The sequence below is a fragment of the Thalassotalea sp. PP2-459 genome, from assembly GCF_001913705.1.
Classification (GTDB): domain Bacteria; phylum Pseudomonadota; class Gammaproteobacteria; order Enterobacterales; family Alteromonadaceae; genus Thalassotalea_C; species Thalassotalea_C hakodatensis.
This window is the reverse complement of the sequence record NZ_MKQD01000016.1, coordinates 1-54,184: the sequence shown is the minus strand read 5'-3', so window position 1 is coordinate 54,184 and position 54,184 is coordinate 1. Positions and strand designations below refer to the sequence as shown.

72 protein-coding genes (1 of these 72 cut by a window edge) are annotated in these 54,184 nt (G+C 39.1%); 51 read left to right on the top strand and 21 right to left on the bottom strand.

The window, feature by feature from the left end; genetic code table 11:
• The 31 genes from BI291_RS02670 to BI291_RS02520 all read left to right on the top strand — a co-directional run.
• Nucleotides 1-51, top strand: the 3' portion of a protein-coding gene (locus tag BI291_RS02670) for a PDZ domain-containing protein (RefSeq protein WP_074496202.1). 1,575 nt of this gene lie to the left of the window's left edge; 51 of the gene's 1,626 nt are visible here — the last part of the coding sequence; its start codon lies beyond the left edge, outside the window; its stop codon occupies nt 49-51.
• 262 nt (nt 52-313) lie between these two features.
• A complete protein-coding gene (locus tag BI291_RS02665; protein ID WP_074496201.1) occupies nt 314-1,843 on the top strand; it encodes a PDZ domain-containing protein in 1,530 nt (509 codons plus the stop codon).
• Nucleotides 1,844-2,061: 218 nt separating this feature from the next.
• Nucleotides 2,062-2,373: a 30S ribosomal protein S10 gene (gene rpsJ, locus BI291_RS02660; protein ID WP_074496200.1), complete on the top strand. Its 312-nt coding sequence runs from the start codon at nt 2,062-2,064 to the stop codon at nt 2,371-2,373.
• A gap of 15 nt (nt 2,374-2,388) precedes the next feature.
• Nucleotides 2,389-3,027 (top strand): 50S ribosomal protein L3, encoded by a 639-nt coding sequence (gene rplC, locus BI291_RS02655; RefSeq protein ID WP_074496199.1) that lies wholly within the window; start codon nt 2,389-2,391, stop codon nt 3,025-3,027.
• A gap of 18 nt (nt 3,028-3,045) precedes the next feature.
• Nucleotides 3,046-3,651: a 50S ribosomal protein L4 gene (gene rplD / locus BI291_RS02650; protein WP_074496198.1), complete on the top strand. Its 606-nt coding sequence runs from the start codon at nt 3,046-3,048 to the stop codon at nt 3,649-3,651.
• Nucleotides 3,648-3,950, top strand: a complete 303-nt coding sequence (rplW, locus tag BI291_RS02645; protein WP_074496197.1) for a 50S ribosomal protein L23 — start codon at nt 3,648-3,650, stop codon at nt 3,948-3,950. Before rplD ends, rplW begins: the two co-directional genes overlap by 4 nt.
• A 10-nt stretch (nt 3,951-3,960) precedes the next feature.
• Nucleotides 3,961-4,785: a 50S ribosomal protein L2 gene (gene rplB, locus BI291_RS02640; RefSeq protein WP_074496196.1), complete on the top strand. Its 825-nt coding sequence runs from the start codon at nt 3,961-3,963 to the stop codon at nt 4,783-4,785.
• A 31-nt stretch (nt 4,786-4,816) separates the two neighbouring features.
• Nucleotides 4,817-5,095: a 30S ribosomal protein S19 gene (gene rpsS, locus BI291_RS02635; RefSeq protein ID WP_074496195.1), complete on the top strand. Its 279-nt coding sequence runs from the start codon at nt 4,817-4,819 to the stop codon at nt 5,093-5,095.
• Nucleotides 5,096-5,106: 11 nt separating this feature from the next.
• The gene (gene rplV, locus BI291_RS02630; RefSeq protein WP_074496194.1) at nt 5,107-5,439 is read left to right on the top strand and encodes a 50S ribosomal protein L22; all 333 of its coding nucleotides are present in this window, start codon (nt 5,107-5,109) and stop codon (nt 5,437-5,439) included.
• Nucleotides 5,440-5,450: 11 nt separating this feature from the next.
• A complete protein-coding gene (gene rpsC, locus BI291_RS02625) occupies nt 5,451-6,143 on the top strand; it encodes a 30S ribosomal protein S3 (RefSeq protein ID WP_074496193.1) in 693 nt (230 codons plus the stop codon).
• Nucleotides 6,144-6,153: 10 nt separating this feature from the next.
• Nucleotides 6,154-6,567 (top strand): 50S ribosomal protein L16, encoded by a 414-nt coding sequence (gene rplP / locus BI291_RS02620; protein WP_074496192.1) that lies wholly within the window; start codon nt 6,154-6,156, stop codon nt 6,565-6,567.
• Nucleotides 6,567-6,758: a 50S ribosomal protein L29 gene (gene rpmC, locus BI291_RS02615; RefSeq protein WP_074496191.1), complete on the top strand. Its 192-nt coding sequence runs from the start codon at nt 6,567-6,569 to the stop codon at nt 6,756-6,758. Before rplP ends, rpmC begins: the two co-directional genes overlap by 1 nt.
• Entirely contained in the window at nt 6,758-7,006 is a 249-nt protein-coding gene (gene rpsQ / locus BI291_RS02610) for a 30S ribosomal protein S17 (protein WP_074496190.1), read from the top strand. Before rpmC ends, rpsQ begins: the two co-directional genes overlap by 1 nt.
• A 563-nt stretch (nt 7,007-7,569) precedes the next feature.
• A complete protein-coding gene (rplN, locus tag BI291_RS02605) occupies nt 7,570-7,938 on the top strand; it encodes a 50S ribosomal protein L14 (protein WP_074496222.1) in 369 nt (122 codons plus the stop codon).
• 12 nt (nt 7,939-7,950) lie between these two features.
• The gene (rplX, locus tag BI291_RS02600) at nt 7,951-8,265 is read left to right on the top strand and encodes a 50S ribosomal protein L24 (protein ID WP_074496189.1); all 315 of its coding nucleotides are present in this window, start codon (nt 7,951-7,953) and stop codon (nt 8,263-8,265) included.
• A gap of 18 nt (nt 8,266-8,283) precedes the next feature.
• On the top strand, nt 8,284-8,823 hold the full coding sequence (gene rplE, locus BI291_RS02595; RefSeq protein WP_074496188.1) for a 50S ribosomal protein L5: 540 nt from the start codon (nt 8,284-8,286) through the stop codon (nt 8,821-8,823).
• Nucleotides 8,824-8,834: 11 nt separating this feature from the next.
• On the top strand, nt 8,835-9,140 hold the full coding sequence (gene rpsN / locus BI291_RS02590) for a 30S ribosomal protein S14 (RefSeq protein ID WP_074496187.1): 306 nt from the start codon (nt 8,835-8,837) through the stop codon (nt 9,138-9,140).
• Nucleotides 9,141-9,153: 13 nt separating this feature from the next.
• Nucleotides 9,154-9,549 (top strand): 30S ribosomal protein S8, encoded by a 396-nt coding sequence (rpsH, locus tag BI291_RS02585; RefSeq protein ID WP_175573066.1) that lies wholly within the window; start codon nt 9,154-9,156, stop codon nt 9,547-9,549.
• An 11-nt stretch (nt 9,550-9,560) separates the two neighbouring features.
• A complete protein-coding gene (gene rplF / locus BI291_RS02580; protein ID WP_074496186.1) occupies nt 9,561-10,094 on the top strand; it encodes a 50S ribosomal protein L6 in 534 nt (177 codons plus the stop codon).
• A 9-nt stretch (nt 10,095-10,103) separates the two neighbouring features.
• A complete protein-coding gene (gene rplR / locus BI291_RS02575; protein ID WP_074496185.1) occupies nt 10,104-10,457 on the top strand; it encodes a 50S ribosomal protein L18 in 354 nt (117 codons plus the stop codon).
• Nucleotides 10,458-10,466: 9 nt separating this feature from the next.
• On the top strand, nt 10,467-10,970 hold the full coding sequence (gene rpsE, locus BI291_RS02570) for a 30S ribosomal protein S5 (protein WP_074496184.1): 504 nt from the start codon (nt 10,467-10,469) through the stop codon (nt 10,968-10,970).
• A gap of 5 nt (nt 10,971-10,975) precedes the next feature.
• Nucleotides 10,976-11,155, top strand: coding sequence for a 50S ribosomal protein L30 (gene rpmD / locus BI291_RS02565; protein WP_074496183.1), 180 nt, complete (start codon nt 10,976-10,978; stop codon nt 11,153-11,155).
• 2 nt (nt 11,156-11,157) lie between these two features.
• Entirely contained in the window at nt 11,158-11,592 is a 435-nt protein-coding gene (rplO, locus tag BI291_RS02560) for a 50S ribosomal protein L15 (RefSeq protein WP_074496182.1), read from the top strand.
• 8 nt (nt 11,593-11,600) lie between these two features.
• On the top strand, nt 11,601-12,926 hold the full coding sequence (gene secY, locus BI291_RS02555) for a preprotein translocase subunit SecY (protein ID WP_074496181.1): 1,326 nt from the start codon (nt 11,601-11,603) through the stop codon (nt 12,924-12,926).
• Between the two features lie 30 nt (nt 12,927-12,956).
• The gene (gene rpmJ, locus BI291_RS02550; protein WP_074496180.1) at nt 12,957-13,073 is read left to right on the top strand and encodes a 50S ribosomal protein L36; all 117 of its coding nucleotides are present in this window, start codon (nt 12,957-12,959) and stop codon (nt 13,071-13,073) included.
• Between the two features lie 127 nt (nt 13,074-13,200).
• On the top strand, nt 13,201-13,557 hold the full coding sequence (gene rpsM, locus BI291_RS02545) for a 30S ribosomal protein S13 (RefSeq protein ID WP_074496179.1): 357 nt from the start codon (nt 13,201-13,203) through the stop codon (nt 13,555-13,557).
• A 14-nt stretch (nt 13,558-13,571) separates the two neighbouring features.
• Nucleotides 13,572-13,961, top strand: a complete 390-nt coding sequence (gene rpsK, locus BI291_RS02540; protein WP_074496178.1) for a 30S ribosomal protein S11 — start codon at nt 13,572-13,574, stop codon at nt 13,959-13,961.
• 21 nt (nt 13,962-13,982) lie between these two features.
• Entirely contained in the window at nt 13,983-14,603 is a 621-nt protein-coding gene (rpsD, locus tag BI291_RS02535; protein ID WP_074496177.1) for a 30S ribosomal protein S4, read from the top strand.
• 24 nt (nt 14,604-14,627) lie between these two features.
• A complete protein-coding gene (rpoA, locus tag BI291_RS02530) occupies nt 14,628-15,617 on the top strand; it encodes a DNA-directed RNA polymerase subunit alpha (RefSeq protein WP_074496176.1) in 990 nt (329 codons plus the stop codon).
• A 41-nt stretch (nt 15,618-15,658) separates the two neighbouring features.
• Entirely contained in the window at nt 15,659-16,066 is a 408-nt protein-coding gene (gene rplQ / locus BI291_RS02525; protein WP_074496175.1) for a 50S ribosomal protein L17, read from the top strand.
• A gap of 126 nt (nt 16,067-16,192) precedes the next feature.
• The gene (locus BI291_RS02520; RefSeq protein ID WP_074496174.1) at nt 16,193-17,092 is read left to right on the top strand and encodes a phosphoribulokinase; all 900 of its coding nucleotides are present in this window, start codon (nt 16,193-16,195) and stop codon (nt 17,090-17,092) included.
• A gap of 29 nt (nt 17,093-17,121) precedes the next feature.
• Here BI291_RS02520 and BI291_RS02515 read toward each other — a convergent pair whose 3' ends face one another.
• The gene (locus BI291_RS02515) at nt 17,122-17,526 is read right to left on the bottom strand and encodes an OsmC family protein (RefSeq protein ID WP_074496173.1); all 405 of its coding nucleotides are present in this window, start codon (nt 17,524-17,526) and stop codon (nt 17,122-17,124) included.
• Nucleotides 17,527-17,568: 42 nt separating this feature from the next.
• Nucleotides 17,569-17,922 (bottom strand): DUF3802 family protein, encoded by a 354-nt coding sequence (locus BI291_RS02510; protein WP_074496172.1) that lies wholly within the window; start codon nt 17,920-17,922, stop codon nt 17,569-17,571.
• A 450-nt stretch (nt 17,923-18,372) separates the two neighbouring features.
• Here BI291_RS02510 and BI291_RS02505 point away from each other — a divergent pair, with 450 nt between their 5' ends.
• A complete protein-coding gene (locus tag BI291_RS02505; protein ID WP_074496171.1) occupies nt 18,373-21,369 on the top strand; it encodes a TonB-dependent receptor in 2,997 nt (998 codons plus the stop codon).
• A 95-nt stretch (nt 21,370-21,464) separates the two neighbouring features.
• Here the strand turns inward: BI291_RS02505 and hslO are convergent, their stop codons facing one another.
• Both hslO and hslR read right to left on the bottom strand, forming a co-directional pair.
• Complete coding sequence (gene hslO, locus BI291_RS02500) at nt 21,465-22,322, bottom strand: Hsp33 family molecular chaperone HslO (RefSeq protein ID WP_074496220.1); 858 nt, start codon at nt 22,320-22,322, stop codon at nt 21,465-21,467.
• An 8-nt stretch (nt 22,323-22,330) separates the two neighbouring features.
• A complete protein-coding gene (gene hslR / locus BI291_RS02495; protein ID WP_074496170.1) occupies nt 22,331-22,738 on the bottom strand; it encodes a ribosome-associated heat shock protein Hsp15 in 408 nt (135 codons plus the stop codon).
• Nucleotides 22,739-22,913: 175 nt separating this feature from the next.
• Between hslR and gspC the strand changes: the two genes are divergently transcribed.
• From gspC to BI291_RS02435, 12 genes are all read left to right on the top strand, one after another.
• Nucleotides 22,914-23,837 (top strand): type II secretion system protein GspC, encoded by a 924-nt coding sequence (gene gspC, locus BI291_RS02490; RefSeq protein WP_074496169.1) that lies wholly within the window; start codon nt 22,914-22,916, stop codon nt 23,835-23,837.
• Nucleotides 23,838-23,899: 62 nt separating this feature from the next.
• A complete protein-coding gene (gene gspD / locus BI291_RS02485) occupies nt 23,900-25,942 on the top strand; it encodes a type II secretion system secretin GspD (RefSeq protein WP_074496219.1) in 2,043 nt (680 codons plus the stop codon).
• A 5-nt stretch (nt 25,943-25,947) separates the two neighbouring features.
• Nucleotides 25,948-27,489: a type II secretion system ATPase GspE gene (gene gspE / locus BI291_RS02480; protein ID WP_074496168.1), complete on the top strand. Its 1,542-nt coding sequence runs from the start codon at nt 25,948-25,950 to the stop codon at nt 27,487-27,489.
• A 10-nt stretch (nt 27,490-27,499) separates the two neighbouring features.
• Nucleotides 27,500-28,723, top strand: coding sequence for a type II secretion system inner membrane protein GspF (gene gspF / locus BI291_RS02475; protein ID WP_074496166.1), 1,224 nt, complete (start codon nt 27,500-27,502; stop codon nt 28,721-28,723).
• Between the two features lie 22 nt (nt 28,724-28,745).
• Complete coding sequence (gspG, locus tag BI291_RS02470) at nt 28,746-29,171, top strand: type II secretion system major pseudopilin GspG (protein ID WP_074496164.1); 426 nt, start codon at nt 28,746-28,748, stop codon at nt 29,169-29,171.
• 20 nt (nt 29,172-29,191) lie between these two features.
• Nucleotides 29,192-29,800, top strand: coding sequence for a type II secretion system minor pseudopilin GspH (gspH, locus tag BI291_RS02465; protein ID WP_074496162.1), 609 nt, complete (start codon nt 29,192-29,194; stop codon nt 29,798-29,800).
• 17 nt (nt 29,801-29,817) lie between these two features.
• A complete protein-coding gene (gspI, locus tag BI291_RS02460; RefSeq protein ID WP_074496218.1) occupies nt 29,818-30,195 on the top strand; it encodes a type II secretion system minor pseudopilin GspI in 378 nt (125 codons plus the stop codon).
• Nucleotides 30,195-30,878: a type II secretion system minor pseudopilin GspJ gene (gene gspJ / locus BI291_RS02455; RefSeq protein ID WP_074496160.1), complete on the top strand. Its 684-nt coding sequence runs from the start codon at nt 30,195-30,197 to the stop codon at nt 30,876-30,878. Before gspI ends, gspJ begins: the two co-directional genes overlap by 1 nt.
• A complete protein-coding gene (gene gspK, locus BI291_RS02450; protein ID WP_074496158.1) occupies nt 30,875-31,849 on the top strand; it encodes a type II secretion system minor pseudopilin GspK in 975 nt (324 codons plus the stop codon). The genes gspJ and gspK overlap by 4 nt, the downstream gene beginning before the upstream one ends.
• Nucleotides 31,849-33,069 carry a type II secretion system protein GspL gene (gene gspL / locus BI291_RS02445; protein ID WP_074496156.1) on the top strand — a complete coding sequence of 407 codons (1,221 nt, stop codon included), beginning with the start codon at nt 31,849-31,851 and terminating at the stop codon, nt 33,067-33,069. The genes gspK and gspL overlap by 1 nt, the downstream gene beginning before the upstream one ends.
• Entirely contained in the window at nt 33,066-33,533 is a 468-nt protein-coding gene (gene gspM / locus BI291_RS02440; RefSeq protein WP_074496154.1) for a type II secretion system protein GspM, read from the top strand. The genes gspL and gspM overlap by 4 nt, the downstream gene beginning before the upstream one ends.
• A 2-nt stretch (nt 33,534-33,535) precedes the next feature.
• A complete protein-coding gene (locus BI291_RS02435; protein WP_074496152.1) occupies nt 33,536-34,279 on the top strand; it encodes a type II secretion system protein N in 744 nt (247 codons plus the stop codon).
• 3 nt (nt 34,280-34,282) lie between these two features.
• Here the strand turns inward: BI291_RS02435 and yrfG are convergent, their stop codons facing one another.
• Nucleotides 34,283-34,960 (bottom strand): GMP/IMP nucleotidase, encoded by a 678-nt coding sequence (gene yrfG / locus BI291_RS02430; RefSeq protein WP_074496150.1) that lies wholly within the window; start codon nt 34,958-34,960, stop codon nt 34,283-34,285.
• 87 nt (nt 34,961-35,047) lie between these two features.
• Between yrfG and nudE the strand changes: the two genes are divergently transcribed.
• Genes nudE through BI291_RS02415 form a run of 3 tightly spaced genes read left to right on the top strand, consistent with a single transcriptional unit; the run spans nt 35,048 to nt 37,013 of the window.
• Nucleotides 35,048-35,605 (top strand): ADP compounds hydrolase NudE, encoded by a 558-nt coding sequence (gene nudE / locus BI291_RS02425; protein ID WP_074496148.1) that lies wholly within the window; start codon nt 35,048-35,050, stop codon nt 35,603-35,605.
• The gene (gene cysQ / locus BI291_RS02420; RefSeq protein WP_074496146.1) at nt 35,602-36,420 is read left to right on the top strand and encodes a 3'(2'),5'-bisphosphate nucleotidase CysQ; all 819 of its coding nucleotides are present in this window, start codon (nt 35,602-35,604) and stop codon (nt 36,418-36,420) included. The genes nudE and cysQ overlap by 4 nt, the downstream gene beginning before the upstream one ends.
• Nucleotides 36,421-36,443: 23 nt before the next feature.
• A complete protein-coding gene (locus BI291_RS02415; RefSeq protein ID WP_074496143.1) occupies nt 36,444-37,013 on the top strand; it encodes a YceI family protein in 570 nt (189 codons plus the stop codon).
• A 61-nt stretch (nt 37,014-37,074) separates the two neighbouring features.
• Here BI291_RS02415 and BI291_RS02410 read toward each other — a convergent pair whose 3' ends face one another.
• The 5 genes from BI291_RS02410 to BI291_RS02395 form a co-directional block, all read right to left on the bottom strand.
• Complete coding sequence (locus BI291_RS02410) at nt 37,075-37,317, bottom strand: YheU family protein (RefSeq protein ID WP_074496141.1); 243 nt, start codon at nt 37,315-37,317, stop codon at nt 37,075-37,077.
• 129 nt (nt 37,318-37,446) lie between these two features.
• Entirely contained in the window at nt 37,447-38,136 is a 690-nt protein-coding gene (locus tag BI291_RS02405) for a flagellin (RefSeq protein WP_074496139.1), read from the bottom strand.
• Between the two features lie 173 nt (nt 38,137-38,309).
• Nucleotides 38,310-38,438, bottom strand: coding sequence for a DUF3149 domain-containing protein (locus BI291_RS18290; protein ID WP_139302535.1), 129 nt, complete (start codon nt 38,436-38,438; stop codon nt 38,310-38,312).
• A 136-nt stretch (nt 38,439-38,574) separates the two neighbouring features.
• Nucleotides 38,575-39,324, bottom strand: a complete 750-nt coding sequence (locus tag BI291_RS02400; RefSeq protein WP_074496137.1) for a tetratricopeptide repeat protein — start codon at nt 39,322-39,324, stop codon at nt 38,575-38,577.
• A gap of 111 nt (nt 39,325-39,435) precedes the next feature.
• Nucleotides 39,436-41,328: an ATP-binding cassette domain-containing protein gene (locus tag BI291_RS02395; protein ID WP_074496135.1), complete on the bottom strand. Its 1,893-nt coding sequence runs from the start codon at nt 41,326-41,328 to the stop codon at nt 39,436-39,438.
• 100 nt (nt 41,329-41,428) lie between these two features.
• Here BI291_RS02395 and BI291_RS02390 point away from each other — a divergent pair, with 100 nt between their 5' ends.
• Nucleotides 41,429-41,623, top strand: a complete 195-nt coding sequence (locus BI291_RS02390) for a YheV family putative zinc ribbon protein (protein WP_074496133.1) — start codon at nt 41,429-41,431, stop codon at nt 41,621-41,623.
• Between the two features lie 24 nt (nt 41,624-41,647).
• On the opposite strand, the gene BI291_RS02385 is transcribed toward BI291_RS02390, so the two are convergent.
• Together BI291_RS02385 and BI291_RS02380 are read right to left on the bottom strand one after the other, a co-directional pair.
• Nucleotides 41,648-41,887 carry a SlyX family protein gene (locus tag BI291_RS02385; RefSeq protein ID WP_074496130.1) on the bottom strand — a complete coding sequence of 80 codons (240 nt, stop codon included), beginning with the start codon at nt 41,885-41,887 and terminating at the stop codon, nt 41,648-41,650.
• The gene (locus BI291_RS02380; protein ID WP_074496128.1) at nt 41,872-42,858 is read right to left on the bottom strand and encodes a WD40 repeat domain-containing protein; all 987 of its coding nucleotides are present in this window, start codon (nt 42,856-42,858) and stop codon (nt 41,872-41,874) included. Before BI291_RS02380 ends, BI291_RS02385 begins: the two co-directional genes overlap by 16 nt.
• A gap of 117 nt (nt 42,859-42,975) precedes the next feature.
• On the opposite strand from BI291_RS02380, the gene fkpA reads away from it, so the two are divergent.
• On the top strand, nt 42,976-43,770 hold the full coding sequence (gene fkpA / locus BI291_RS02375) for an FKBP-type peptidyl-prolyl cis-trans isomerase (RefSeq protein ID WP_074496126.1): 795 nt from the start codon (nt 42,976-42,978) through the stop codon (nt 43,768-43,770).
• 154 nt (nt 43,771-43,924) lie between these two features.
• Here the strand turns inward: fkpA and BI291_RS02370 are convergent, their stop codons facing one another.
• Both BI291_RS02370 and BI291_RS02365 read right to left on the bottom strand, forming a co-directional pair.
• On the bottom strand, nt 43,925-44,386 hold the full coding sequence (locus BI291_RS02370; RefSeq protein ID WP_074496124.1) for an Rsd/AlgQ family anti-sigma factor: 462 nt from the start codon (nt 44,384-44,386) through the stop codon (nt 43,925-43,927).
• Between the two features lie 61 nt (nt 44,387-44,447).
• On the bottom strand, nt 44,448-45,338 hold the full coding sequence (locus tag BI291_RS02365) for a S1/P1 nuclease (RefSeq protein WP_074496122.1): 891 nt from the start codon (nt 45,336-45,338) through the stop codon (nt 44,448-44,450).
• Nucleotides 45,339-45,483: 145 nt separating this feature from the next.
• Here BI291_RS02365 and BI291_RS02360 point away from each other — a divergent pair, with 145 nt between their 5' ends.
• Nucleotides 45,484-46,584, top strand: a complete 1,101-nt coding sequence (locus BI291_RS02360) for an NAD(P)/FAD-dependent oxidoreductase (RefSeq protein WP_074496119.1) — start codon at nt 45,484-45,486, stop codon at nt 46,582-46,584.
• 46 nt (nt 46,585-46,630) lie between these two features.
• Here the strand turns inward: BI291_RS02360 and BI291_RS02355 are convergent, their stop codons facing one another.
• The 7 genes from BI291_RS02355 to BI291_RS02325 form a co-directional block, all read right to left on the bottom strand.
• Nucleotides 46,631-47,500 (bottom strand): DUF2092 domain-containing protein, encoded by an 870-nt coding sequence (locus BI291_RS02355; protein WP_074496116.1) that lies wholly within the window; start codon nt 47,498-47,500, stop codon nt 46,631-46,633.
• Nucleotides 47,484-48,050, bottom strand: a complete 567-nt coding sequence (locus tag BI291_RS02350; protein ID WP_254849509.1) for an RNA polymerase sigma factor — start codon at nt 48,048-48,050, stop codon at nt 47,484-47,486. The genes BI291_RS02355 and BI291_RS02350 overlap by 17 nt, the downstream gene beginning before the upstream one ends.
• Before the next feature lie 514 nt (nt 48,051-48,564).
• Nucleotides 48,565-49,332, bottom strand: coding sequence for a LytTR family DNA-binding domain-containing protein (locus BI291_RS02345; protein ID WP_074496111.1), 768 nt, complete (start codon nt 49,330-49,332; stop codon nt 48,565-48,567).
• The gene (locus tag BI291_RS02340; RefSeq protein ID WP_254849508.1) at nt 49,325-50,377 is read right to left on the bottom strand and encodes a sensor histidine kinase; all 1,053 of its coding nucleotides are present in this window, start codon (nt 50,375-50,377) and stop codon (nt 49,325-49,327) included. The genes BI291_RS02345 and BI291_RS02340 overlap by 8 nt, the downstream gene beginning before the upstream one ends.
• A gap of 215 nt (nt 50,378-50,592) precedes the next feature.
• The gene (locus tag BI291_RS02335; RefSeq protein WP_175573065.1) at nt 50,593-51,012 is read right to left on the bottom strand and encodes a DUF6463 family protein; all 420 of its coding nucleotides are present in this window, start codon (nt 51,010-51,012) and stop codon (nt 50,593-50,595) included.
• A gap of 28 nt (nt 51,013-51,040) precedes the next feature.
• A complete protein-coding gene (locus tag BI291_RS02330) occupies nt 51,041-51,589 on the bottom strand; it encodes a TetR/AcrR family transcriptional regulator (RefSeq protein WP_074496109.1) in 549 nt (182 codons plus the stop codon).
• Nucleotides 51,586-52,098, bottom strand: coding sequence for a DUF2867 domain-containing protein (locus BI291_RS02325; protein WP_074496106.1), 513 nt, complete (start codon nt 52,096-52,098; stop codon nt 51,586-51,588). Before BI291_RS02325 ends, BI291_RS02330 begins: the two co-directional genes overlap by 4 nt.
• A gap of 227 nt (nt 52,099-52,325) precedes the next feature.
• On the opposite strand from BI291_RS02325, the gene BI291_RS02320 reads away from it, so the two are divergent.
• A complete protein-coding gene (locus BI291_RS02320) occupies nt 52,326-54,041 on the top strand; it encodes a DUF4153 domain-containing protein (RefSeq protein WP_074496104.1) in 1,716 nt (571 codons plus the stop codon).
• Nucleotides 54,042-54,184 lie beyond the last annotated feature (143 nt).

The following is a 54,184-nucleotide window of genomic DNA, read 5'->3' as shown; positions in this document are numbered from 1 at the left end:
GACTCTAGTGTTACAGGTTCAAGTGCTGGAAATCAATCAAAAGGGAATTAGCAGTAAAAATAAACCAGAAAGTGCGTTCTAACTAATGGAGATTACGAGTTTGATGTGAGTTTTATTGTAAACCTCAGGGTTAAAGGTATAGCAAATTAATGGTATGCAATAGAAATACAAAACGACTTCAATGGCAAAAAATAAGATATATCAAGGAACGTTATAAATAAGTGCAACGACTAGTTGGATAATTAGATCTCAACGTTCAAGTGCAAAATTAACTACAACAAGAAAGGCTTAAATAAAAAGGAAGGTAAATAGTATGAAATTAAGATTAATTATTGCTGCATTAGTGATGTACAGCACCTCAAGTCTTGCTGATTCATGTGCAAGTATCAATTTTTCGTCTAGTGATAGTGATAAAATTGTTGAACTAGTTGGTGTAAATGATACGAAAGTACTAGATAAATTTAAAACGCAACGGATCGATGCGGGTTTGAGGGGCAACTATCAATTGCCAGAGGGACGCTTTCTTATTTCTATCGCAGAATGGCCAAGAAACCTATATCGTGAATTGACAGCCTTGGAGTTTAGAGGTCGTCAAATTTATGTGGATGAAAACAGTGAAGCTGTGTCATTTGAAAAAAATGCGATTAATCATTTGTTTGAAATGACTATAGAGCCAAATAAGAAATATAATTTTATTTTCAATGCTGAAAAGGCTGACAAAATTTCGTTAGTATCGGTAACAGAGAAGCAGTGTGAGATTGAAGGTAAATTTGTAGGCGCTGATAGTTACGAGTTTGAAAGTGAGTACTTAGGTATAGAATCACCTCTACTAACGAAACTTAGAATGCTAATGTCTGAGATTGAAATGTACCATTTAGTAAATGGGTTACCTGAGTCTAATGTCATTAAATCGAATATTACTCGGTTACCCGGCTTTGTATTTGATAAAAGCTATAACAAAGGTGGCTTGAAAGTTAACCGTGTTGTTGGTGGTTCCATTGCACAAAGCTTAGGAATACAAAATGGCGATGTTATTGTTAAAGTAGGAAAAGATAAATTAGGGAACAATGATACAGCCGCACTTTATGCATATATCGGATCGCTTTATTACGGCGAGAGTACGGAAATAACAGTTGTTAGAAATGGTAATGACCAACAGATTACTACAAATTACAATCCTAGTGTATTACCACAAATAAAATACACAATAGATAATAATGATACCAATTTAGTTAACAGTATTGACCTGCCATCAAATTTAAGTGCCCAAATCGCGGTTTTACTTGAAGAGATAAAAGAGAGTCTAAATGACAACGGTATGTTAAGTAAAGCTTACGAGTTAAAGGTAGATGCTGCATACGATGGTAGTTTAGGAATGCAAGCATCCGTAGAAAAATTAGAAGATGGATATGCGTTAATTGCTAAGAATGTATATTCTAACGGGCTTTCTGATAATATTGGTTTACAAAAGGGAGACAAATGGGTATCAATAAATGGAAAAACGTTTTCAACTAATCGCTTTTCAGAGTTAGACCAGGCTATTCAAGAATTAAGAGTTGGGCAGAAATTTTCTTATGAAGTTATTCGAAACGGTAAGCTAAAAACAATTGAATCAAATTTTAGGCCTCGTAAGTTTCCTCAATTTGAATTGACATTAGACTACGCTAGAGCTAATGCTACCGAACGTTTGTTGAGGAACGCGTCGTCAGGAATAACCGCAATGAAAGATTTTGATTCTAATAAATTTAAAGCTAAATTCCGTGAAAGCTCTCGAAGCGCTGAAGCTTATCAACGCGCTCTAGACAAGGCTGCGCCAGTTACTACCCCTACGACTGGTAATTAAGTTCTTCCTCATAAAACACTTGATTAATTTATCTTCTCAAGTATAATACGCGCTCCTGATTGACAATGTCTTCAGGAGCGTTCTTATTTTTTAAGCTACGCAAGAAATAACAGCAACTCCGATTTGGAGTTGAATGATTTAATCGGTACTCCCCCCTTTCTCAATAAGAAAGGAGATGGGCTGTACTTTGTTCGTTCTTTTATTAGGGGATTTGATAAATGTCAAATCAAAGAATTCGCATTCGTTTGAAAGCGTTTGATCATCGTTTGATTGATCAATCTACAGCAGAAATCGTTGATACTGCTAAACGTACTGGTGCACAGGTTCGTGGTCCAATTCCATTACCTACGCGCAAAGAGCGTTTCACTATTTTGATTTCTCCACACGTTAACAAAGATGCGCGTGATCAGTACGAAATCCGTACTCACAAGCGTTTAATTGATATCGTAGAACCTACTGATAAGACTGTTGATGCATTAATGCGTTTAGACTTAGCAGCTGGTGTCGACGTTCAAATTAGCTTGGGTTAATAGGGGGTTTTAGACATGACTATCGGTCTAGTCGGACGTAAAGTTGGTATGACTCGTATCTTCACTGAAGATGGCGCATCTACTCCAGTTACAGTCCTAGAAGTTGAAGCCAACCGAGTTGCTCAGGTAAAAACTGTAGACAACGACGGTTATTCAGCGATTCAAGTTACTACGGGTACTAAAAAAGCCAACCGTGTTAACAAACCTACAGCAGGTCACTTTGCGAAAGCAGGTATCGAAGCTGGTCGTGGTTTGTGGGAATTCCGTTTAAACAACGGTGAAGGTGCTGATTTAGCTGCTGGTAGTGAAATCACAGTTGAGATTTTCAACGACACAAATTTAGTTGACGTGACAGGCACATCAAAGGGTAAAGGTTTCCAAGGCGGTATTAAGCGTTGGAATTTCCGTACTCAAGATATGACTCATGGTAATTCATTGTCTCACCGTTCAAACGGTTCAATCGGTCAATGTCAAACACCAGGTCGCGTATTTAAAGGCAAAAAAATGTCTGGTCACATGGGTGCTGAGAAAGTTACTACTCAAAACCTTGAATTAGTTCGCGTAGATGCTGAACGTAACTTGCTTCTTATTAAAGGTGCAGTTCCGGGTCACGTTAACGCTGACATAATCATCAAGCCAGCTGTAAAAGCCTAACGTCTGAGGAGAATTTTGATGGAATTAGCATTAAAAGACGCGTCAGGCGCTCTTGAAGTTTCAGAAGCAACTTTTGGACGTGAGTTCAACGAAGCTTTGGTACACCAAGTAGTTGTTGCATATGCAGCAGGTGCTCGTCAAGGTACTGTTAAGCAAAAGAACCGTTCTGAAGTTAGCGGTGGTGGCAAGAAGCCATGGCGTCAAAAGGGTACTGGTCGCGCGCGTGCTGGTACAACTCGTGGTCCAATTTGGAGAACAGGTGGCGTTACATTTGCTGCTCGTCCTCAAGATCACAGCCAAAAAGTAAACCGTAAAATGTATCGTGGTGCGATCAAAAGCATCTTATCTGAGTTAGTACGCCAAGAACGTTTAGTGATTGTAAATGACTTCTCAGTTGATACACCTAAAACGAAAGACTTAGTGTCTAAGTTAAAAGGTTTAGAGCTTAAAGATGTATTAATTGTTACACCAGAAGTAGATGAGAATTTATTCCTTTCTGCTCGTAACTTATACAAAGTTGACGTAGTTGACGTACAAGCGATTGACCCTGTTTCTTTAGTTGGTTTCGAAAAAGTATTAATGACTGCTGACGCGGTTAAGCAAATCGAGGAGATGTTAGCATGATAAGCGAAGAACGTTTGTTAAAAGTGCTTTTAGCACCAAACATTTCTGAAAAAGCAACATTGACTGCAGAAGCAAACAACACGATTGTTTTCAAAGTAGCCACTGATGCTAAGAAAGCTGAAATCAAAGCGGCAGTAGAGAAACTTTTCGACGTAAAAGTTGACGGTGTTCGTACTTTAAATGTTAAGGGTAAAGCTAAGCGCACGGGAGCTCGTATGGGCCGTCGTAGTGACTGGAAAAAAGCTTATGTAACTCTTGCTGAAGGTAGTGACATCGACTTCGTTGGCGCAGAAGCATAGGAGAAGCAAAATGGCAGTTGTTAAATGTAAACCAACTTCTCCGGGTCGTCGCCACGTAATAAAAGTGACTAACCCGGACCTATATAAAGGTAAGCCTTACGCACCTCTTTTAGAGAAAAACTCTAAGTCTGGTGGTCGTAATAACACGGGCCGTATTACTGTTCGTCACGTTGGTGGTGGTCATAAGCATCATTATCGTGTAATCGACTTTAAGCGTACTAAAGATGGTATCCCTGCAAAAGTAGAACGTGTGGAATATGATCCAAACCGTTCAGCTAATATTGCATTAGTATTATATGCAGACGGTGAGCGTCGTTATATTTTAGCGCCAAAAGGCCTAAAAGCTGGTGATGCAGTACAGTCTGGTGCAGATGCACCGATTAAAGCAGGTAATACATTACCATTGCGCAACGCACCATTAGGTAGTGTTGTACACGCAATTGAACTTAAGCCTGGCAAAGGTGCTCAAATCGCTCGTGCGGCGGGTACTTACGCTCAGTTAGTTGCAAAAGACGGTGCTTATGTAACTTTACGTCTTCGCTCAGGCGAAATGCGCAAAGTAGAAGCAGATTGTCGTGCAACTTTAGGTGAAATCGGCAACGCTGAACACATGCTTCGCTCTCTGGGTAAAGCTGGTGCTAATCGTTGGCGTGGTGTTCGCCCAACAGTTCGTGGTGTAGCCATGAACCCAGTTGATCACCCTCACGGTGGTGGTGAAGGTAAAACTTCAGGCGGTCGTCACCCGGTATCTCCTTGGGGTGTACCAACTAAGGGTTATAAGACTCGTAAGAACAAGCGTACAGATAAATTTATCGTACGTCGTCGTACTAAGTAATTAGTGCTTAATTAATTAAAGAGGAATCACCATGCCACGTTCTCTCAAGAAAGGTCCTTTTATTGACCTACACTTGTTGACGAAGGTAGAGAAAGCGGTGGAAAGCGGGAATAAAAAGCCAATCAAAACTTGGTCCCGTCGCTCAATGATCATACCTAATATGATTGGATTGACTATCGCTGTCCATAATGGTCGTCAACACGTTCCTGTATTTGTTACCGAAGAAATGATCGGTCACAAATTGGGTGAATTTGCACCAACACGTACTTATCGCGGCCATGCTGCTGATAAGAAAGCGAAGAAGAAGTAAGGGGAAGTTAAATGGAAGCTATTGCTAAACATAAATTTGCCCGTGGTTCTGCTCAAAAAGCACGTTTAGTTGTGGATCAAATCCGCGGCTTGCATGTTGAGAAAGCTTTGGAAATCTTAGAATACAGCAACAAAGGTGCTGCTGTATTAGTAAAGAAAGTACTTAACTCAGCAATTGCTAACGCAGAGCATAACGAAGGTGCAGACATTGATGATTTATTCGTTAAAACCATTATGGTTGACGATGGTCCTACAATGAAGCGTATTAAGCCTCGTGCGAAAGGTCGCGCGGATCGTATCCTGAAGCGTACAAGTCACATTACTGTGATTGTTGCTGATAGCTAGGAGATATTAGAATGGGTCAAAAAGTCCATCCAAATGGTATTCGCTTAGGTATCACTAAACCTTTCGCGTCTACTTGGTTTGCAAGTAGCAAAGAGTTTGCAGATAACTTACACGGCGATCATTTAGTTCGTGCATACTTATCTGAAAAACTTAAGCGTGCATCATTATCAAAAATCGTGATTGAGCGTCCAGCTAAATCTATCCGCGTAACAATTCACACGGCTCGTCCTGGTGTTGTTATCGGTAAGAAAGGCGAAGACGTAGAAAAATTACGTGTAAAAGTATCTAAAATTGCTGGTGTACCTGCACAAATTAATATTGCAGAAGTACGTAAGCCAGAAATGGATTCACAATTAGTTGCTGACAGCATCGCGAGCCAATTAGAGCGTCGTGTTATGTTCCGTCGTGCAATGAAACGTGCTGTTCAAAACGCTATGCGTTTAGGTGCTAAGGGTATCAAAGTAGAAGTTAGCGGTCGTTTAGGCGGCGCAGATATTGCTCGTTCAGAGTGGTATCGTGAAGGTCGTGTACCTCTTCACACTTTACGTGCAGATATTGATTATTCAATTGCACGTGCTGACACTACTTATGGTGTAATCGGTATTAAAGTTTGGATCTTTAAAGGTGAAGTAATTGGTGGTATGCCTGCACAGGTAGAAGCCCCAGCTAAACCTAAGAAAAGAAACAACCGCAAGAGCAAGTAGGGGATAAGTAATGTTACAACCAAAACGTACTAAATTCCGTAAGCAATTTAAATTGCGTAACCGTGGTCTTGCGAACACTGGTAGCACTGTAAGCTTCGGTACTTACGGCCTTAAATCTGTAGAGCGTGGTCGTATGACTGCTCGTCAGATTGAAGCGGCACGTCGTGCAATGACACGTCACGTTAAGCGTCAAGGTAAAATCTGGATCCGTGTATTCCCAGACAAACCAATTACCAAGAAGCCTCTTGAGGTTCGTATGGGTAAAGGTAAAGGTTCTGTGGAATATTGGGTATGTCAAATTCTACCAGGTCGTGTTCTTTATGAAATGGAAGGTGTATCAGAAGAGTTAGCGCGTGAAGCATTTGCTTTAGCAGCAGCTAAACTTCCGTTCAAAACAACCTTCGTAACTAGAACGGTGATGTAATGAAAGCTAGCGAATTAAAAGACAAAAGCATTGAAGAGTTAAATGCTGAATTACTTGAGCTTATGCGCGAACAGTTTAACTATCGCATGCAAGCAAGCACAGGTCAGTTAGCACAAACTCACTTGCTAAAAACGGTACGTCGCAATATTGCACGTGTTAAGACTATCATAACTGAGAAGGCTGGTAAGTAATGAGCGATAAAATTCGTACACTACAAGGTCGTGTAATCAGTGACAAAATGGATAAGTCTATCACTGTCCTGATTGAGCGTCGTGTTAAGCACCCTATCTACGGTAAGTTCATTTCGCGTTCAACTAAGTTGAAAGCACATGATGAAGCTAACGTATGTAATGCGGGTGATATTGTAACTATTCGTGAATGTGCTCCTATTTCTAAGAGTAAATCTTGGACATTAGTAGACGTAGTTGAAAAAGCGTAATTGCTGATTTAACATCACAATAAGTACAATATAAAAGGCTCTGCTAGTAATAGCAGAGCCTTTTTTTTGTTAAATAGAAAACCTTCTATTTTTAATCACTAATTCTCATTAAAAGGCTATGCCTTAAAAATTTATTCATATTTATTTTCCTTGAACGATAAATGTACGTGACCACTTAATTGGTATTATTACTCAGGGGTTGAAACTAAGGTTAATCATCACTATCTCTTTGATAGGTATTCATAAAATTACCATAATATCTGTAAGTATTGAGGGTGTTAATCGGATGGAAATTCATACAATTGATAAAGAGAGTAAACGTTAATTTAATGATTTTTTCGGAAAGTAAATCGCGCATACCTGCGCTATAAATGACATAGAAATAACTTTCAAAAAGCACGCCTTAAATTTTCTCAGCTACAGTAAAGAAAATTGTTTATTTAAAGTACCATTTTGAAATAAGTGGTGTTATAATCTCGCGCCCTCCGAATAACGGATGGGTTTTAAAGGCAGTGACGGGTCAAATTTCTGGCCTTGAATTTTATAACAGCGGAGCACATAAAATGATCCAAATGCAAACACAGCTAGACGTTGCTGATAACAGTGGCGCTCGACGCGTGCAATGTATTAAGGTCCTTGGTGGCTCGCACCGTCGCTATGCACGCATAGGTGACGTCATCAAAGTTGCAGTGAAGGAAGCAATTCCTCGCGGCAAAGTAAAAAAAGGTGATGTACTAAATGCGGTAGTGGTGCGCACTAAAAAGGGCGTTCGTCGCCAGGATGGCTCAGCCATTCGCTTTGACGGCAACGCGGCTGTAATGCTTAATGCAAATTTACAGCCAATTGGTACTCGTATTTTCGGGCCGGTAACACGTGAATTAAGAACTGAAAAGTTCATGAAAATCGTGTCACTTGCACCAGAAGTACTATAAGGAGTCACGATAATGGCAAATAAGATTCGTCGTGATGATGAAGTAATCGTACTTGCAGGTAAAGACAAGGGCAAAACTGGTAAAGTTACTAAAGTTCTTGTTGAAGACAGCAAAGTATTTGTAGAAGGTGTTAACTTAGTTAAGAAGCATCAGAAGCCTGTACCTCAGTTACAGCAAGCTGGTGGCATCGTAGAAAAAGAAGCACCTATAAACGTATCTAATGTTGCGATCGTAAACCCTGCTACTGGCAAGGCAGATCGTGTTGGTTTTAGAATTGAAGACGGCAAGAAAGTTCGTTTTTTCAAATCTAATAACGAATTAGTTTAATTTTAATTGGAGTAAACGATGGCGAAACTGCATGATTTTTACAAAGATACAGTTGTAGCTGAACTTCAAAAGAAGTTTGATTACAAAAGTGTCATGCAAGTCCCTCGGATTGAAAAGATCACCCTTAATATGGGTGTTGGTGAAGCAATTGCCGATAAAAAGGTTTTAGAAGCTGCCACAAATGATCTTACTGCAATCTCAGGTCAAAAGCCTCTGATCACTAAAGCACGCAAATCTGTTGCTGGCTTTAAGATCCGTGAAGGCTATCCTATTGGCGCAAAAGTAACTTTACGCGGCGAAAGAATGTGGGAATTTTTAGAGCGTTTAATCTCTATTTCAGTTCCTCGTATTCGTGATTTCCGCGGCTTGAACCCTAAGTCGTTCGATGGTCGTGGTAATTATAGCATGGGCGTGAAAGAGCAAATCATCTTCCCAGAAATCGATTATGATAAAATCGATAAGATTCGTGGTATGGATATTACTATCACTACTACTGCGCAATCTAATGAAGAAGGTCATGCTTTGCTGACTGCCTTTAACTTTCCGTTCAAGAAATAAGGTGTAGAGTTATGGCTAAATCGTCAATGAAAGCTCGTGAAGCAAATCGCACTAAACTAGTTGCAAAGTACGCTGAAAAGCGTCGTGCTTTAAAAGAAATCATCTCAAGCGTTAACTCTTCTGAAGAAGAGCGTTGGGATGCCGTTTTAAAACTTCAAACTTTACCACGTGACTCAAGTTCATCACGTCAACGTAATCGTTGTAACGTGACGGGTCGTCCACATGGTTACTTACGTAAGTTCGGCCTTAGCCGTATTCAATTACGTGAGCACATGATGCGCGGTGAAGTTCCTGGTCTTAAGAAAGCTAGTTGGTAATTCACGGGAGTAAATGGTTATGATGACTGATCCTATCGCGGACATGTTTACACGCATCCGCAACGGTCAATCTGCAGCAAAGGCTGCAGTAACAATGCCATCTTCTAAGCTTAAAGTTGCTATTGCTAACTTGCTTAAAGAAGAAGGTTTTATTTCAGATTATTCAGTGTCTGGTGATGTAAAACCAGAATTAACTGTAGAATTGAAATATTTTGAAGGTAAAGAAGTAATCGAAACAATTAAACGTGTTTCTCGTCCTGGCCTACGTGTTTATAAAGGAGCTACTGAGCTTCCTAAAGTACTAGCTGGTATGGGTATCGCTATCGTTTCTACTTCTAAAGGTTTGATGGCGGATCGCGACGCTCGTAAAGCGGGTCTAGGTGGCGAAATCCTTGGTACAGTAGCGTAAGGAGCTAAATTATGTCTCGTGTTGCAAAAGCACTTGTCGAAGTTCCTGCTGGCGTTACTGTTACGTTATCAGGCCAAGACATCACAGTTAAAGGTCCTGTTGGAGAACTATCTACAACTATTCATGGTCTTGTTACAGTTTCTCAAGAAGAAAACTTTATCAAGACAGACGTAGCTGCAGAAAGTAAAGAAGCATGGACTCAAGCCGGAACTGCACGTGCTAACATCAACAATATGGTTGTTGGCGTGAGCAAAGGTTTCGAAAAGAAATTGATTCTTAACGGTGTTGGTTACCGTGCAAAAGCTGCTGGTAAGGTGTTAAACCTTTCTTTAGGCTTTTCACACCCAGTAGATCATGCAATCCCTGAAGGGGTTACATGTGAGACTCCTAGTCAGACTGAAATTGTACTGAAAAGTGCTAACAAACAGTTGATAGGTCAAGTTGCAGCGAACATTCGTGCATATCGTAAGCCTGAGCCTTATAAAGGTAAAGGTATTCGTTATAGCGATGAACATGTACGCCGTAAAGAAGCTAAGAAGAAGTAGGGTAATACGATGGATAAGAAAACATCTCGTTTACGCCGTGCAAAGCGTGCACGTGCAAAAATCAGCGAGTTGGGTGCGAATCGTTTAGTCGTTCACCGTACTCCTCGTCATATTTACGCGCAACTTATCGCTCCAACTGGTTCTGAAGTTTTAGCATCAGCTTCAACTTTAGATAAAGAAGTGAAAGCACAAGTTGAAAAAACAGGTAACATTGCTGCAGCTGAAGCTGTTGGCAAAGCAATCGCAGAACGTGCAAAAGCTAAAGGCGTAGAGTCAGTAGCATTTGATCGTTCAGGTTTCCGTTACCACGGTCGCGTGAAAGCGTTAGCTGAAGCAGCTCGTGAAGCTGGCCTTCAGTTCTAGGAGTTTATGATGGCTAATGTAGAAAACACACAACAAAGTGATTTAGCTGAGAAATTGATTGCTGTTAACCGCGTGTCAAAAGTGGTTAAAGGTGGTCGTATTTTCAGTTTCACAGCACTAACAGTAGTTGGTGATGGTAATGGCCGCGTTGGTTTTGGTTACGGTAAAGCACGTGAAGTGCCTGCTGCTATCCAAAAAGCAATGGAAAAGGCTCGTCGTAACTTAGTAACCATTGACTTGAAGGGTACAACTCTTCAACACCCTATTAAGGGTCGTCATTCTGGTTCTAAAGTTTACATGCAACCTGCGTCAGAAGGTACAGGTATCATCGCCGGTGGCGCGATGCGTGCAGTACTAGAAGTTGCAGGCGTACAGAACGTATTGTCTAAAGCATACGGTTCTACTAACCCAATCAACGTAGTACGTGCTACTGTTTCAGCGCTAGCGAATATGAAATCGCCAGCAACTGTTGCAGCTAAGCGTGGTAAAAGCGTTGAAGAGATCTTGGGGTAATTACCATGGCTAAAACAGTTAAAGTAACTCAAGTTAAAAGTTCTATCGGTCGTTTACCGAAACATAGAGCTACATTGAAAGGTCTTGGTTTACGTCGTATCAATCATACAGTTGAGTTAGAAGATACTCCATCTGTACGTGGTATGATCAATCAAGTACATTACATGATTAAGGTGGAGGATTAATAATGCATTTAAATACTTTATCTCCTGCACCAGGCGCTAAAAAAGCCAAGAAACGCGTAGGTCGTGGTATTGGTTCTGGCTTAGGTAAAACAGCTGGTCGCGGGCACAAAGGTCAGAAGTCACGTTCTGGTGGTAGTGTTCGTCCAGGTTTTGAAGGCGGTCAAATGCCATTAAAACAACGTTTACCGAAGTTCGGTTTTACGTCTCGCAAAGCATTAGTACATGCTGAAGTTCGTTTACACGAATTAAACAATGTAGATGCAGATGTTGTAGATATTTACGCGCTTAAAAATGCGAACTTAATCACACGTAACATTGAAACAGTTAAGGTTATGCTTTCGGGCGAAATCACTAAGCCTGTTACAATTCGTGGTTTAGGTGTTACTAAAGGTGCTCGTGCAGCTATTGAAGCTGCTGGTGGCAAGATCGAGGAATAATACAGGTTATGGCTACACCAGGAATGGATAACAAAGGTTCAGGCGGATTGTCTGAACTGAAACAAAGATTATGGTTCGTACTATTAGCACTTATTGTGTTTAGACTAGGATCATTTGTGCCAATCCCTGGTATTGACGCCGCTGTATTAGCTCAGTTGTTTGAACAACAAAAGGGCACCATTGTAGAAATGTTTAACATGTTCTCTGGTGGTGCACTTGAGCGTGCCTCTGTATTGGCTCTAGGTATTATGCCTTATATTTCAGCTTCAATTATTATGCAGCTATTAACGGTGATTCACCCGACAATGGCAGAGCTTAAAAAAGAAGGTGAAGCAGGGCGTAGAAAAATAAGTCAATATACGCGCTACGGTACTTTAGTACTTGCAACAGTACAATCAATAGCGATAGCCAAAAGCTTACCGGGTATGATGCCTGGTTTGGTAATGGATGCAGGGTTTGGTTTTTACTTTACCGCTGTTGTATCGCTAGTCACTGGCACCATGTTTTTAATGTGGTTAGGTGAGCAAATCACAGAACGAGGTATTGGTAACGGTATCTCAATTTTGATATTTGCTGGTATTGTTGCTGGTATGCCTTCTGCTGTTGGTCAAACAGCTGAGATGGCGCGTCAAGGTGAAATTAACATTTTAGTATTATTGCTGATTGCAGTAATTGTGTTTGCAGTAACATTTTTTGTTGTTTTTGTTGAACGTGGGCAACGTCGTATCGTTGTTAACTACGCTAAACGTCAACAAGGTAGAAAAGTGTTTGCTGCACAAAGTACGCATTTACCACTTAAAGTAAATATGGCGGGTGTTATACCACCTATATTTGCTTCTAGTATCTTGCTATTCCCTGGCTCTATTGCGAGTTGGTTTGGCCAAGGTGAAGGTATGATAGCGGACGTACTTCAGGAGTTATCAATTGCGATTTCTCCAGGTCAACCGCTATATGTTATGCTACTTGCTGCTGCGATAATATTTTTCTGTTTCTTTTACACGGCATTGGTATTTAATCCGCGTGAAACCGCAGATAACCTGAAAAAATCTGGTGCGTTTATTCCTGGGATTCGTCCTGGTGAACAAACGTCAAAGTATATAGATAAAGTAATGACACGCTTAACCTTAACAGGTGCGCTTTATATTACCTTTATCTGTTTGGTTCCTGAGTTTATGATGATTGCATGGGATGTACAGTTTTACTTCGGTGGAACATCGTTACTGATCATTGTTGTTGTTATTATGGACTTTATGGCTCAAGTACAAACGCATTTGATGTCTCATCAATATGACAGCGTACTTAAGAAAGCAAACCTTAAAGGCTATGGCCGATAAGCTTGCTGACGTTAATTAACGGAGTAGAAAATGAAAGTTCGTGCATCCGTAAAAAAGATTTGCCGTAACTGCAAAGTTGTTAAACGTGCTGGTGTTGTTCGAGTAATTTGCAAGACCGACCCTAAGCATAAGCAACGCCAAGGTTAATCTTTTTGAAGTGTCATTGATTTTACGAATTAGTGACACTTTAATTTGCAAAAGATGGGCGGGTTGAGTATCCTAACGGGCTTTTCAACCTGTGGTTATTAATTAATTAAATATAGGAGATGTGTTAGTGGCCCGTATCGCTGGCATTAACATCCCTGATCGTAAACATGCAGTAATTGCCCTTACTGCGATTTACGGTATCGGAGCAACACGCGCAAAAGCAATTTGCGTGTCAACTGGTATCGCAGAATCTACAAAGATCAGTGAATTAGACGAAGCACAAATCGATTTGCTTCGTGCAGAAGTGGATAAGTACACTGTAGAAGGTGACTTACGCCGTGAAGTTTCAATGAACATCAAACGTTTGATGGACCTAGGTTGTTTCCGTGGTATACGCCACCGTCGCAGTCTACCTCTACGTGGTCAGCGCACGAAAACAAATGCGCGTACCCGTAAAGGTCCTCGCAAACCTATCAAGAAGTAGCGAGGGGATAGAAAATGGCTAAAACTCCAGTTCGTTCACGCAAACGCGTGAAAAAACAAGTTGCTGATGGCATGGCTCATATCCATGCTTCTTTCAACAACACAATCGTAACTCTGACAGACCGTCAAGGTAATGCATTATCTTGGGCAACTGCAGGTGGTTCAGGTTTTCGTGGTTCACGTAAATCTACTCCGTTTGCTGCTCAGGTAGCTGCTGACCGTGCGGGTAAAGCTGCGCAAGAGTTTGGGTTGAAGAATATTGAAGTGTTCGTTAAAGGTCCAGGTCCAGGTCGTGAATCTGCAATCCGTGCCTTAAATGCTGCTGGTTTTAAAATCACCAACATTACTGACGTAACACCTATTCCTCATAATGGTTGTCGTCCTCCTAAGAAACGTCGCGTTTAATAGGATAGTTGGAGAAAGAAAATGGCAAGATATTTAGGTCCTAAGTTAAAGCTTAGTCGCCGTGAAGGAACCGATTTATTCCTTAAAAGCGGTGTTCGAGCAATTGACACTAAATGTAAATTCGAAATGATCCCAGGTCAGCACGGCGCACGTCGCGGTCGTTTGTCTGACTATGGTGTTCAGCTTCGTGAGAAGCAAAAAGTACGTCGTATTTATGGCGTATTAGAAAAACAATTCCGTAACTATTACAAAGAAGCTGCACGCTTAAAAGGTAATACAGGTGAAAACTTGTTACAACTTTTAGAAAAGCGTTTAGATAACGTTGTATATCGTATGGGCTTTGCTAGTACTCGTGCAGAAGCGCGTCAGTTAGTAAGTCACAAATCGATCGTAGTAAACGGTAAAGTTGTAAATATTCCATCTTTCACTGTTAAAGCTGAAGACGTGGTTTCTGTTCGTGAAAAATCTAAGACTCAAGCACGTATTATTGCTGCTTTAGAATTAGCTGAGCAACGTGAAAAGCCAGTCTGGGTTGAAGTAGATAATAAGAAAATGGAAGGCGTATTTAAACGTGTTCCTGATCGTTCAGATTTATCTGCTGAAATTAATGAACAGTTGATAGTAGAACTTTACTCTAAGTAAAGCTGAACTTTAAGAGAGGACATAATGCAGGGTTCTGTAACCGAATTTCTAAGACCACGAATGGTAGACATCGAAACTGTTAGTGCTACCCGTTCTAAAGTTACTTTAGAACCACTTGAACGTGGTTTTGGTCACACTTTAGGTAATGCCTTACGTCGTATTTTATTATCTTCAATGCCGGGTTGTGCCGTCACTGAAGTTGAGATAGACGGCGTATTACATGAATACAGTAGTAAAGAAGGTGTTCAAGAGGATATCATCGAAATACTGTTAAACCTTAAAGGACTAGCGATAGGTTTAGAAGGCAAAACTGAAGCAGTTCTTACCTTAACTAAGTCAGGTGAAGGCCCTGTTACGGCAGCTGATATTCAACATGACGGTGATGTAACTATTGCAAACCCTGAACATGTGATTTGTCACTTAACTGGTGACGGTTCTATCAGTATGCGCGTTAAAGTAGAAATGGGCCGTGGTTACGTTCCTGCTTCTACTCGCCGCGAAGCCGAAGATGAAGATCGTGCAATTGGTCGTTTACTTGTTGACGCTTCTTTCAGCCCTGTTGTTCGTATTGCTTATGATGTTGATTCTGCGCGTGTTGAACAGCGCACAGATTTAGATAAATTAATCATAGACATGGAAACTAACGGCACGTTAGATCCAGAAGAAGCAATCCGTCGTGCTTCAACAATTCTTGCTGAACAGCTTGATGCATTTGTTGAATTACGTGATGTAACAGAAGTTGAACCGAAAGAAGAAAAACCTCTTTTCGATCCAATTTTACTTCGTCCAGTTGATGACCTCGAGCTTACTGTTCGTTCTGCGAACTGCTTAAAAGCAGAAGCGATTCAATATATTGGTGATTTAGTACAGCGTGCAGAAGTCGAACTTCTTAAAACACCTAATTTAGGTAAGAAGTCTCTGACTGAAATCAAAGACGTGTTAGCGTCTCGTGGCTTGTCTCTAGGTATGCGCTTAGAAAACTGGCCACCAGAAAGCATTGCTGATAACGACTAAGTCGGTCATCATTTTTATTAGTTTGAGATAAGGATTAACTTATGCGCCATCGTAAAAGCGGTCGCCAGTTAAACCGTAATAGCAGTCATCGCCAAGCGATGTTCCGCAATATGGCAAGTTCTTTAGTAAAGCACGGTGTTATTAAAACAACGGTTGCTAAAGCTAAAGAATTACGTCGCGTTGTTGAGCCATTAATTACTTTGGCCAAAACCGACAGTGTAGCAAATCGTCGTTTAGCGTTTGCTCGTACACGTAATCAAGAAGTAGTAGGTTTATTATTTAGCGAACTTGGTCCTCGTTACCAAGAACGTCCAGGTGGATATACACGTATTTTAAAATGCGGTTACCGTACTGGTGATAAAGCTCCTATGGCTTACGTTGAACTTGTTGATCGTCCAGCAACTGAAGAAGTAGTTGAAGAGACTGAAGAAGCAAGTGCAGAAGCTTAACTAGTTGAGCTTTCAGATGAAAAAGCGAGGCATTGCCTCGCTTTTTTGTTTTCTGTTGGCTAAAAAGTTGATCTTAGTTTAATTTATCCGTATAACTTTTAGCTCATTCTTTTTCCGGTTTACGCTATGTCTTCACGAAATCCGATCATTGCAGTTACAGGCTCATCAGGTGCAGGAACCTCAACGACGTCTGAATCTTTTGAACATATTTTTCGTTCTTTAGATATCACTTCTGCCAAAGTGGAAGGTGACAGCTTTCACCGCTATTCTCGACAAGAAATGGACCTAGAAAAAAGAAAAGCAAAAGAAATAGGACGGAGAATAAGCTACTTTGGTGATGAGGCGAATGACTTTGATGCATTAGAAAAGCTATTTAAAGATTATTCGGAAACAGGTAAGGGCAAAATGAGAAGGTACTTACATACCTTCGACCAAGCAGTGCCATATAATCAAATGCCTGGTACGTTTACTCCGTGGGAAGACCTCGGTGAAGGTACAGATTTATTATTTTATGAGGGATTACATGGTGGTGTTGTCACCGAAAATAATGATGTTGCCCAATATGTTGACTTATTAATTGGTATGGTACCTATAGTTAACCTTGAATGGATTCAAAAAATTATTCGTGATACTAACCAACGAGGGCATAGCAGGGAAGCCGTCACAGCAAGTATTGTAAGAAGTATGGAAGATTATATCTCTTTTATAACTCCACAGTTTTCAAAAACACATATTAATTTTCAACGTGTTCCCACGGTAGATACTTCTAACCCCTTTAGTGCTAAGGCTATCCCCTCTTTAGACGAAAGCTTTGTGGTTATTCGGTTTAGAGAGGCAAACAATGTAAAGTTTCCTTATTATCTATCTATGATCGAAGGTTCTTTTATGTCGCGTGTAAATACCCTGGTGGTACCCGGCGGTAAAATGGGTTTAGCGATGGAGCTAATTTTAACCCCTTTAATCAAAGAAATTATGGCAAAGAAACACCAAGCAAATAAGCAGTTGGATTGGATGAGTGATTTATGAGCCTAGCCTAGTAGGCTCAATTGATTGGTTTATTCTGGAGTAATAGAATAATCGTGCGTGATATTGACTGATTTATTCAACATTAACGCAACTGAACAATATTTATCCGCTGAAAGACTGACAGCACGCTCAACATGCTTCTCTTGAATACCCGTCCCCGAAATTACAAAATGAAGGTGAATATCTGAAAACAACTTAGGGATAGTATCTACTCGTGTTGCCGATATTTTTACTTTACAGCCACTGATTTGTTGACGAGCTTTTTTGAGAATACTCACGACATCGACAGAAGAACAACTGCCCAAAGACAGTAACACATTTTCTAAAGGACTTGGCGCTAGCGCACCGCTGTTCGCATCCAGTACTATTGTGTGTCCACTTTCTGATATGCCGGCAAACATTTCTTCGCCGATCCACTTAACTTCAGCTTGCATAAATTCTCCAAATAAATAAATTGATTTTACAAAGCAGGTGTCTTAACTAAGAACGCCTGAATGTATTTCTGTATCGAATAAGTTCTTAATAAGAAGTGCGAATTCTTTTAAGAACTCTTGTTGATGGGTAGTCACAGAGTTGTTAACAACACCGGAAAGGATTTCTTGTAGATCATGAACAATATTGTCTACTTCTCGAATAATCGTATTACGTTGATTAAAGCTAAGACTTTCATTTTGACTACACACTAAAATAATTTGTTCTGTTAATTCTTGTTCGATAACTTCCATAACTGATAACGTACCACTATTGTCACTCGCTGTATTTTCAAAGAGTGATAAGTGCTCAGTTAAATATTCAATGATATGAACGTAACCGTCAGTGTCTGTAACCATTATAATTATCCTTCGCTTACATTCCTTTATAGTAAGCCGTCATAACACTAAGAATCAACTATTTCGTTGGTGCTACTTTTCCATCTCTTGAGTATGCTCTCCATTACCAAATAGTAATGCGCTTTGATTTATCTGTTACATTTACGTCAAAATGTAAAAAAACAGTTAAAAATTGATCAAATATGATAGTGATACGTACAAAAAAGCGTACAAAATTACGACTTGTTAATTTATAAAAATAGATTAAATCAAATAATTATCTGTAATTTCAAGCTATTAAAAAAATTTTAAAAAAATATGGAACTTTTTCAAAGATCTAAAAAACAGGTTGAAATTATTCATAAATCAGGCAAGAATGATGTGGATTGTTACATACTGTAACATTGACACATAAATATGTATAAGAACAAGAATTGAAAATCCATTCTTAGTCCAGAGAGAAATAATATTATGAATAATATCATTGCAAAGTCGTTTAAACGTTCTGTAACAGCTGCAGCTGTTGCTGTTTCGTTGGGCGTAGCTATGCCTGCAATTGCTGATAACTCAAGTGGTTCAATCTACGGTAAAGCAATAGAAGGTAAAGTTGTTACAATTAAAAATAAATCAACCGGTTTTAAACGTGACGTTACAATCGGTGAAGATGGCCGCTTTAACTTCTCAAAATTACCTACAGGCTCATATGAAGTATCAAACGGGACTGATACTTTCGATATCGTGGTAAAAATTGGTCAAGGTAGCCCTGTTGATTTCGTTGAAGCATCAGAACGCATTACTGTTGTTGGTTCTGCAGTTGCAGCAATTGATACTGCATCAGTTGAATCTACAACTGTATTTACAGCAGAACAAGTTGACCTTTTACCTGTTGCTCGTGATTTGACTAGTGTTGCATTGCTAGCCCCAAGTACAACTGCTGGTGATAGTGGTTTTGGCAACTTAGCATCATTTGGTGGTTCTTCAGTTGCAGAAAATGGTTACTTTATTAATGGTTTTGACGTAACTAATATTCGTAACTTTGTTGCTTTCGCACAATTACCATACGATGCTGTAGGACAACAACAAGTAAAAACTGGTGGTTACGGTGCTGAATACGGTCGTTCACTTGGTGGTGTGGTGAGTTTGGTAACTAAACGCGGTACAAACGAATGGAAATTCGGTGGTTCTGTTCAATGGACCCCAGAAGAGTTCCGTGAAGAAGGTACAGATTCTGTATCTCGTGATCCAGATATGGAATATTCTACACGCTATCATGCATACCGTTCAGCAAATAAATATGACTACTTAGACTATAATGTTTATGCATCAGGTCCAATTATTGAAGATAAGTTATTTATTTATGCTTTAGCACAAGGCCGCCAAGATCAGTGGAATACTTTCGGACGAACAACTTCTTTAGAGTCAAAGGATAACTCTCCGTTGTATTTAGCGAAAATTGACTGGAATATCACTGATGATCATCTATTAGAAGTTACTTACATTGAAAACAAACAAACAGTTGATCGTACTCCATATGGACACCCAGATGGCGTTTATTATGCACGTGAGCACGGAGATAAGGGCGAGACATACTCTGAAAGTCAAGGCGGTGATGTAACAATTGTTAACTATACTGGTTATATTACAGATAATCTTTCGGTAAGTGCGCTTTGGGGTGAAATGAACAGCGTAGCAGAATGGTCGCGTAATCCTGCAACAGCCCCTGGTGCAGATTGTCCATTAGTGTATGATCGTCGTGATACTCCTAACAGTTCTCAACCAATTGGGTGTTGGGACTACGTAGGTGGACAAACATATGTGCCCGAAGCTGGTATTAAAGATGACAGCGATAAGCGTGATTCTTTACGTTTAGGTTTAGAATATGTAATTGGCGATCATACGATTCGTGCAGGTTATGACCAAGAGAAATTCACTTCTACAAAACGTGGTGAAACGTTAACTGGTGGTGAATACTGGCGTTGGCATATTGCTCAAGACTTGGGTAATGGCGGTCAAAACGTAAATGGTGAGTTCCTAGATGCAGGTACTACGTATTTACGTCATTTAATTATCGACTCTAATTCGGCTTCGTTTGAAGTTGAAAATACTGCTTGGTACATTGAAGACAGCTGGCAAGTAAATGATGAATGGTTAGTTTATTTAGGTCTGCGTTCAGAAGGTTTTGAGAATCGTAACGGTGAAAATGTTGCATTTATCAAGTCTGACAGTGAGTTAGCTCCACGTTTAGGTTTTACTTGGGACATTAATGGTGAAGGTGAGCGTAAACTATATGGTACTGCGGGTCGTTATTATATACCTGTAGCATCTAATTCAAATATTCGTGCTGCTGGTTCTGAAACGTTTATTGAAGATTATTACTATGCTGATAGTGCAAATGAAAACCCAAGAACTGGTGCTCCAGATGTAGTTGGCGGTTTGATTGGTCAACAAAACATAAACTCTGATGGTACAGCAGCAGATCCTCGCACCATTTCAGCTACTAATTTAAGCCCAATGTTCCAAGATGAGTACATATTAGGTTATCAACAGCAAGTAGAAGATTGGGTATATGGTGTAAAAGCTATTTATCGTGATGTTAAAGATGGTATGGACGATTATTGTTCAGCGCAAGCGTTTATCGATTGGGCAGATGATAATGGCTATAATAACTTTGATTATCATTCACTAGCAGGTTGTTTCTTCATGAACCCTGGTCGTGATATTAGCTTAGCAATGGATGTTGAAAACGATGGGAATTTCAAAGAAGTTACCGTTCCAGCAGAATACTTCAACTTAGATACTTACCAGCGTACATATAAAGCACTTGAGTTCACTTTCGAAAAACCATTTGCAGACGGCTGGTTTGTACAGGGTTCTTATACTTTAGCTAAAAGTGAAGGTAACTCAGAAGGTTATGTAAACTCTACATTGCAACAAGCAGATGCAGGTCTTACACAGGATCTTGATCATTACTTATTCCAAACAGGGGCGTATGGATCGCTTCCAAATGATCGTCGCCATACTCTTAAAGTATTTGGTGCATACCAGGTTTCAGATGAGTTATCTGTATCAGCTAACTTACTAGTACAATCTGGTCGTCCTAGAAACTGTGTGGGTTATATCCCATTAGATCAATATAGAGAAGAACTTGGTGTCGATTATGGTATTCTTTCTGCATACGGCGATTCGGCATTCTTCTGTGGTGGTGAGCCAACTCAACGTGGTGATCGAGGACGTACTCCTTGGATTAAAAATGTTGATCTTGGTTTACAATATCGACCAGAGTGGGCAGATGGTTTAACTCTTAAAGTTGATATACGTAATGTATTCAATTTCCAAGAAGTTACTGAGTATAATGAAAGTGGTGATGATGGTTCTGCTACAGCTCCAGTTCCAAACCCTAACTACGGTACACCTGTAAACTTCCAAGCTCCACGTCGAGTAATGTTGACTGCACGTTATAACTTCTAATTTGAAGATATAAATGTAAATTAATAAAAAAACCCCGAATTTCGGGGTTTTTTATTAATAAAAGAAAACTAATACTTATGAAAATACTAACATTGTTAATGCTTTGTTTGGTTAAATAACTCAGAAAAATCTGAGTGGTCAAAGGTATAGGTGGTTAAACAATAATCGCAAGTCATGCTAACGCTGCCTTGTTCAGCCAGAATGCTTTCAATCTCTTGTTGCCCAAGTTGAGAAAGAGCCGTTAAGCACTTTTCTTTCGAACAGCTACACGTGTTAATGACTAATTGTGGTTCAAATAATCTTACTTTTTCTTGGTGATAAAGCCGATACAAAAGCGTTTGCGCGTCTAAGGTGAAAATTTCTTCATCTTTTATGGTTGAAGTAATTTGGCATAAGTGCTCGAAATCATTCATTTGTTCATCTTTGTGACCGCTGTCTGGTAATAACTGAATGAGGGAGCCGGCTATTTGGTTCGTCTCATGATTGTGAAATAACCAAATTTTTGTTGGAATTTGTTCTGATACTTCAAAATAATGGGCAATACAATCAGCAAGTGCATCATGCTCTAACGCAACCACGCCTTGATAGGCTTCGCCAACCTCTGGCCGAATAGTGATAATCATGTTCCCTTTGCCTACCAGATCGTTTAAGCCTGAACCTGTTGCCGATTCATTAACTTTAGCGATAGCTCTTATTTCTTGATTATGATTTGCGTTAACTGCAAAGTAATCTGCCGGTCCATCACCTTGTAATTGTACGGCAATTTCACCTTCAATTTTTAACGTTGCCGTGAGTAAGCTAGTAACGGCAATCAGTTCGCCCAAAAGCTTTTTAACGCCTTCAGGGTAATTATGGCCGTTTATAATATGTTGGTAAGTGGTACTTAATTGCACAAGTTCGCCACGAACATGTAAATCATCGAATAAATAGCGATTTAATTCATCAGCAGGCAAGGTCACAGTTATATCCTTTCTTTCAATTGTCTAATTTGTCTACGTTGTTTTTTATCAGGTTTGCTGTCGGTCCCTGGGTTGAGCAGTAGTCCTTGCTTACGTGCAAGCGCATTTTTTTCTCTTGTTTCAATGCTTTGCTCTGTTTCTTTATATAGGGTTTGGGCGAAGGTAGCATCTCTTCGTTTATCAGCAAGGGCGATGATAATGACTTCTTTCTCTTCGTACCCTTGGCGAATTCTTACTGTATCGCCTGTTGACACGAATTTACCCGACTTAGAACGTTGACCATTATAAAATACTTTACCGCCATCAATCATCTGCTTTGCGATGGCTCTTGTTTTGTAAAACCGTGCCGCCCAAAGCCATTTGTCGAGGCGTATATTGGTAGATTCAGAAGTATTTTTACTTTGTTTCATTTTCTTGTCATATTTGCCGAACAGAATGTCGCGCAAGTTAGCATAGGTTGTATTGTTACGCCATATCTTGCGAATAATTGTAAATAATAGTTAAAAATAAAGCAGTTTTCTTGTTCTAGCTGTTTTGCTCAAGTATCATCAACGAAGAAAAATATAAAGATTGATAACCTCAAATATGCGTATATCGACAGAACTATCGTCGCTTCAACAATTTATTCGCCAAGTGCCTCAGCAAAAAGTCGCTTTTTTTATAAGCGCGATGTTGCTTTGTTATATCGCCTATATTTTAGCACAGTTTACTTGGCAGTTATTACCATCAAATGCCCATATCAACTCAACGGTTGTTGCTAATGTAAACGATGTACAACAACAAAACGCATCATTAGATTTATCAGCACTGAAACAATTGAATTTATTTGGTACTAAAGAAGCTGCTGTAGAACAAGTGCCTGTAAAAGTGCAAGATGCACCAGAAACTAAATTACGCCTTACATTAACAGGCACTGTTGCAAGTAGCGATCAAAATACTGCTGCTGCTATTATTGAAAATAATGGTCAACAAGAAACTTACGGAATAGGCGATAAAATCTCTGGCACGCGAGCCACATTAGAATCGGTTGCCACCGATAGAGTTATTATTAAGCAGTCTGGGCGTTTAGAAACATTAATGTTAGATGGTTTTAAATACAGTAAGGTTAATAAAGCGAGAGAAAATAAAAGAGCGGAACCAATTCAGGTAGTAAGCAATCATATTAATACCGTAGATCAGCGTGAAAATGATGTTTTATCTGAAACCGCGATGCAGCTACAACAAGATATTAATACTGACCCTGGGAAAATATTTGACTACTTGAAAGTCAGCCCAAAACGACAAAATGGTGACATCATCGGGTATCAATTAATGCCGGGTAAAGAACCTGATTTCTTTAGATCTTCAGGGCTAAAATCAGGTGATATCGCGGTACAAATGAATGGTTACGATTTAACGTTACCTAGTGAAGCTGCTCAAGCAGTACAAGCATTAAAAGAAGAAACTGAGATATCGTTACTGGTAAATCGTAATGGATCATTAACAGAAATATTATTTAGTATTCAATAATGAACAATAAGGAATTATCCATGCGCAAATCGCATGCAAAAACGTGGGCAAAAAAATGGTTGATGACCTTAGCAACTGTTTGTTTTTTTAACGGCATACTCTTTAGCGCTCAATCCGCGTTTGCAGCGCAATATTCACCTAACTTCAAAGGCACTGACCTCAAAGAGTTTATAAATATTGTCGGTAAAAACCTTAAGAAAACGATGATCGTTGACCCAAATGTTCGCGGCAAAGTAAATGTTCGTAGCTACGATTTATTAACAGAAGATCAGTATTATCAATTTTTCTTAAATGTTCTTGAAGTTTATGGTTTTGCTGCCATTGAAATGGACAATAATATTGTAAAAATTATTCGTAATAAAAAAGCAAAATCTGAAGCAACACCTTTGGTTGATGATGATAACCCTGGTGTTGGGGATGAAATGGTGACACGGGTAGTAGAAGTTAAGAATGTGACTGTACGTGAGTTGTCACCATTATTAAGACAAATGTCAGATCAAGCGGGTGGCGGAACTGTTGTTAACTATGACCCTGCTAATGTGTTTATCATGACAGGGACAGCTGCAGTAGTTAACCGTTTAGCCAATATCATTAAACGTGTTGACCGAGCAGGTGATCAATACGAGCAAATAATTCGTCTAGAACATGCTTCTGCTGGCGAAATGGTACGCATCGTTGAAGCGCTTAATAAATCTAGCCAAGGGAAAGCTGGAACACCGAGCTTTTTAATCCCCAAAATCGTTGCTGATGAGCGTACCAATAGCGTTATTGTTAGTGGTGAAAAGCAAGCGCGCGAACGTGTTGCTAAACTGGTATCACGACTAGATAGCGAATTAGAGACTAACGGCAACACCCGTGTTTATTATCTTAAATATTCAAAAGCTGAAGATTTAGTAGATGTGTTAACAGGTGTTAGCGAATCAATAGAGGCGGAAGAAAACGCTACGCAAACCAATAGTCGTAATAAACAAAAGCGTAACATCAGCATTGAAGCACATTCAGATACTAATACTCTCGTGATCACCGCGCAACCAGACATGCTACGCTCATTAGAAGCGGTGATAAGACAGTTAGATGTACGCCGAGCGCAAGTACTTGTTGAAGCGATTATTGTCGAAGTATTTGAAAGTGATGGTGTTAATCTAGGTGTGCAATGGTATCACGAAAATGGTGGTGCTACACAATTTACCAATGGTACTGTACCAATCACATCAGTTGGTGCGGCGGCAGTAGCGGCAAGAGGTGAACCAGGTACCACAGTTACCACTATAGATGGCAATGGTAACCCGGTCACAACAACGAACCCTGATACCGATGGGGATTATAGTTTACTCGCGAAGTTACTAGGATCGGTTAACGGTATGATGTTTGGTTTAGTGAAAGATGATTGGGGGGCAATTGTTCAAGCGGTAAGTGCTGACACTAACTCTAATATTTTAGCAACACCAAGTATCACAACGCTAGATAACGAAGAAGCACACTTTTTAGTGGGCCAAGAAGTCCCTATTATCACGGGTTCAACAACAGGTAATAATAACAGTAATCCTTTCCAAACGGTTGAACGTCAAGAAGTGGGTATCAAATTAAAAGTGACGCCACAAGTCAACGAAGGTTCAGGTGTTCAGTTAACCATTGAACAAGAAGTTTCGTCGGTAAGCGGTTCAACAGGAGTGGATATTTCAATCAATAAACGCGAAATTAAAACGACGGTGTTAGCTGATAATGGCGCTACCGTTATTTTAGGTGGCTTAATTGATGAAGATGTACAAGAGAGTGTGCAAAAAGTACCACTGTTAGGCGATATACCTATTATTGGCCATTTGTTTAAATCAACAAATAACAGTAAACGTAAACGTAATTTAATGGTATTTCTACGCCCTACCGTGATCCGAGACGGAAAGCTGATGAACGACATCAGTAAAGAGAAATACAATTATATCCGAGCAGATGAGCTACGTAAGCGTGAAGAAGGTTTGTCGTTGATGAAAGATAAAAAATTGCCATTATTACCTAAATGGAACGATGAATTGTCATTGCCGCCAACATTTAATGAATATCAGCAAAAATCGGAAGACAAAGAAACTATTGAAGAGCGTGGACAATAACCGTTATGTCGCAAACTTCATTGGAATCATTAGTGGAAAATAACGACCCACAGTTTGAGTTAACGCCAGAGCAAAGTAATCGCTTTTTACAACTACCTTTTGGTTTTGCTAAGCGCCATAGCGTTTTAGTTGGGAAAGAAGATGACGAAGTGATTTTATATTGTTTAGACACTATTAATGAACAGGTATTATTAGAAGTAAGAAGAGTTGTTCAACGTGCGTTTAAAATGGTGTTTGTTTCTCCAGAGCAATTTGAACTTCGACTAACAAATGCTTATCAACGAGATTCATCAGAAGCGAAACAAATGATGGAAGATATTGGTAATGAAGTTGATTTATATTCTATTACTGATGAGCTCATTGAAACCGAAGACTTACTTGAAAACGAAGATGATGCGCCGATTATCAAAATGATCAACGCGATGCTGAGCGAAGCAATAAAAGAAAGTGCTTCTGATATACATATCGAAACTTTTGAACAATCGCTACAAATTCGTTTTCGTGTTGACGGTGTTTTACGTGAAGTATTAAGACCTAATCGCAAGCTCGCTTCGTTACTTGTTTCACGTATCAAAGTGATGGCGAAATTAGATATCGCAGAAAAGCGAGTGCCACAAGATGGCCGTATTTCGTTAAGAATAGCAGGGCGAGCGGTAGATGTTCGTGTATCTACAATGCCTACTGGTCATGGAGAGCGTGTAGTATTACGTTTGTTAGATAAAAACGCTGCACGGCTTGATTTACAAGACTTAGGTATGACCGATAACAATCGCGTCAAATTTTCTCAATTAATCGATAAGCCACACGGCATTATTTTAGTCACCGGGCCAACAGGTTCCGGTAAATCTACCACGTTATATGCCGGCTTAAGCCAAATTGATAGTAGGGAACGGAATGTTCTTACTGTAGAAGACCCGATTGAATATGCCATTGAAGGCATAGGTCAAACACAGGTAAATACGAAAGTTGATATGACCTTTGCTAGAGGGTTACGTGCGATTTTAAGGCAAGATCCTGACGTAGTAATGGTGGGTGAAATTCGAGATTTAGAAACCGCCCAAATTGGTGTACAAGCAAGTTTAACCGGTCATCTTGTGCTTTCAACGTTACACACTAACACCGCAGCAGGTGCAATTACTCGAATGGAAGATATGGGCGTTGAATCATTTTTGCTATCGTCAAGTTTATTAGGCGTACTTGCACAACGTCTTGTTAGAACGCTTTGTCCTCATTGTAAAGAAGCGCATTTAGCTGACGAAGAAGAATTAAATTTACTTGGCTTATCAGCAAATACACAGCAGCATATTTATCGTGCTACCGGTTGTAACGAATGTAACTTTAAAGGTTATAAAGGTCGAACAGGTATTCATGAGTTGCTTTTAGTTGATGATAAAGTGCGTGAACTCATACACAACGGTAAAGGTGAGCAAGATATAGAACGCTCTGTTCGACAACATACACCAAGTATTCGCCGTGACGGCTTTGACAAAGTACTGGAAGGTATCACAACGCTTGAAGAAGTGTTACGTGTGACAAAGGAAGATTAAGTAAAAACATATGGCGGCATTTGAATATCAAGCAGTAGACCGAAATGGTAAACTTAAAAAAGGTATTATCGAGGGTGATACTGCTCGTCATGTTCGGTCTTTGTTAAGAGATCAGGGCTTAATGCCTACTGAAGTAACAACAAGTTTAAAAAAAAATAAGCAGCAAAGCACAAAAAGCTCATTTACCCGCAGTAAGAAAATATCAGCAAGTGAATTAGCTATTTTAACGAGACAACTTGCAACACTTGTTGAATCTGGTTTACCGCTAGAAGAGGCGTTATTAGCGGTAGCCGAACAGTCAGAAAAAGATGTCACTAAAAGTATGGTGATGGCGGTACGTACAAAAGTTACTGAAGGCTATAGCTTAGCTGAAAGTATGGCGGAATATCCTCAGGTTTTTAATTATCTCTTTCGTGCTATGGTCGCGGCAGGCGAAAAGTCGGGCTATTTAGATAAAGTACTCAATCGTTTAGCGGATTATACTGAACAACGTCAACAACTACGTTCACAAATGATCCAAGCGTTGGTTTACCCGGCAATAATGACTGTAGTTGCCATTGGCGTTATTGTTGTACTCTTGACGTCAGTTGTACCGCAAATAGTCAGCCAATTTGACGATGTTGGTGCTAACTTACCGCAAACAACTCAGTTTTTAATCGCGACAAGTGAATTTTTGCAGAACTTTGGTTTCTACTTATTTGTGGTGTTTATTTTTTTGATATTACTCGCTATACAGTTAATGAAGCGAGCTGATATCAAATATAAAGTACATAAAAAGCTGCTTAGTCTACCCGGTATTGGTAAGGTGGCGCGTGGCGTAAACACCGCTCGCTTTGCTCGTACACTTAGCATATTAACTGCTAGTGCAGTTCCCTTATTGGAAAGTATGAGCATTGCAGGCGAAGTACTGGGAAATGTTTACATTAAAGATAAAGTGAAACAAGCCGCGGTCAAAGTAAGAGAAGGTAGTAGCTTGCGTTTATCATTAGAACAAACTCAGTTATTTCCGCCGATGATGCTACATATGATCGCCAGCGGTGAAAAAAGTGGTCAGCTTGAACATATGCTTGGCCGAGCTGCTGATAATCAAGACAGAGAGTTTGAATCCTTGATCAATATCTCATTGAAAGCGTTTGAGCCGGCGATAATGGTGACAATGGCGGGAATCGTACTTTTTATTGTGATGGCGATACTGCAACCTATTTTGAAAATGAACACATTAATTGGCATTTAGTTAAATTTAAGAAGGAATTCTCATGAAAAAAGTTTCAGGTTTCACGTTATTAGAGGTCATGATTGTATTAGTGATCATCGGTATTATTGCCAGCATGGTGGTGCCTAACTTAATGGGAAGTCAAGATACTGCCAGGTCACAAAAGGCGGTTATTGATATTGGCTCTTTAGAGTCAGCCTTAGCGTTATATCGTTCACAAAATTATGATTATCCAACAACAGAGCAAGGGCTTGAAGCACTCGTTGAACAAACGACTATTGAACCTGTTCCTCGTAGGTTCCAAGAAGGTGGTTATATCAAGCGTCTACCACAAGATCCGTGGGGTAATGATTATCAACTATTAAATCCAGGTGAACATGGCAAGATGGATTTATTTTCTATGGGACCAGATGGTGAAGCAGCTACTGATGATGATATTGGTAACTGGAACCTTGCAGACTACCAATAATGACTTAAGCCTTTAATATTATGTTAGTACAGCAGCGCTCTTCTCAAATTAAAGGCTTTACCTTAATTGAAATATTAATGGTTATTGTGGTGATTGGCTTTATGGTTGCTGCAGTACAACTTAACTTCTTTTCGAATAAATCTGAACAACAAGTAACAGAAGAAGCTACAAGGTTTGCCGGTATGTTTAATTTAGCCGCAGATTTTGGCCTATTAAATAATATTGAGATAGGGTTATATGTTGAAGAAAACAGCTATCAATTTCTCGGTTACGATGGTTCTCGGTGGACGAACCTTCCAAATGAAAAAACATTTGAGCGTTACACTTTAGCCGATGATATCACTATATCCTTATCGTTTGATGGCTTAGCGCCAGAAGAAAATACGCTTGTCGATCGTGAATTATTCATCCCTGATGAAGAGCAAGTGTCAGCAATGGAAGATGCACTTGAAAAAGAACAAAAACTAATTATCCCGCAGGTGTATTTATTAACGGGTGGTGAAATTACTCCTTTTAAAGCAACTTTTGCTACAACAGAGCAAAATAGTGAAACATTCAGCATCAATGTGATAGGCAAATTTTACACGCCTGTTGCTCTTGAACAGCAAGAACAGGTGCAAAACAACTAATGACTAATGGTTTGTTGATGCGCACAAAACTGAAAATAACAGGCTTTACCTTAATTGAGGTGCTGCTGGCTTTGTCAGTGTTTGCACTTGCAGGAGTCGCGTTATTAAGTACGTCGGATACGCATTTTTCAAGTTTAAATCATATCGAAAATAATATGCTGGCTCAGTGGGTAGCTTCTAACCAGTTGGTGGAAGCTACATTAGATGAGCAATGGCCACCGAAGAACAAAAAAGGCAACGTTGATTTAGCTGGTAGACAATGGCATTGGCAACAAAAAGTTGTTGCGACAGCAGACAAGGAAATGCGTAGCATTACCATTGAAGTACGTAGCGATGAAGAAGATACGTCGGCAGTAGCGAGCTTGACAACATACGTTGCTAAGGAAAACCGTTAATGAAACAACGTGGCCTTGGTGGTTTTACTTTAATTGAAGTGTTATTAGCGACAGCAATTTTTGCGGTAATTAGTATTGCTAGTTTTAGTATCTTAGATGGCGTGCTTCGCACAAAAGAAGGTGCGGAGCAAAAGCAAAATAGGCTTAATGAAATACAACGGGCATGGCTCATCATCGAACGAGATTTATTGCAAATTGCTAGGCGTTCAGTTCGCGTTGAAGGTGAAGCGCCACAAACAGGCTTTTTTTATGTTGATAATGGCGATCTGATGTTAAGTGAACAGGCAATTGCATTTGTTCGAGGTGGCTGGAGCAACCCTAATTTAATCTTACCTCGCTCAGACATGCAACCTATTGCTTATCGTATTCAAGAGAATACATTAGAGCGTATGCATTTTAATTTTGTTGATCCTGTGATTGGTGAAGAGCCCATCATCAGACCCCTTATTAAAGACGTAACAGATTTTAAAGTGCAGTTTTTTGTTGATAAAAAGTGGCGAGAAAGCTTAACTGAAAACCAATGGCCTGAGGCTATCGCACTTATTATCGACACGGAAGATTTAGGCGAATTAACACGCAAATTTCTCATAATTGCTGAACCCTTTAACAATGACAGTAATGCAACAACAGGTACCGAAAACGGACAAGCAGTCATTGATGGTCCTCAAAGGGCTGCTCAATGAAGTTAAACAAAGGTATTGCTCTGATCACTGTAATGTTGGTGGTAGCACTCGCTGCGACCATAGCCACGCACATGCTGGCTAAAGTACAGATTGCAGTAAAAAAATCTACCAATGTAAGTTTTAATCAACAAGCTTATTGGTATGCAATGGGGGCAGAAGCTTTTGCTAAAAGAGTATTAAAAACCAGCTTTGAAGAGTCTCCAGATAAAACAACGTTAGCGCAAATTTGGGCACAAGAAGAAAGTACTTATCCTGTTGATTACGGTGAAATTACTGGAGAAATTTCAGATTTACAGGCCTGTTTAAATTTAAACGCGCTTCGAGTAACAGAAAACACTTCGCGTGAAAAAACTCCAGCGCGTGCAGCATTTGAAGCGCTGATTATTGCGTTGAATATTGAAGGGGTTGATGTGTTTTCTGCGGAATATATGGCAGATGCGCTATCAGATTGGTTAGACAGTGATACCAGTATTGTTAGTGCTGGTGGTGCAGAAGATAACGATTATTCGGCAAAAGAATTTCCGTATTTACCAGCGAATTATTATCTTGCCAGCGTGAATGAATTGCGAGTTATAGAGCACTTTACTAAAGAGGTTATCACTGCCGTAAAGCCTTATGTTTGTGTAATACCTAATACCAATTTACACCAAATTAATATTAATACTGTATCAGCTGAACAACCCGAGCTATTGCAAGCTTTGCTCGACATTTCGAAAAGTGAAGCTCAACAGATTTTATCGGCAAGAGATATTAATGGCTTTGACAATATTGATGCTTTTTTCAATTTACCTGAAGTGAATAAATTAAAGATAACCGAAGCACAGAAACAACAGTTTGTAGTTGACAGCCAATACTTTACACTAAGAGCTGTAGCAACATTTAACCAAAGTTACTTTTATCTACAATCAATGATGCAAGTAAATGAAGACAATCAAATAAACGTGATTAGTCGCACGATAGGACGTGATTGATGGCAGAACAATTAATAATACGACTTGCGAGCCAAGATACCGACAAAGTGCATTGGTTGGTTTGGTCGAAGTCTGAAGAACATATTATTGCAAGCGGTGAACTTGCAACTATTTCTCATTTAAGTGAGTTAAGCACAAAAGCAGCGCACCGAGAAGTCGTCGTGATATTACCCAGTAGCGATGTAACACTTAAACTACTGAATGTGCCGGCGAAATCGAAAAAAGCAGTGCAACTTGCTGCGCCTTTCGTGATAGAGGATGATGTTGCGCAAGATGTTGATTCATTGTTTTTTGCTTATGCAAACTTTTCTACAGCAGAAGGAAATTGTCCATTAGCATTCGTAGAAAAATATAAAATGACCCATTGGCTAGCGCAGTTAGCTACCGCCTCTATCCAGGCTGATTTTGTGATTCCCGAAGTGTTAGCAATGCCTCCAGCTGATGAAAGATGGCAAATGATTGCAATAGATAATCAAGTGATCATTAGAAAGGGACAATGGCAAGGTTGCACCCTTGATGAGTCGTTATGGCCACACATGCTTGGTATTTGGTTAAATGCAGATGATGATATTGCTATTGATGCTTTTTCTCCCATAGCACATCAAGCGGATAATATAGACATTAATTATCTTCCAGAAGAGTTGCCGTTAGCATTAATGGCGCAGCATTTGGATACGCGAAGTTTTACCATGCTGCAAGGAGAATATGCTGCTAAGAAAGAGCGCTCTTCATTGGCTAAAACATGGGGGTTGGTAGCGGGTATAGCATTACTGGCGTTAGTGTTGAATATCGCAGGCAAAGCGATCACTTTAATGCAGTTTAACTCACAGATTGCAGCAGTAGAAACAAAAGTTATTGAACGTTACAAACACGCTTTCCCTCAAACACAACGTGTACGTATTGCCACGGTGAAGTCGCAATTACGCAGACAGCTTTCAACTATTCAAGGCGTTGACAACAACGGCGACTTTCTCGCATTGTTGATGAAACTTCAACCAGTATTTGCACAAGTGCCTACATTAAAGCCTGAAAACTTGAGGTATGACGGAAAACGCAAAGAGTTACGTATGCAAGCAACGGCAAAAGGCTATCAAGACTTTGAAAAATTTAATACTGCTTTAGCACCTAACTTTACGGTTTCACAAGGTGCGTTAAATAATCAAGGAACCACGGTTACAGGTGCTATTAGCATTAAAGCAAAAAGCGGAGGAAACTCATGAAAGATTGGTGGGTGAATTTACAACTAAGAGAGCAACGGCTTGTTGCAGCCTTAGGTTCTGTTTTTTGTGTTTTTGTTTTTTATCAATTAGTGTGGCAACCCTTAACGAATGGTGTGAGCAAAGCTGAGCAAAAACTTGAACGTCAACAGGCCCTGCTATCTTGGGTTGAAGAAGAAACTGATCGTCTTGCACAATACCAACAAACAAAGCCGGCGAGTGCAAATAATGCCAGTTTAGCCAGTATTGTTAATCGTAGCGCTCAACAAGCACAAATAGTAATCGCTCGGTTACAGCCACAATCAGATGGTGTACTGGTTTGGGTTGATAACATTAACTTTAATGAATTATTAACGTGGTTGGCACGTTTATCGAAAGACCATGGTGTGAAAGTGATCAATATAGATATTAGCCAAGACAGTGTTTCAGGAAGTGTAACGGTCAAACGTTTACAGTTGGGAAGGTGATAGTGAAAAAATGGTTAACTCTAGGAGTAGGTTTAATTACTCTTTATTTATGTTTTTTGTTGGTAAAACTTCCTGCAGCATTTGTTGCTAACTGGGTGACTTTACCACCATATATCTCTGTGACTGGTATACAGGGCACTATTTGGCAGCCACAAATCGAGAGTGTTACTATTAATGGCACGCGAATAGAAAAAATTAACCTTCATGTAGATTTGCTCTCATTACTTAGCTTTAACCCTAAAATTAATGCGACGTTTGGCGATCCTAATTTGAGTCCAATAGATGGCTTTGCTTCAGCATCAGGTTTATTTTCACAACCAATTATTTCCCATGTTGAAGTGAATTTACCAGCGGCACTAATTGCAAAACAAATTCCAACACCAGTAGAAGTATTAGCCCATCGTCACATCAAAATAAAGATAGAAAAATTTCAAGCGGCTAAACCAGTATGTCAGCAGCTGACGGGGAATGTATCTTGGCCCAATGCTGCTGTGACCGTATTATCGCAGAAAGTAGCGTTAGCTGATTTAACCGGTGAGCTGAGTTGCCAGCAAGGTGAAGCTGTATTGAATGTTAACGGTGATAACGATATAGGGTTAACCTTTACGGTAAATATTGGTGCAAATGGCTATGCTTATGGCAATGGGTATATAACTCCCACCAGTAAAACGCCCAAAGCGATCATGCAAGTTTTACCTATGGTAAGTAAAAAAGATAGCCAAGGACGTTTTCCACTACGCTTTTAATTGTTAACGAACTACCGGAGTATCGTAAATATCGCTAAGCATGGTGCGATAGTCAGTTACGGCGGGAAATTCAACAATGTTTTTGACGGGTTGTTTGCTATCGGGATTTGCCACCGCGAGTATATGTTTAATTCCAAATGTTTGTGCTGACATGAGTATCGGTAAGCTGTCATCAACAAATAACGTGGTATTTACATCAAAGTGTTGTTTAGCTTGTAATTTTTGCCATAAAGATTGTGATTCTTTAGTGACACCAAATTCATGTGTTGAATATAGCGTATCAAAGTATCTGTCTAGTTGCGTACGCTCTATTTTAAGGGCAAGGCTATCAGGATGAGCGTTCGTTACTAATATAACTTCTCGACCCGTTTGTTTAAGTGCAGTAAGAAAGTCGTGTGCATCTTCACGAAGGTTAATCAAATGCTGAACTTCGCGTTTTAATTCACTGATTGGCATATTGGTTTGCTCTGCCCAATAGTCAATGCAATACCAAGAAAGCGTTCCTGATACTCTTTCGTAATGAGCTAGCATCGAATTTTTTGCTTCTTCTACACTAATATTTTGTTGTTCACTGATGCGTTTAGGCAAATGTGTTAACCAAAAATGGTTGTCATAGTGCAGATCTAATATCGTCCCGTCCATATCTAACAACACAGTAGATATTTTTGACCAATCTATCATAGATTTTTCCTAGTAAAACACTTTATCATAGGAGTATATCGAATCTTGTAGGGTCATTGCCAAATAATAACGGCAACTCTGGTGATAATGTCAAAAAATAAACAACTGCCAAACATTAATAAACGTACGTCAATCGCCAAAAGTTTACTCTTTTCTATAGAGCAGTTAGAACTGACCTTTAGTAACGGAGCAGAAAGAGTTTATGAACGAATGGAAGGTGCTGGGCGAGGCTCAGTGATGATAGTGTCACTGACTAAAGATAACTGTTTATTATTAGTTAAAGAATATTGTGCCGGCACTCACAGCTATGAACTTGGTTTTCCAAAGGGGTTAATTGATCCGGGTGAAACAGCCATAGAAGCTGCTAATCGTGAATTAAAAGAAGAAGTGGGGTTTGGCGCTAAGCAGTTGATACCTTTGCATACCGTTGCAATGGCACCGGCTTTCTTTGGCGGTACGATGGAAATATTTATTGCTAAAGACTTATATCCGCAAACGTTACCTGGTGATGAACCCGAACCGATGGAATTAATACATTGGCCTGTTGACGATTATGGTAATTTACTCGCACGTGAAGATTTCAATGAGGCTCGTAGTATTGCGGCACTCATGTTACTCGTTGATAAATTAAGGAATGGTGGATGAATTTAGAATCACTATTAGCAATTGCCATTGATAGTAGCAAAAAAGCTGGAGTAGAAGTGCTTAAACATTATACTCGAGGTGATTTCACTGCCGAAATGAAAAAAGATAATAGCCCAGTAACAAGTGCCGATATTGCAGCGAATGATGTACTGATGGCTGAACTATCAAGATTAACACCTAACATTCCTATCATCTCTGAAGAAGTTGGCGCATTACCTTTTGATAAACGTAAAGGCTGGAACCGTTATTGGTTGCTTGATCCGATTGATGGTACGGGTGAATTTATTATCGGAAGTGGTGACTTTGCAGTAAATGTTGCTCTTATTGAACAAGGTAAACCTGTTATCGGTGTTATTCACGCGCCCGATCACCGAATGACTTATTTTGGGCAAAAAGGGGCGGGTGCTTATAAAGAACAGGTAAAGGGTACTGAAAAAATTAATGTGGCACGATACGATGATGAGCGTGAAATCAAAGTGGCGGTAAGTCGTCGACAAAAATTAAATGTCATGGGGCAATATCTACGCGATGACTTTTCATACCAACATATTGCATTGGGAAGTTGCTCATTAAAAAATTGTTTGATAGCTGAAGGTGGTGCAGACTGTTACTTAAGAATTGGCCCAACAGGTGAATGGGATACAGGAGCCAGCCAATGTATTTTAGAGCAAGCGGGTGGTACTATTCTTGATAGTGAATTTAACCCCTTGTCTTATAACAGACGAGATAGCTTGTTAAATCCTGACTTCATCTCATTGGGGTCGAACGACATTCCATGGCAAGATGTGATTATTCCACATCAAGCACGCCGATAATTTACCAAGAAGGATTTATGTATATGAAAAAAATAATTACCGTATTAGCGAGTTTACTGATGTTTCCCGCGATGGCTAATTGGCAGCTAAATACTGATGAATCATCGTTAGTTTTTACGTCGATTAAAAAAGAACATATTGCTGAAAATCACACATTTAGCGCACTGACTGCCAAAATTTCAAATAAAGGTGATGTTGAGTTAACTATTGATCTCGCGAGCGTCAATACCAATATACCGATACGTGATCAACGTATGGGAGAGCATTTATTTGCGACGAAAATGTTTCCCAAGGCAACGTTTACTAGCAAAATATCGCCTGAATTTCTCTCGAAGCTGAAAATGGGCGAGATCAAACCGTTAACCTTAACAGGTGAAATGACGTTACATGATAATAAACAAACTATTAATGCACAGGTGAATGTTAGCCGTTTAGCGAAAAATAAAGTTGTGGTCACAAGCGTAGCGCCTATTTTGATTAAAGCGCAAGATTTTGCCCTTGTAAAAGGCATTAATAAATTGCAAGAATTAGCAGGCTTACCAAGTATAAGTCATACTGTACCGGTTGTATTTACCTTAAGCTTTACTCGATAGGTCAAACTTGGGGATTAGTGATGGATGGTATTGACGTGTCTAACTAATCCCAGCTAGCGATTTAATAATCATCGGATGAAGAAGGTACCTGATTAAACTGTTTTGCCGGTAAAATGTTAACGTTCTGGTGTAGTTCAGAATAAACCAAAACGGCTCTTCCTTGTTGAAGCTGCATTTTTACCATCGCTATTTTTTCCAGCATACTTGCTTCTTGCTCACCATAATCAGTGCCTTCACGTAGGATGAATGCTTCAATGATATTATTAAGTGTGTCTGAGTCGATAGCATCTAAAGGAATGATCATAAATGTGTTAATTAATGACTAGGCACAGTAGTGTAACTGAATTGGCCTATTATACCCAAATAGTTATAACAACGGATACTATGCCACTGTGTGTTAAATAAATGATCACTTTGAAGGTAAGAACGGCATTTAAACCAATTGGTTTATCAGTAACCCTTTACGTGTTTCTTCATCTTTTTTATTGAGTACTGCGGCTTGTAGTTGGCTATCAACTTGCTGTTGCTCACTACTCGTTTGCCCATAGTCGGTATCTTCAATACGAGATCTGGCTGCACTTACATTAACTTGTGTCGCTTCGTACGTGCTAACTTGCGCGGCTAGAGTACTATTTTCAGCCCCTAAGGTTGTGGCATTGTCAGAAATGGTAGCTAAAGCTGATTCTATTGATTGTTGCGTCGCTTGCGGGTTGTTTGCGTCTAAACCGGAGACAAAGTTGCCATTACCTAATGCTTTATCAGCAAGGGTATTAATTTGTTCTGTTAACTGATCGAGCTCACCTTGAATCGCGTTATTATCAGATAAAGGATTACCAGATTGAATCGATAACACATTCGCACGTTGTAAACTTTCAGTAATTGAAGATAGTTGACCGGTTTGCACATTATTGAGGTTAACTTGATCTTGCGCATTAACGCTGAGTTGTTGATAGTTGTTTAATTGCGAGGTCAGTCGACTACTAATTTGTAAGCCAGCGGCATCATCGGCAGCACTAGTTATGCGTTTACCTGAGGCTAACTTTTCGCTTTTTTCTTCACGCTCTTGTTGTGTGCGCTCAATAATACTCAACGCATTAGATGTATTGTTAACTGATAGTTCCATCACAATAACCTTTTCTAGAATGTGTTTCGTTCATCACAATAATACTGGAACAGTATAGCAAAGGCAGCGTTATATTGCCTATTTTACGCACAATAAACTGGCATGTGATGCCCTGAAAGAACAGCATAAAAAAAGAGAATGTTTCTGGTGAGTTACGCTTTGTTTGCAATTATCTAATTATTTTGTTCAATATTTTTTATGAAAAAATAGACATAAAAGCCACAAATGCCGAGTACCACACCTAAGCCAATAATTGAAATGTAGACAATAGGGTCATTAAATAACATGGTAAAAAAGTTCATCACGTGTTCCTTAACTAAAATAACGATTTCAACGCTATTTTAAATTAATGGAAAAAGCATGTTATGACGTAGATCAAATAATAGGCGTGTGTCACCTACAAATTATTAATGTGTAGGTGACATAGTCATGAATGAGTTAGTTAAACAGCTGGTTACTTGCTTCACGTGCTTTTACTTTGAGCTCTTGTTGCTCAACTAGGTTCGCGTATAGTGCTTCTGCTTTTTCTCTGGTTTCTTGAATTTGCTTAACGCTGAGTTTATGTTCGTCTATATCTCGGCTTTTTTGTGCAGGAACATAACCACTTTTAGCTGCTATATAGTTCCAAAGGTACGATTGTTCTAAGCTTTGTTCTACACCATCACCTTCAAAATATAAGCCGGCTAAATTAAACTGAGCGAGCACATAGTTTTGCCGCGCTGCTTTTTTATACCACTGGGCAGCTTGATAGAAATCTTTATTAACACCGGTTCCGTTAGCGTACATTACGCCAACATTAAATTGCGCGCTAGGGATGTCTTTTTTAGCGGCTTTTTCCATCAGTTGAAATGCCTTCTTTAGATCTTTTTCGACTACTTCACCTTCGGAATAAATTACCGATAGTGAAAAAAGCGCATCCGCATAGTTTTGCTCTGCGGCCATTGACATTAATTCGAGTGCTTTTTCTTTGTTTTTTGGTAATCCCCAACCGTTTTGATAAATCAATGCCATCTGATATTGTGCTGGTGCGTAACCTGTTTCCACCAAAGGTTTAAACTCTTCCATTGCGCGTTTAAATTCGCCGCGGTTCAATTCGAAAATACCTTTTTCTAAATCTGCTGAGTTGGCACTAAAGCTTGTACTACAAGCAATTATCATGACTGTGACTAATGACATAAATTTTTTCATAGAACATCCTTTCTGGTTTGTTATTATTCAGAGCGTGTTTAACTTGAGCGGAAATGTAACAGCAAGGCTCAACGTACTCTAGTAAGTGTAGCAATGTATTTTTAAGATGGCTTATTGCTCAGCCATTATTTTTTCAATTTCTTCTTCAAGGGTTAACCATTCCATTTCACAATGTTCAATATTAGCCTTTAACTGACTTTGTTCTTTTAATAGTTTTGTAAGTTTTTGTTTATTTTCAGGTTGATAAATATCGCTCTCGGCAAGAATTGCCTCTACATCGTCTAATTGGTTTTGTGTGTTACTAAGCCTATTTTCAAGTGTTTGTGCTTGCTTTTTAAGTGGAGCGGCTTTTTTTCGTAACTCAGCCTGTTGTTGTCTATGTTGTTTTTTATCGAAGGTAGCTTCGCTTTTTGCCGTTTTGGTATTGGTTTTTTTATCATCAGTTAACCATTTTTGATAATCGTCAATATCGCCATTAAATTCAGTGACCTTACCGTCAGCAACTAAATAAAACTCATCAACACAAGACTCAAGCAAATAACGATCATGGGCAATAAGAATGATAGCACCATCAAAATCCTGTAATGCGAGTACTAATGCTTGTCGCATTTCTAAATCTAAATGGTTAGTAGGCTCATCCAGCAATAATAATTGCGGTTTTTCAAGTACAATAAGCGCCAGTACCAGGCGTGCTTTTTCTCCACCAGACATGGTGTTAACAACAGCAAGTGCTTGGTCACCACTAAAACCAAATCGACCAAGATAACCTCTGGCCTCTAAATCAGTCATGGTGGGTTTAGCCCGTAATATGTGTTCTATTGCGGTAGAAGACATATGAAGTTGTTCAAGCTGGTGTTGCGAGAAATAACCAATACGTAACTCTTGAGCACGATATCTTTCACCACTTACTAAGGCAATATCACCAGCTAATGATTTAATTAGTGTCGACTTACCTGCACCGTTACGACCTAATAAGCCAATTCGACTACCAGGTACTAAGGAAATATTCGTATCGTTAAGAATAATTGTATTTTGGTCATAGCCACACGCTGCCTTCTCAATAGATAGCAGTGGATAGGGCATATAGTCAGGTTTTTTGAAGCTAAAGCTAAAAGGCGTATCGACATGTGCGGGTGCTAAATCAGGCAGCTTTTGTAATCGCTTTAAACGGCTTTGGGCTTGTTTTGCTTTACTTGCCTTAGCACGAAAACGATCGACAAAGGCGGTTAGGTGTTCCACTTCTTTTTGTTGCTTTTGAAATTGTGCATCTTGTTGAGCGAGTTGTTCAGCACGCTGGCGTTCAAAAGCGGTGTAATTACCTGAGTACAATTTGGCTTTTTGACGCTCGATGTGCAGTATTTGCCCAATAACATCGTCTAAGAAGTCGCGATCATGGGAAATAAGTATCAAGGTACCATCAAATCGCTTTAACCAATTTTGCAGCCAAATAACGGCATCTAAGTCTAAATGGTTGGTAGGTTCATCAAGTAGTAACAAGTCACAACGGCTAATAAGGGCTTGAGCTAAGTTTAAGCGCATTCGCCAACCACCAGAAAACTCTTTAACTGGCAGTGCGAGTTGCTCAGGTAAAAAGCCTAAACCGTGAAGTAGCTCACCAGCACGAGCCGGTAAACTGTAGCCGCCGATACTATCAATTTGATTAATAATGGTCGCTTCTTTATTGCCATCGTTATGCTCGCGCGCTGAATTAAGCTCCGCTTCAAAGGCTCGGTATTCGGTGTCTCCATCAATAACATATTCTAATGCTGAACAATCTAACGCCGGGGTTTCTTGCTTTACCGTGGCAATTTTCCATTGACTAGGAACGCTTAAGTCGCCAGCGTCTGGTGAAAGCTTGCCTAAAAAGGCTGAAAAAAGTGATGATTTACCACAGCCATTTGCGCCAACCAAGCCAACTTTATGGTTTGGATGAATGGTAAAACTTGATGATTCAATTAAACTTTTTACCCCTCGGTGCAAGCTTAACTCTATCGCTGTGATCATGATACAACCTAATTATTGAATAACCCGCGTATTGTCGCTTTTCCTGTAGGTGTAATTCAAGGTAAAATATAGGTAATTTACCTCAGTCGTGAAAAGAAAGATGAGTAAAAAAAGGTTTATAGCGGGTGCCAGTTGTCCCAAATGTCATGCCTTAGATACCATGGCGTTGTTTAAAGAGCATGATGTGGAAAAAGTTTCTTGTGTTAAGTGTGGCTATCAAATGAGTCAACCTGAAGAACACGTCGAAAAAGACACCAGAAACAATGAACAGGTCATCGGTGTTTTTAAGCCCTAGTGTAAAAGTTGAGCCTGTATCGCTTTAATAATGAGGGGGCGGTGGCTCATCCTCTAGGCTCATCAGTGTTGGCGCTTGTTGATGCTTAACGCGGTTAATTAAAAGCTTTATTTGCTCTTTTAACGCTGACAGTTCTTCTTGATGCACGGTAAGCTCTTGGCTTAGTTGTTCTATAACATCGTCTTGAAAAGCATTGCGAGACTCTAGCGCTTCAATGCTCTGTTCTAATTGTTTGATTATATCTTCTGCTACTGGGCTTGCCATAATTCTGCATATCCTGAAGATGATTCGGTGATAATATGGTTATTATCGCTAAATGCGACACTGTACACAACGGCACTAGCCGGATAATTATCTTCTTTTGGTGTTACACGCCAACTTGTTATGCGTTCACCGTCTTTTATACGCCAAATACTTACCTTGCGTGACGGAGCGCCAGTAACGAGTAGATGACCATCTTTTGAAAATTGCACGGTGCTAAATACTTCTTGTCTATTTGAATATTGTAATTGGCTAATAAGCTTACCTGTTTTAAGGTTCCATAGATTGGCTGATTTTTTACTATCAGCGGTAAAAGCGTAACGACCATATGGGTCAATGGCTACCATAGTGACACGGCTTGGATGATTAAAACGGTAAATAACTTGTCCAGTTTGGGTATCCCATACATAAGCGACAAAATCATTCGAACCGGATAAAGCAATACGTCCGTTTGGTAACATATCAACCGTATTTACTTTCTCTTGGTGGCCTAGAAACTCAATGCGGCGACCTGTTGATGGCGTAAAATGAACCACGGTTCCATCGCTTTTTCCAATTAAGATATTTTTACCATTATTTGATAAAGCAACATCACGAATGGTGGAACCATCTATTTGCCAGAAACCATGTGACTTACCTGATTTTACCTTCCATAACGAGAAATTTTGTCGGCTTGCGGTTAATACATGACTATTATCGTGGGCAATATCTAACGATAGCACTAAGTTGTCGGCTGAGTCTTGTTGTTGTGACCATTGAAAAAGTAATGCGTTGTTTTTCAAGTCCCATAAACTAATGCCATGATGCACTGAACTGACGGCACTCAGGCTTGCGTCATCTGAAATATTAGCCGCATAAGCACCATTAGCTGCGTGCTGCCATCGTTGGATAGGCTCATCGCTAGCGGGTTGGCATCCGGCTAAAAGTAGCGCGAATAACAGCATATATAGTATTGAGAATTTGGCTATATTCATTAAGGGCTTTTTTCTACCTGCATTTATCGTTAGTATATGTTCTTTTTTAACGTATGTGTATGTCACAGCAATAATTGCGGTTGTATATTAATTTGAACCGCATCAATGGAGAATTCAATGAAACTATTTAAACCTACGGTTGTAGCACTGGCGTTAATTTCAGTGGTAGGGTGTCAAGAAGCGAAAAAAGAAGAGCAAGCACCAGTCGTATTAGATACTGAAGTGCAAAAACAAGCTTATGCGTTAGGTACCTCAATTGGTATGTTCACTCAGCGAAATTTAGAACAACAAGAAACGTTAGGGTTAACGTTAGATCAATCGTTAATTTTACGTGGCATAGAAGATAGCCTTGCTGGTAAGTCAGCAATTGAACAAGAAGAAGTTCAAGCGTTAATGATGAACCTAGAAAAAACGATGCGTGAAAAACAACAAGCCGTTACTGAAAAGCAAGCAAGTGAAGCACTAGAAAAAGGCGCAGCGTACTTAGCTGAAAACGCAGAAAAAGAAGGCGTAGTAGTGACTGAGTCTGGATTACAGTACAAAGTTGTTGAGGAAGGTGAAGGCGATAAACCGAACGCAACAGATGTGGTAAAAGTGCATTATCAAGGTACGTTAATGGACGGTACTGAATTTGACAGTTCATACAAACGTAATGCGCCGATTGAGTTTCCATTAAACGGCGTTATCCCTGGCTGGACAGAAGGTGTTCAATTAATGTCTAAAGGCGCTAAATATAACTTTACGATTCCAAGTGAATTGGCCTATGGACCTCAAGGTAGACCCCCTCAAATTCCTGCTAACTCAGTACTTAATTTTGTTGTTGAATTAATCGACTTTAAAACAGCAGAAGAAGCGGCTGCAGAAAAAGAAGCAAATGCAGAAAGTGGCGAAGGTCACGGCCACGATCACTAAGTCAAAGTAAGTTAGTGATAAAAAAGCTTGGCAATCGCCAAGCTTTTTAGTTTTTGTCAATAATTATTCAACTTGTTCTAAGCGCGCTAATGAAGTGCTAAGTGGATCGAAATTTTAATTCAATTGCTATTAAACATGCCCTAATCGTTGAAAGCTAATACCGATGCAGCATTGCGAGTAATTGATCTTCTTGATTAAACCTGTCTTCCATCGCTCTACCTAATGTAGAAAGTTGCAAATCAAAGTTATCAGGCAATTTAATGTTTGTTGCTTCTGCAAACTGATCATTAAAGGCAAGTGCTAAGTCTGTCGATTTATTCAGTGTAGGAAAAATTTTTTCGGCTTTCTGTTTATCTGCAGGCCCTTTTTTTTGGCATTGCTCTATCACATCATTAAAAATTTCAAAGTGACTGGCTGATATGTAGTCCATCAATAATTGACAAAAGCGTTGAATTTTTCTTTTTTCCGGTGTTTTCTGCGCGATAGAATCACTATTTTGCAAGTCTATTAGATCACAGTACGCCACTAGCACTGCTTGACGTTCCTGCAGCCAATTATCAATGGTTTGATTTTGTCCGCCCCAACGTTGTTTACTTTGTTCAAGTTGTGTAAGCATAAAACATCCCTGTAATTGACAGAATTAACGTCGATCTAGTATGTGTGAAGTGGTTAAAAAATCAACTGTTTTTTGTGTTAAGTACATCAGTTAGTCGTGCAGCTAAGCGTGTCGCTGCCTGCGCCATACGTGTTGCTAACTGTTGCTGTTGAGCTAAATGATATTGTTCAGTGATCACAAAAGGTACATTGTTATTCTGTTGGCAATGCCCATCATGAAACTGACAATAGCCAATTTCTTTACTGGTCACTATGGCTAATGATTCATTGGCCCAGTCGAATTCGTTTGATAGTTGCCATTGCTTTTTTATGTTGTTTGGCATGAGTGTGTTAAGGCGACTTAACCAGTATGTTGTTAGTGCTTTTTTAGAGCGTGGCGACGGATACAACAGACACTCATCCCAATACCAATGTATGTTATTGCATCTGCCTTTAAATGGCGTAACTTTTATACGATTTCCGCCTAAATCACTCGCAAAGCTGACATGAAAAGGTTGATGGATATCACCTAACCAGTGTCCTAAAAACATTAGCGCTTTCGCACTTTGCTCATTGGTTTTATGAGCCATTAATAATTCGCTGTGGATCTTAATTGCACGCGTTATGCAGTTTTTTTGACAGGTGCTTTTGGTAATTTCTTTGCTGTTTCTGGCGACGTTAATATAGTGCCAAGATTTATATTTATCATATTCAGGCAAACGCTTAATGGCATCGGCCCAAGTACAGGCGTTAGCAAATGTTAAAGGTGTATCGTTCTTTTTTCTTAGGTATTGATTAATAGCTAATCGATCTTGCTTTGATACTTGGTCTAATAATGCTGTGACAGAATGTTGTGTCGATGTGGAAAGTTGCTCATATGCAAGCTGACATACTAACTGATGTCCTAGCTTACCTAAGGCATAACTAGAGTGGCTAGCGAATAGTAACATAGCCCCAAATAATAATTTATACATGATTTTCTCGTTTAATGTGTGTTCTGCCATAGCTTACGGCTTAAACATTGCGGTGCGATATTCATATTAACTGAATTTTTAGTAGAACTTAAACTAAAATAAGGGAATAGCTAGCAATAATAAAATAAGTGACAGAGCTGAGTTTATGGAAAGATTTGATGCGGTGATTATCGGTGCTGGCGTGGTAGGTTTAGCGATTGCTAGGGAACTTAGTCAACGGTTTAAACATGTGTTGCTTATTGAAAAAAACACATCATTTGGTGAAGAAACTAGTAGCAGAAATAGTGAAGTGATCCATGCAGGCATTTACTATCCTGAAGATAGTTTAAAAGCAAAACTTTGCGTTGAGGGTAAGCATTTATTATACGAACACTGTGATCGCTTTTGTGTGCCTGTAAAACGTGTAGGAAAATTACTTGTAGCAACGGGGAAAAACGAAGAAGCGGTATTAGCAAAAGTATGGCAACAAGCCCGTAAAAATAATGTAGATGACCTTGCATGGCAAACGGCCAATCAAGCAAAGCAATTAGAGCCGAATATACGTGCTACAAAGGCACTATTGTCTCCGTCAACGGGAATTATCGATACGCATCAATTTATGCAAAGTCTTTTATTTGATTTTGAAAAGAATGACGGTATTTATGTAGCCTGTACCAATTTATTAGCTATTGAAAGAGTAAATGAAAATTATCAACTGGCCTTAAGAAGCGTTAATGAGATAACCCATGTGCTTGCTCCGGTAATTATCAATAGTGCAGGTTTGCATGCTACTGATGTTGCTAGCAATATTGTTAATTTCCCTATAAATAAAATACCTGAAATACATTGGTGTCGAGGGCATTATTTTAGTTATAGCGGTAAAAGCCCTTTCAGCCGTCTGGTTTATCCTGTACCACAACATCATGGCTTAGGCATACATGCATCGTTAGATATTGCTGGGCAATTAAAGTTTGGTCCTGATACTGAATATGTTTCCGCGCTTAGTTATACAATAGCACCAAATTTACAAGAGAAGTTTTATCACGCGATAAAAGAATATTTTCCAGCTGTCATAAGAAGTAAGCTTCAACCTTCTTATGCGGGAATACGTCCTAAGTTGCAGTCTGAACATCAAGGGTTTAAAGACTTTTACGTACAAACATCTGCAATACACGGCTTTCCTGGCGTGGTTAATTTATTTGGTATTGATTCTCCTGGACTGACGTCGAGCTTAGCATTAGCTAAATACGTTGCAAAAGCATTATAAAAAAGCGCCCCAAAAACGTTATTTTTTAGGGGCGCTGTTAACAAGCCTAGTCTTCTTGATTTCTTTGCTGGTAATTTTCACCAACCTCAAGTGAGAATAACTCATCATTCAGTGGCAGATTAAATTCCACATCGGCTTCCATTTGAAATGCCGTTTTATTATTTTCAGTCGCAGTACTTACAATGATTTTTATAGGAAGTTGGGTACTAGGATCAATCCATAATGTAACGTGTGTGCCAGATTCCTTGAATGCCAGACCTGTTGCCGTTTTATTATTAATGACCTGTTCACCGAGTTCTGTAACATCACCTTTGTATTGTTTTATTGCGTTAAACCAATACAGGGGATCATTCTTGGAAGAATCTTCAGCTTGTTTTGGGTCAAAACTGAATGGCGTAGCAAACTTTGGCCCAGGAAGAAATATTACCCCTTGGCCCTTCTTGGTATTGATCACATTGATGGTTCTGGCATTTTCCCCACCTTCGGTCAGTGGAATACTTTCAACACGTATTAAACCAGGTTCACGGTAATAAACCTTAAATCGAGAGAATACTGAGTCAAAAGCCTTCATTTCGGACACAAAGCGCATGCTTGTGATTTTCTCTAATTGTTGAACCACAGAGGCAAAAGCGACGCGTGGAGGTCCACTTAATAGTAATAACGTGATCACGCCTAGCGTTAATGTTGCTACAGCTCCGCCGAGGGGAACCAATGATATTTGTGATAGTTTTTGTTTGATTTTACTTAATATATTACCTTTTCTCATTGAACTAGCTTCAGCTATTTCGCTATTTTCTTTAATGACTGCTTCTAGGTTTAGCTGCATTTTTTCATCTTCAATAGAAGACGGTGAACGTGCTTTTATTGAAGCAATATAATGCTTTAGCTCTGGGCTTAAATTATCCTGTGATTTCATAACCTGCTCCTAAAAATTGTGACTCTCCCACCAATTGTGAGAGCTTTTGCTGAGCGCGATGTAAAGTAACGCCTACTAAGCTATTTGAAATACCTAGTTGTTCGGCAATTTCTTGATATGAAAATTCTTCTATGTGCCTTAAACAAAACACATGTGCATCTTGCGCTGTTAACTCAGCTAATGCACTGCTAAAATGTTCGATATCCCTAGATAAAGCAATTTCTCGATAAGGGTCTGCATTGTGCTGTGTTTTATCAAGTAACGGCACTTCATCATTAGTGGAATAATCCATAGACTCTTCCGCTAGCCTTTGTCGACGCCTTAGTTGATCTATCGCCGCTGATGAAGCCATTGTTCTCAGATAAGCCGGCCAATTTTTAATACTGTCGAAGGCATTGGTTGGTTTCTTAAACAGTTTAATAAATACCTCCTGAGTAACGTCTTCAGCCGAGTGACTGTTACCCAGTAAGCGATAAGCTGTATGAAACACCAAGCGTCCATGTTCATCTGCCAGTTTGGCAATGGCGGCATTTTGGTTTTTGTTATTCAACGACATTCTCCTTTTTTCGCTTCTCATAAGTATGACGTCGCTAGTTAGTTTTTTCTTACAAGAGATTATCGATTAATCAATTTAGGGTAAATATAAGCCGCGATCATCGTTTATCAACATTGTTTTTTAGATAAATTTTTAGCTTAACGTTAATTAACATGTTGCATAAGCATTATAAAAAGCCCTTTATATGCAATAGGTTATAAATTATGCTTAATAATTATTCGCAAAAAATGCATAACTTGTCACTATAGGGTTGTTATGTAGTGTTGTATTAATTATTCAAATACGAACAGCAGTGGCATAGCATCAAGAGCAGTGGAGAAATTCTCTTTGGACAGCTGAATTCTTGAATTTGTGAGGTAGCTTGTTGACATTAGGGTAGTAAATCAAATATCAATGAGTGAATTTTGGGGCAACATTGTTGCCCCTTTTTTTGATTGCTTTTCGGTTAGTCTATTACAAAAGAAAGTAATCCCAAGTGAGTAAAGAACAATGGCTAGAGTTGTCTTTATTAAACAGAGTTTAGGTTAAGTAACGTGTCTAATTTATTCTTATTACGTCGACTTAAGGTAAGTTGCGATTTACTGTTTAATTGTACTAAATAGTCGCCAGTATCTGTTGCCGTTAATGTATGAACGCACTGACGATTTACAATTGAAGAACGATGAATACGAATAAACTCTTTTGGGTTTAGTTGTGTTTCTAACATTGTTAACGTTGCTCGGTGTAATAGGTGATCACCATTGATTAAATGAATATCAGCATAATTGCCAGCGCCTTGAATATATTCAATATCGTCAACATCAATTAAACGAATTCTACCTGGATCTTTAACCACCAATTGCGTTTTAAAAGGGGAGTCTGCTTGTTGTTTTAAGTGAATAATGAGTTCATTAATATTCGCTAGGTTACTCACTTGATTATTCGCAACCTGTCGCTTTGCTTTATCTAATGCCTGATAAAATCGGTCATCATCAAAAGGTTTAAGTAAATAGTCTATTGCGTTTAGTTCAAAGGCACTAATAGCATATTGATCAAACGCCGTTGCAAAGACAATAACAGCATCTATTTCAAGTAATTCTGCGGCTTGTAAGCCGCTTTTTCCTGGCATTTGAATATCAAGGAAAATAATATCAGGGTGATGCTTTTTCGCTAATTCAATGACTTGATTTCCGTTTTCAGCAAAATAAATATCGTCGATGTCAGCTTGGTTTTGCAATAAATACTGAATGGTTTTTCGTGCTAAATGTTCATCATCTGCAATTAAAACACTAATCATAATGCACCCCAATTGGTAGTGTTAATCGTGTTTCGAAATAATCATTTTCAATTTCGTTTAGGCTTAAGGTATAACGTTGTTGATAGATTTTATCTAAACGTTGCCGACAGTTAGTGATACCAATGCCAAAGCCTTGATGTTCGTCGGTTTGTGATATTTTATTGATTAATGTGACTGATAGCTGTTTGTCATCACAAGCGATTTTTAGCGTTAATTTATTTTGATTACTTTCTAGTTGGCAGCCATGCTGTACTGCATTTTCAACTAGGGGTTGTAACAACATGAAAGGTATTTGGCAGTCATGTAAATTTCCTGACAAATTTACGGTTGTAAGTAGTTTATCTTCGAAACGCATTTTTTGAATCGTGAGGTAACTCTCGATAAATTCAATTTCTTGAGGTAAAGGTATAAGCTGATGATTTTGGTTTTCTAATACTTTTCTTAACATTTGGCTTAATTCACTTAACGCTTTTACCGCTTTGCTTTTTTCATCTAGCCGGATCAAGCTGGCAACCGTATTTAAGGTATTAAATAAAAAATGCGGGTTTAATTGTGAACGTAGCGATTGTAGTTCTATTTCGAGTAACTGCTTGGCTAATAAGTCGTTTTTTATCGCATGCTGTTTTGCTCGCGTGTAATAAGTAATTGCGTAGCCGGTACAAAATACAGATAGATAAATGAGAAAATCAATATGTAGCGGACTTAATAGCAACCGTTCAAATGCTTCATTTATGATTTCTAGGTTCACAGCGCCGTGCTTGATCAGTGCCACCTCGATAATGGTTAAAAACCAATATAAAAAAAATAACATCAAAGATGCCAGTATATTGAGGCAAATAAATGTTGATATTCGTTCTTTTTTATAGGGAATTAATTGGGTTGATGCGAATACCAATGGTGCGATAAGCGCCCAATTTCCCCACCAAGGTAAATATTCTAGCCAAATATCAGTGTATACTGCGGGTTTATCATAATGAAGCAGCATTCGGTAATTGTAATAAGCAGCAAATGTGTTTAGTAGTAGCCAAAACAACGCATTTGCCAAGCAAATTTTCCTTGAAGGAAGTTTATCTAATAGCGTTGAGAAAGGCATAACAGGGGCTACCGCTTTGTTTACAAAAATAACATTATTTATACAGTATAACGGGCAATAGTGCTTTGTTATCTACCGTTTGTCATTAATTTAAAGCCACGTATAACAAATCAAGTAAGCATTGAACCATGGGTATTTTAGAGCAATGCTTTACCTTATTGATATTGTTAATTATGTTGGCTAGACGGGGCGGTCGTTATTTTGCTATCAGGTTGTTTACGCTTTGTTGTGCCTATGATTAAAATGGCGCCCTGAATGATAAACAAATATGCCCCTGATATTGGCATAATCACCGCTACAATAACGCCGATAAACACAAACCCCCAACCCAGTGATAGTGGCGGACAATAACCTTCATTTAATGCTTTTTGCAACATCAAGCCAAATAGCATCCAAAAGCAACCAGTAATTAAAAACCAACTTATTGCTTCTCGATCAAAGGCCATTTGGTTATTAACGAGAGTCGAAAAAAACCAGCCATCTTGATGCATTGCAACTAAACTAGACCAGCCTAAACTTAGGCCAATAATATTGTGTAATATACCCGTGGCTAATAAGTAATATCCTGAATATTGCATAATTTTCATGTGTCGTCCTTAATATTTATGGTTAAATTTACATTGTTGGTAGTAAAGCCTTAGAGGCCATAGCCGATATTCTAAGTACATCTTCAATATTTGGTTCGGGATGTATTTGCTGCATGCCCAAAAAGTTAGCATATGCCATTAACGCAATATCATTCGCTTGTGATTGTTCTAACCCTAATTCAACGTAGCACTGAGCTAAATACTGTCGTCTTTGATTATCTATTTTCTCAAGGTAAACTTTGATCGCTGGTTCATTTAATGCCCACGCGCGAATATGTTTTTCAGCTTCTATATTATTATTGGCAATCACGCTATCAAGTTTTTGTAACCTTTCCTGAGCAGAATCTTGTGTGTTTGCTTGTTCAATAAAGGAAACGGTCGTTGTTTCGTACCAATGAGACATTAAGCATTCAATGAACACTGCACGATTGTTAAAATGATGATAAAAAGAGCCTTTTGTCACCCCTTTTAGGTCACAAAGTTTAGCTATTCTAAGATGCTCTGGCCCTTTTTCAATCAGTACCTTAAGTGCGAAGGTCAGCCAATCTAATTGACTATTCTTAGTTGAAGTACTCATATTCTATTCGCTTTTATCGCATTGTTAATCACAATACGCGCAATAAAATAATGAAAGGGCAAAATGGCATTAACATAAATGCGGCCAAGTATTGTTTTCTGGTTGACTAAACTTGAAACAATTACGGTGTTTTCTTGTTTTTTAATACTCAGATAAAAAGCCATGTGCTTATCCTCTGCGTAGCTAATAATCTCGTTGTGCGATTTTTCGATAACAGTTAGAAAGCCAGCTTGATCTCCCACCATTAATTCATCACTTTGCGGTATTAAATTACCTTGATTAACCTTAAAACCAAATATTCCCACGAGTTTATTACGCAAATTCATTAGCCCGTTTACCCAGTTAGGAAGATAATGAAAAATGGCATATTGCAACTGGCTAGGGGATAGTTTGACTTTTGAAACCTTCGTTTGTAGTGCATCTCTGAAAAAAGGGTGTACTGCTTTGCTAATTAACGCATCATCAGCCGAAACTTTTACGGCTTGAATCGCAGGAAATAGTTTAACCATTACGTTGCCTTGTGATAATAATTGCATACCATACGGTATGGTATGTTGTTTTTTGCTACTAATGCAAGTGCAAAATAAATATTTTTGAAACGAAAAAGCAAACTAACAATACAGGGTGTTAAGATAGAAAGCGATTGTGTTGCTATTTGTTTGACATAGCGTGACTAAAAGTATTTACCTGTGGTTAAATGGAACCGTGAATGTGTTTAACTTCAAAAAGAGTGGATATGGACAATCAATTACCTAAGCCTTTTATCATCGTGTTTGCGTTACTTCAAGGAGCTATATTAACGCTTTTATATCAAAGTGTTGAACAAAGTAGTTGGCCAGCCACACAACCAGTATGGCTTACTTCGCTAGCAACATTTGCAATAAGTTTTCCTTTACTGACTTTTTTATGCATTACAAAAACAAATGGCAAAGCCATAGCAAAATACTTGTTACCGTTTTGCTTATTGCTATCCGCTCTAGGCGGGTATATTGGCTTTCAACTTGAGCCGATAAAATATGTTAATAACGATAGCGTAGTTGTTGTATTTGGCTTTACTGCATTATTAGCTTCTTTTAAAGCTCTCATGTATATCCAACAGTATATGAGTAAGCAGCCAATAACGTATAGTTCGTTGTTTACGTTATCTTGGCGAAACTTCATTATTTTTGCTGAGTGCTGGCTGTTTGTGGCGATATTTTGGGGGATATTACACCTTGGCGCGGGGTTGTTTTCAGTTGTAGAAATTGAATTTTTTCAACAACTGTTGAGAAAAGATTGGTTTGTGATACCGGTGTTAAACCTTGCCTTTGGCTTCGCTATTATTGTTTTTAGAAATATTACTTATACCGTTGACCATATCTCTACAATTTTACAAACACTGATCAAGTTTTTGCTACCTGCGCTGACAGTTGTTTCGTTGGGTTTTCTAGCCACTTTACCTTTTACGGGATTAGGAACTTTATGGAAAACAGGTTCAGGAAGCCTATTAGTGATGTGGTTACAAGCACTCACGCTGTTTTTCGTTAATGCAGTTTACCAAGATGAAACGCATGAAAGGCCGTACCACCCATTTATTCATCGGCTTATTTTTATTGGTATTGCGTTGTTGCCCGTGTACAGCGTTATTGCTGTGTTTGGGTTATGGTTACGAGTGGAGCAATATGGCTTAACCGTTGATCGTTGTTGGGCCTTGTTAGTATGGCTATTGCTCACGTGTTTCTCATTGGGCTATTTGTTTGGCATAGTAAAGCAGCGTGATGCATGGTTAGAAACCTTAAGCAAAGTCAATATTGCAATGGGCGTGGTTGTTTTAGTTGTTATGTTGCTGGTAAATTCACCCGTTTTAAATTTTCAAAGCATAGCGGTGCAGAGTCAGGTAGCCCGCTTAGAGAAAGGGCAAACGACTTACGATGATTTTGATTATCAGTATTTTGACCATTCTCTAGGACGGCAAGGTTATTTAGCATTACAAGCCCTTAAAGATGAACTAGCAACAGCTGCTCCTGAGAAGATTGTGATCATTGATAGAATGTATATTAATACTCAGCATAGGAGTAAAGAAAATTTCACTCTTACACAGTTTAAAACATTAGTGACTTATTGGCCGCAACAAAGTGAGTTTTCTGCTAACTTAATTGAAGCCGTTTATAATAAGGCTACTGAGCATCAATGGTCAGGTTTTGATAATAATAGTTACTATTTTTTAGCAACCGACTTGAATGGTGATCAAAAAGCAGAATTTGTTATTATCACTGAAAATAACTATTCAACGTCAGCTAATTTATGGTTTCTTAGCGATGAAAAATGGCAATCAAAACATATGTCAGCACATAACCCCACTAAAAATCGTTACCTAAAAGAACAGGTCATGGAAAATAACGTGACAGTGATAAAACCAAAGTGGAACAACTTGAAAGTAGGTGATGTAACATTCAAAGCACCAATTAATTGATGTTTTGGGCGGATGAAATTAGATACTAACTAAGGTCTGTTGATCTTTTGAGATTAAATTTTGTTCGAACTAAACGCTTTTTGTTCAAGACGTGAGCAATGTCGCATGGTTATTCCATGTAAATTGCGAACAACGATGAAGAA

Excerpts from the sequence above, each read along its gene's own strand:
- BI291_RS02505 (WP_074496171.1), top strand. The coding sequence starts at position 18,373 with ATGAATAATATCATTGCAAAGTCGTTTAAACGTTCTGTAACAGCTGCA.
- rplF (WP_074496186.1), top strand. The coding sequence starts at position 9,561 with ATGTCTCGTGTTGCAAAAGCACTTGTCGAAGTTCCTGCTGGCGTTACT.
- rplB (WP_074496196.1), top strand. The coding sequence starts at position 3,961 with ATGGCAGTTGTTAAATGTAAACCAACTTCTCCGGGTCGTCGCCACGTA.
- rpsD (WP_074496177.1), top strand. The coding sequence starts at position 13,983 with ATGGCAAGATATTTAGGTCCTAAGTTAAAGCTTAGTCGCCGTGAAGGA.
- BI291_RS02345 (WP_074496111.1), bottom strand. The coding sequence starts at position 49,332 with ATGATTAGTGTTTTAATTGCAGATGATGAACATTTAGCACGAAAAACC.
- gspF (WP_074496166.1), top strand. The coding sequence starts at position 27,500 with ATGGCGGCATTTGAATATCAAGCAGTAGACCGAAATGGTAAACTTAAA.
- BI291_RS02330 (WP_074496109.1), bottom strand. The coding sequence starts at position 51,589 with ATGAGTACTTCAACTAAGAATAGTCAATTAGATTGGCTGACCTTCGCA.
- rpsH (WP_175573066.1), top strand. The coding sequence starts at position 9,154 with ATGGTTATGATGACTGATCCTATCGCGGACATGTTTACACGCATCCGC.
- secY (WP_074496181.1), top strand. The coding sequence starts at position 11,601 with ATGGCTACACCAGGAATGGATAACAAAGGTTCAGGCGGATTGTCTGAA.
- BI291_RS02415 (WP_074496143.1), top strand. The coding sequence starts at position 36,444 with ATGAAAAAAATAATTACCGTATTAGCGAGTTTACTGATGTTTCCCGCG.
- cysQ (WP_074496146.1), top strand. The coding sequence starts at position 35,602 with ATGAATTTAGAATCACTATTAGCAATTGCCATTGATAGTAGCAAAAAA.
- rpsN (WP_074496187.1), top strand. The coding sequence starts at position 8,835 with ATGGCTAAATCGTCAATGAAAGCTCGTGAAGCAAATCGCACTAAACTA.
- rpsK (WP_074496178.1), top strand. The coding sequence starts at position 13,572 with ATGGCTAAAACTCCAGTTCGTTCACGCAAACGCGTGAAAAAACAAGTT.
- BI291_RS02400 (WP_074496137.1), bottom strand. The coding sequence starts at position 39,324 with ATGAAAAAATTTATGTCATTAGTCACAGTCATGATAATTGCTTGTAGT.
- BI291_RS02355 (WP_074496116.1), bottom strand. The coding sequence starts at position 47,500 with ATGAAATCACAGGATAATTTAAGCCCAGAGCTAAAGCATTATATTGCT.
- BI291_RS02510 (WP_074496172.1), bottom strand. The coding sequence starts at position 17,922 with ATGGTTACAGACACTGACGGTTACGTTCATATCATTGAATATTTAACT.
- BI291_RS02405 (WP_074496139.1), bottom strand. The coding sequence starts at position 38,136 with ATGGAACTATCAGTTAACAATACATCTAATGCGTTGAGTATTATTGAG.
- gspI (WP_074496218.1), top strand. The coding sequence starts at position 29,818 with ATGCGCACAAAACTGAAAATAACAGGCTTTACCTTAATTGAGGTGCTG.
- gspG (WP_074496164.1), top strand. The coding sequence starts at position 28,746 with ATGAAAAAAGTTTCAGGTTTCACGTTATTAGAGGTCATGATTGTATTA.
- gspK (WP_074496158.1), top strand. The coding sequence starts at position 30,875 with ATGAAGTTAAACAAAGGTATTGCTCTGATCACTGTAATGTTGGTGGTA.
- nudE (WP_074496148.1), top strand. The coding sequence starts at position 35,048 with ATGTCAAAAAATAAACAACTGCCAAACATTAATAAACGTACGTCAATC.
- rplN (WP_074496222.1), top strand. The coding sequence starts at position 7,570 with ATGATCCAAATGCAAACACAGCTAGACGTTGCTGATAACAGTGGCGCT.
- BI291_RS02410 (WP_074496141.1), bottom strand. The coding sequence starts at position 37,317 with ATGATCATTCCTTTAGATGCTATCGACTCAGACACACTTAATAATATC.
- rpmC (WP_074496191.1), top strand. The coding sequence starts at position 6,567 with ATGAAAGCTAGCGAATTAAAAGACAAAAGCATTGAAGAGTTAAATGCT.
- BI291_RS02515 (WP_074496173.1), bottom strand. The coding sequence starts at position 17,526 with ATGCAAGCTGAAGTTAAGTGGATCGGCGAAGAAATGTTTGCCGGCATA.
- rpmD (WP_074496183.1), top strand. The coding sequence starts at position 10,976 with ATGGCTAAAACAGTTAAAGTAACTCAAGTTAAAAGTTCTATCGGTCGT.
- yrfG (WP_074496150.1), bottom strand. The coding sequence starts at position 34,960 with ATGATAGATTGGTCAAAAATATCTACTGTGTTGTTAGATATGGACGGG.
- rpoA (WP_074496176.1), top strand. The coding sequence starts at position 14,628 with ATGCAGGGTTCTGTAACCGAATTTCTAAGACCACGAATGGTAGACATC.
- rpsJ (WP_074496200.1), top strand. The coding sequence starts at position 2,062 with ATGTCAAATCAAAGAATTCGCATTCGTTTGAAAGCGTTTGATCATCGT.
- BI291_RS02365 (WP_074496122.1), bottom strand. The coding sequence starts at position 45,338 with ATGTATAAATTATTATTTGGGGCTATGTTACTATTCGCTAGCCACTCT.
- rplR (WP_074496185.1), top strand. The coding sequence starts at position 10,104 with ATGGATAAGAAAACATCTCGTTTACGCCGTGCAAAGCGTGCACGTGCA.
- hslR (WP_074496170.1), bottom strand. The coding sequence starts at position 22,738 with ATGAAACAAAGTAAAAATACTTCTGAATCTACCAATATACGCCTCGAC.
- rpsQ (WP_074496190.1), top strand. The coding sequence starts at position 6,758 with ATGAGCGATAAAATTCGTACACTACAAGGTCGTGTAATCAGTGACAAA.
- fkpA (WP_074496126.1), top strand. The coding sequence starts at position 42,976 with ATGAAACTATTTAAACCTACGGTTGTAGCACTGGCGTTAATTTCAGTG.
- rplX (WP_074496189.1), top strand. The coding sequence starts at position 7,951 with ATGGCAAATAAGATTCGTCGTGATGATGAAGTAATCGTACTTGCAGGT.
- BI291_RS02665 (WP_074496201.1), top strand. The coding sequence starts at position 314 with ATGAAATTAAGATTAATTATTGCTGCATTAGTGATGTACAGCACCTCA.
- gspL (WP_074496156.1), top strand. The coding sequence starts at position 31,849 with ATGGCAGAACAATTAATAATACGACTTGCGAGCCAAGATACCGACAAA.
- gspC (WP_074496169.1), top strand. The coding sequence starts at position 22,914 with ATGCGTATATCGACAGAACTATCGTCGCTTCAACAATTTATTCGCCAA.
- BI291_RS02320 (WP_074496104.1), top strand. The coding sequence starts at position 52,326 with ATGGACAATCAATTACCTAAGCCTTTTATCATCGTGTTTGCGTTACTT.
- BI291_RS18290 (WP_139302535.1), bottom strand. The coding sequence starts at position 38,438 with ATGAACTTTTTTACCATGTTATTTAATGACCCTATTGTCTACATTTCA.
- BI291_RS02385 (WP_074496130.1), bottom strand. The coding sequence starts at position 41,887 with ATGGCAAGCCCAGTAGCAGAAGATATAATCAAACAATTAGAACAGAGC.
- rplW (WP_074496197.1), top strand. The coding sequence starts at position 3,648 with ATGATAAGCGAAGAACGTTTGTTAAAAGTGCTTTTAGCACCAAACATT.
- rplQ (WP_074496175.1), top strand. The coding sequence starts at position 15,659 with ATGCGCCATCGTAAAAGCGGTCGCCAGTTAAACCGTAATAGCAGTCAT.
- gspH (WP_074496162.1), top strand. The coding sequence starts at position 29,192 with ATGTTAGTACAGCAGCGCTCTTCTCAAATTAAAGGCTTTACCTTAATT.
- rplO (WP_074496182.1), top strand. The coding sequence starts at position 11,158 with ATGCATTTAAATACTTTATCTCCTGCACCAGGCGCTAAAAAAGCCAAG.
- rplD (WP_074496198.1), top strand. The coding sequence starts at position 3,046 with ATGGAATTAGCATTAAAAGACGCGTCAGGCGCTCTTGAAGTTTCAGAA.
- rpsE (WP_074496184.1), top strand. The coding sequence starts at position 10,467 with ATGGCTAATGTAGAAAACACACAACAAAGTGATTTAGCTGAGAAATTG.
- gspJ (WP_074496160.1), top strand. The coding sequence starts at position 30,195 with ATGAAACAACGTGGCCTTGGTGGTTTTACTTTAATTGAAGTGTTATTA.
- BI291_RS02335 (WP_175573065.1), bottom strand. The coding sequence starts at position 51,012 with ATGAAAATTATGCAATATTCAGGATATTACTTATTAGCCACGGGTATA.
- gspM (WP_074496154.1), top strand. The coding sequence starts at position 33,066 with ATGAAAGATTGGTGGGTGAATTTACAACTAAGAGAGCAACGGCTTGTT.
- gspE (WP_074496168.1), top strand. The coding sequence starts at position 25,948 with ATGTCGCAAACTTCATTGGAATCATTAGTGGAAAATAACGACCCACAG.
- BI291_RS02360 (WP_074496119.1), top strand. The coding sequence starts at position 45,484 with ATGGAAAGATTTGATGCGGTGATTATCGGTGCTGGCGTGGTAGGTTTA.
- BI291_RS02370 (WP_074496124.1), bottom strand. The coding sequence starts at position 44,386 with ATGCTTACACAACTTGAACAAAGTAAACAACGTTGGGGCGGACAAAAT.
- gspD (WP_074496219.1), top strand. The coding sequence starts at position 23,900 with ATGACCTTAGCAACTGTTTGTTTTTTTAACGGCATACTCTTTAGCGCT.
- BI291_RS02325 (WP_074496106.1), bottom strand. The coding sequence starts at position 52,098 with ATGGTTAAACTATTTCCTGCGATTCAAGCCGTAAAAGTTTCGGCTGAT.
- rpsC (WP_074496193.1), top strand. The coding sequence starts at position 5,451 with ATGGGTCAAAAAGTCCATCCAAATGGTATTCGCTTAGGTATCACTAAA.
- BI291_RS02390 (WP_074496133.1), top strand. The coding sequence starts at position 41,429 with ATGAGTAAAAAAAGGTTTATAGCGGGTGCCAGTTGTCCCAAATGTCAT.
- BI291_RS02395 (WP_074496135.1), bottom strand. The coding sequence starts at position 41,328 with ATGATCACAGCGATAGAGTTAAGCTTGCACCGAGGGGTAAAAAGTTTA.
- rpsS (WP_074496195.1), top strand. The coding sequence starts at position 4,817 with ATGCCACGTTCTCTCAAGAAAGGTCCTTTTATTGACCTACACTTGTTG.
- rplC (WP_074496199.1), top strand. The coding sequence starts at position 2,389 with ATGACTATCGGTCTAGTCGGACGTAAAGTTGGTATGACTCGTATCTTC.
- rplE (WP_074496188.1), top strand. The coding sequence starts at position 8,284 with ATGGCGAAACTGCATGATTTTTACAAAGATACAGTTGTAGCTGAACTT.
- rpmJ (WP_074496180.1), top strand. The coding sequence starts at position 12,957 with ATGAAAGTTCGTGCATCCGTAAAAAAGATTTGCCGTAACTGCAAAGTT.
- rplV (WP_074496194.1), top strand. The coding sequence starts at position 5,107 with ATGGAAGCTATTGCTAAACATAAATTTGCCCGTGGTTCTGCTCAAAAA.
- BI291_RS02380 (WP_074496128.1), bottom strand. The coding sequence starts at position 42,858 with ATGAATATAGCCAAATTCTCAATACTATATATGCTGTTATTCGCGCTA.
- BI291_RS02520 (WP_074496174.1), top strand. The coding sequence starts at position 16,193 with ATGTCTTCACGAAATCCGATCATTGCAGTTACAGGCTCATCAGGTGCA.
- rplP (WP_074496192.1), top strand. The coding sequence starts at position 6,154 with ATGTTACAACCAAAACGTACTAAATTCCGTAAGCAATTTAAATTGCGT.